Origin of the sequence: Streptomyces carminius (genome assembly GCF_002794255.1) — a bacterium.
In the GTDB taxonomy this organism is placed as follows: domain Bacteria; phylum Actinomycetota; class Actinomycetes; order Streptomycetales; family Streptomycetaceae; genus Streptomyces; species Streptomyces carminius.
This window is the reverse complement of the sequence record NZ_PGGW01000007.1, coordinates 1-57,671: the sequence shown is the minus strand read 5'-3', so window position 1 is coordinate 57,671 and position 57,671 is coordinate 1. Positions and strand designations below refer to the sequence as shown.

Sequence of the window (57,671 nt, the reverse complement as noted above, 5' to 3'; positions counted from 1 at the left end):
TTCACCCCGCCCCGTCGACACCGGCCGCCGGCCGCCCCCACCCCGCCACGTCCGGCGTCACCGCGGCCCCTGCCGCTCCCGCCCCCGCAGGGCCCGTCCCTGGCTCGGGGCCTGCCGGTACCGCTCCCGCTCAGGCCCCCGTGCCGGAGTCGGAGGCCACCGCGCCCGCACGGTCTCCGGCCTCCGCCGGGTCCCGCCGCGCTCCTGCCCGGCTGTCCCCGCACTCCGCTGCGCCGGAGCGGTACACCGAGAGCCCGGTGGCGAAGGCGGCCCGCGCCGGGCATGCCCGCCAGCAGGCTCGCCGTCGTACCTCTTCCGCGGAGCAGGTGCGCGCCGAGCTGCGGGAGACCATCGCCGCCACGGTGGAGGCGGAGCTTCAGCGCGCGGGCGGAGACGCGGACGCCGCCACACAGGCGCTGATCAAGCGGGCGATTCCGGACGTGATGGGCCTGTTCGCCCGGACCCGGGCCGGGGCCCGGTATGAGTACACCGCCTATCCGGCGCTCCCGCCGGTGTTGCGCAAGCCGAGCAAGAAGGACCCGGATCTGATCTGGGAGGCCCGCCCGTCCTGGCGCCACCCCGGCTACCGCCGCACCCCCGACGGCGAGCTGACGGTCACCGCGCTGGATGTGAACGCCGCGTACCTGTCGGCGATGAAGACGCATCTGCCGATCGGCAGGCTGGAGCACTCCACCGGCGCCGCGCACGACCGCAAGCGCGCCGGGGTGCACCTGATCACCCCGCCCACCTGGGACCACCGAGATCTGCCCAGTCCGCTGGGGGACCGGGAAGAGACCGGGCCGCTGTGGGTGACCGAGCCGACCCTGCGGCTGCTGCTGCGGATCTCCGGCCCGGCCCACCGGCTGTGCGAACCACCTCAGATTCACGAGTCCTGGACGTCGTCCGCGACGGAGAATTTCCTCGACGCCCTGCGCCAGCTCCTGGCCGCCGCCCGCGAAGACGCCCTCCAGGTGGGGGACGACATCACGCTTACCTATGTGAAGGCGATGTACGCCAAGTTCGTCTCCACCTTGGGGGAGTCCCCTCACAATCGGGAGATCGTCCGCCCGGACTGGGCGCACCTGATCCGCTCCCAGGCCTTCGCCAACCTGTGGGGCCGCGCCTACAAGGCCTACCAGGCCGGCCTGGTCGTCGTCTGCGCCATCGGCACCGACGAGCTGCATCTGGCCGGCGGCGACTGGCACCACCTCTGGAGCGAGGGCCGGGGGCTGGGGGAGATGAAGGTCAAGACCGACCGCGACGGCGCACCCGCCCTCTACACCGTCACCGCCACGGGGGGTCGCTGATGGCCGGCCGCTGGATGCGCCTGGGTCTGTACGGCGCCGACGGCATCCCCGGCGCCGACGCCCTCGGGGCGGGCATTGAGCGCATGGTCACCGGCATCACCTCCCCACCCGACACCCAACGCGGCGTCGCCGCCCGCCTGCGCTACCTGACCACCTCCCCGGCCGGATACGCCGCCATGGACCGCGCCGGCCTCGCCGTCACCGCCCGCACTCTGTACGCCTGGCTGGCCGAAGAACGCCTCCCCACCCCCGCCAACCGCCGCAAACTCGACGACGCGTACTGGGACCTGCGCCGCCGCAACGTCGCCGCCGATCTCAAACGCCGCCTGAAGGCCGGCGGCGGCACCCGCATCGAGATCGACCCCGCCGACCAGACCCGCGTCCCCGCCCCCCACCGCCGGGACGTCCAGGTACGCCGCCTGACCGTGCGCCCCCGCATCTGGGAGGCGGCCGTGGACGCCTGGCTCGCCGACGACCACGAAACCCTGGACACCATCTGGGACGACCTCATCCACGACCTCGGCTCCGACTACGACGCCTACTCCTACGTCTCCTCCGTCGGCTGGAACGCCTGAACCCACCAGCACCACCGACGGGACCACCCGGAACCAACCCCGCCACCCCAAAGCCCGCGAGACATCACATACGAGAACCACAGCAGCCCCACGAGCCCGACGAGCACCCGGGAATCGTCCAGGCTTGCCGGTGACCTCGGCCAGGAGCCGGCAGTGGCAGCTGCTCGCCGTGTGACGTGCACGAAAAACGTAGAGCCTCACAAGCTAGCGGCACGCGGCCACCGACTGGACAGGCACGCCGATTCGCTTGATAGATGGGTTTGAACCCGCAGGCCCTGTAGGACGGCCTGTTGCATGGAGCAGCGCACCTCTCGTGCGGCGCAGACGCTTGGAATCGCAAGAAGTTCTGTCTACAAGGAGCAACATGCCGACCATCACCGGCGCAGGCAGCACAGCACCCGGCCAGAACTGGCAGACTTACAACGACGGCCCAGGCATTTACCTGGACGTCAACACTGTCAGCGCTGGCTTCAGTACAGCCCTGGGCACCCCCGTGTACACCATCTCCCTCGGCGGCAACGAGAGGATGTGGTACCTGGCTGGCTCGTCATCCGTCTACGCACCGACCGTGACGGGATTCCGGGTCTACCTGCGGAAACTTTCGTTGGAGGAGCCAGCGCTCACCGTCAGCGACGCGCAGCAGTGGAATCTCCACGTCAACTGGATCGGGGCACAAACCCTTTAGACCAAGACCGGGACCAGTAGCTGCGACTCCACCGTCGAGCGGAGCGTCTGGCTGACCATCCCTGCCTTCCGTCGGGGCATGCTCGGTCGGCTGCGTGGTTGGCCGGGGCTGCCGCGCCTGTGCCGCCCGTCAACGCGTCGACGAGCGCGTTACGCGTAGTGCGCTCGGGGTTGGTCGTGCCGTCGGAAGGACGCCGGCCACGATCAGGCGGGGGATTTCCGTCGTGCTCCGGGCGTGCCGGATGATCCAAATGCTGTCATCAATGTCGCGGTATCCGGCGGAGTGGTCACTGGCGTCGCCGACGAGGAGCAGGGCGAAGGGCGGCCCGGTAGCGGTGTAGTTAGCGGCCTGGGCGAGGTAGTCCCGTTCGACAGTCTCATGGGTCTTCCACCGCGTGGTGCGCCATTTGATTTCAGCGACGAAGCGGCTCGCGGGATCGGGCGTATAGATGACATCTGCACGCCCGCCTGCGACGTCCCACTTCTCCCGTGTCACGGTGCCTGGCGGGAATAGGGGACTGATGTGCTGGTGGAAGTCGTCCTGGAGGTGTTTCTCGTTCCATGCTGCGACGGTGCCATCCGCGTTCTTGCGCGCCGGCCCGAGGTAGGCGGTGCGCTCGCCATAGAGGTTGGCCTGGGCATCGAACCGGTCGTAAAGGAATCGCAGAAAGTGCTCCAGCAGGGGGGTGAAGTAGTGGCTGTCGCGCGGCTTCCAGGCCGGGCTGGTCTTCAGGATGTCGAGCAGGGTCTCCAGGTGGGCGTCCACACGGGCGTTGCCCGTAGGGCTGTAGCCCTTGGCGAGTTGGTAGGCGAGCTGCTCGAGCCGGTCGAGCTGGTGAGGGTCGAGGTCGTCGCGTAGGCCGGTGGCGTCAGAACGGAAGAGCGCGGCAAGTGCGGGACGACCCTCCAGGGCTTTTCCCGGCACCGCCTCCTGCCGTGCCGTTTCACCAGCCGGTTGCTGGCGTCGCCGGTGTACGGCGTCGCACAGCGTCTGGGCGTCGGGGTGGTCGGTGAACTGGGGGTCGTGGGCGAGTGCTTGCTCGAGCTGGTGCAGCAGGCCTTGGCTGCGAATGAACGGCGCTTCCACGGCCGGACTGATCAGTGCTGTGAGTCCCGGGGAGTCACTGGCGGGGGCGTGGATGCTGCGACTGGCGAGGTAGATCTGCAGGAGGTCGTTCAGGGCGTCGGGGGGGTTGTACCAGCTGGGCTGGTCCAGGTAAGCCTGGGCTGCGTTGAGGGTGGTGACGAGCTTCGACCAGGCGCTTTGGGTCAGGCTCCGGGCGCTGAGCCAGTCGAGCTGGTGCATGCGGCTGGTCCAGGCGGCGAGGTGCGCGGCTGTGGTGTCCAACTGGTCGGCTGCGTCGGTGAGCCGTTGCCGGGCGCTGTTGTCACCCGTCGGATTCTGTTCCAGGTCGGCGAAAGCGAGGACGGCTTCGATGGCGGCGGCGTGGGCGCGGGCATCCAGGCGTGCCTCGTGTGTGCGGTCGAGCTCGGCGAACCGCATCAGGGCCCGCCGCAGTCGTTCGTCGGCGGTGGTGCGGTCGGCGGCCTCCAGAGCGGTTCGCTCGTCGGCCATGGCAAGTTCGAAGCTCGCGTCGGCTCGGGTCGCCGGGTTCAGGTCGGGTTGATTCTCCAAGGTGTTGAGGACGTTGAGGAGGTGGTCGGTATCGGAGAAGTGGTCGCGGGCGATGCCGATCAGAATCGGCAGACGGTCCAGGGCGTCGGCAGGCTCCGTGCCGGTGATCTCGGTGAGCAGCGCGAGCAGACGGTGCGGGGAGCCTCCCGCTACCGCCAGGCGCAGTAGGCCGGCGATCGCGGGCTGGGCGAGGGCGGGGTCGCAGTCGCCAGCGAGCGCGTCCTCTGCGAGCGTGGCCAGATCTCGTACGATCCGGTTGCCTAGCCGGGCGGCGAGCTCTGGCCGGGTACACACGACGTCGAGCGCGTCGGCGAGGACCCACGCCGAGTGGGGTTGGCGCAGGCCCCGAGCCGCAGCCGTAAGCAGGGGCGCAGCCTGGTCGGCCGGGATGGTGTCGAGGCCGTGAGCCAGCGCGGTGAGAAGATAGGGCAGCTGAGGCCCGGCGGCCAGCGTGTCCGCCTCGGCCACGACGGCGTCTGCTCCACCGAAGTCCTCCAGGCGGGGTCCGGCGTCTAGTTCTTCATCGCTCGCCCGGCTGGCCCACTCCTGGAGAGCCTGGTCCACGCTCGGAGCCACTGTCCTCTCCTTTCTGTTGGGCGGCGCCGAAAGCGAGCAGCTTAGAACAGGTGTTCACTGTCGTGGGTGATGATGTGGTCCTTGGGTAGCAGGCCTTCGACCAGGTCCGGCTGGGCGGTAGTAAAGACGACCTGAAGTTCGGGCAGTTCGCGCGTCAAGGTCTGCAGTTCGCCGATCAGCCTACGGGCGGCGTCGGCCGTCATCTCCTCGGCGGCGATGGAGTCGATGAACAAGATCCCGGGGTGGGAGTCGATGTGCCGGGCGGCGCCGGCCCGCAGCAGGGCGATGACGGTGGCGACGCGCATGCGCAGGCGGTCGCCGCGGCTGAGCTTCTTGAAGGGGTGCTTGATGCCTTCTTTGACGGGGTTGACGTTTCCATTGCGCTTGAGCGCGACGGAGTTCAGGTGCTGCACGCCGAACTGGTCGGAGAGGCTGATGATCTCGGTGTCCATGGTCGGGAAGAGGTAGTCCGCGGACGCCTTCACGGTCGCCTCCACGAGCTGGTGCACCGTGCTGAGGACGTCTGGGGCGACGGAGGCTGTCGGCGTGGCCGGGGGCGCGGTGCCGGTCGCGGCCAGCCGTCCCTTCAGCTCTGCAGCCATCAGCTCAAGTTCACGAAGCCGCACATGGGCGGGGGAAGCGGCGAGGGCGCTGCTCACGGCCTCGGTGGCCTGCTGGTGCGCGGTGACAGCGGCGTCCGCGGCGGCCTGTACGGCAATGTGGTGGGCTGCCGCGGCGGACTCGGCTTCCTTTGCGGCGGCGATGTCGGTGGTGAGCTGCTCGAGTACGGCTTCGGCGATGTCCTCGGCGACCTCGGGCAGGGGGCGTGTGCACACCGCGCAGGTGGCCCGGTCCCGTTCTGCTGCCCGGCGCTCGTCACTGACCGGCTCTTCGCAGCGCGGGCAGCAACTGGGATTGAGACGTCCAAGCACCCGGCGGGCCTGCCATGTCTCCTCAGCGTCGAGCTGGGCCTGTTCGGCGCTCACACGTGCAGCAGTAGCATCGGCCAGGCTCTGCGCGGCATCGTTCAGGCTCAAGCGGAGTCGATGCAGTTCTTGTGCTGCTTGGTCCGCCCGCTGCAGCAGCGGGGCGATGTCGGCCTCGGGAGCACCGCGCAGCTCCTGGATCTCCTGCTGCAGCAGCTCCAGCTGGACCTGCCACTCGGCACGCTCGGTCGACCGCGCGTGCAGATCTCCTTCTGCCCGGCGTTGCGCCTGTCGCGTGGCTTTTGCCCGGCCCTTCACCGCGACGGACAATTGGGCGTGGGCAGTGCTGTAGGGGATGTCGACGAACAGTTCCAGCAGCTTGGCCGGCAGGCCGGGCGCACTCACGTCGCCCAGGAGCAGTTCGTCACCGCCGGCGTTGAGGTAGCACGCTCCGAAGTAGGCGGGCCATCCGTGAACCTGGGGCGCTCCCTCTCCGTCAGCGCCTCCGGTGGCGCTCCACAGACTGGTCCGCTCCATCCGTAGGGCATCCAGGAAGAAGGAGCCGATCACGCGCTCGACATCGTCGGTCCCGGAGCCCTCGGCGACAAGGCGCAAGGGGTTGTCATCTGCGGCCGCCAACAGGGCCTGGACGGTATCGGCGGTCAAGATGTCGACGCTGATCGGGGGAAGCAGACCGGGGATCTGTTCAAGAGTGATCCGAGTGGGTTTGCCAGCCACCACGAGGTCCAGACGCAGCGTGCGCACCCAGGATTGGACGCCCGGTGGCAGATCGCGCGGTGCGCCGCGCAGCGGCCAGACCAAAAACTCCAGCAAGCTGGTCTTCCCAGCGCTGTTCGACGGGTGCACGATGGCCCAGACTCCCGGCTCGAAGGGCCAGTCGATGGTGAACGGCTCGCCGTTGTACTTGGTCCCGTCGACTCGCAGGCGCAAAATGCGCAGACGCCGGTCCGCGGGTGCTGGCGTCGACAGGGCGATGTTGGCCTCGGCAAGGGACCGCTCGACCTGGTGCTTGGCGACGTCCAGTCGGGCGGCGGCTTGGGTCAGGAGATCGTCGGCGGTGGGCACAACCGGTGGCGTAGCCACAGGGTCTGGCCTAGTCACGACGCCTCCTGTCCGTCGGCTGGTGTAATGGCCTGCGGGGGTGCGGCGATGGCCCGCAGCGCCCGCAGCCTGGCCCGCGCCTGATCAGTGATCGGGGTGATGTATGAACCGATGGGGGTGTCGGCGTAGTCCCGCAACAAGTACTGGCGTTTCTTCAGCTGTGACCCTCCCAGCCCGTCAACCAACGCCACCACCTGCTTGGTCCGCTCCACGTACCAGGCCAGCGCTGGGGCCTCTACGACGATGTTCACGGCAAGCGTGCGGCCCGCTTGCAACAGGTAGTAGCGGTGCTCGGCGACCTTCCGTTCCCGCAATACCTGCGTCTTTTTCAGCAAGCCCCGTTCGACCAGTACCGCGAGAGCGTCGTCGAGTTCCTCGAAGGCGCCGAAGCGGTGCCGCAGCATCGGGAACCGACGCAGGTCTGGCTCCTCGGAGGAGAGGATGTCCTCGGCCAGATCAAGCAGTGCCGGCTCATCCGGAGCCTTCTCGTACTCCATCATCAGCTCATAGGCCAGGTAGTCGGGATAGCGCACCCAGAAATCGAGCTTTTGCAGCCGCACCTGCGCGCGGACCACACCCACGCACCCGGTCGGCACCTCACCGTCCACACCGGGTCGCGGTTCATGAGCCGCCGCATTGATCAGCAAGAGCATGCGCACCGCGTCCTGCCACCGGCTCGCCCGCCGGATTCGCGATCCGCTTGTCATTCATCCCCCTCAGGCCCGTTGCCCCCTTGACCGCCCGGCGGCCCGCACATGCGAAGCACGCGCCCTCATGGCCCACTGGAGAGAGCTGGCAACGACCTTCTCTTAGCTTCGTAACCTTCTGCACACGCAGCGTAAAGCAGGCACGATCATTTCGTCGACAGTGCGGACAACGTGGATCATCTCAACGGAGGCAGCTCTCGCCATTGCGGCGAGACAGTACGAGACCCCGGGCATCCGCGGCCCGGGGTCTTTCTGTGCTCTGAGATGTCCGACCGGTTCGACGACCCGCCGACGGGAGCGTCATGCCCACTCCACGCCGAGCTCCCGCAACGCGTCCAGTTGTTCCTGGTCGAGCTTGTCGCGCCTGGACTTGGTGTTGGAGACCCATACGCCCAGTTTCACGGGCACCGGCTCCGTCTCGTCGTCGACGGCGATCTCCTCGGCGTGGCCGCGCGGCACCGGCCTCTCGCCTTTCCGCTCCACCCACTGCGTGAGGGCCGTCAGACCCTGCTGGAACGCGTGCTGCGCCTTGCTCGGAACCCCTTTTCGTCGCACGCCTGGTGCTGGGGCGGGAGACGGCGCCTCCAGCGGCTTGACGCCCGGCGTGGACAGCTGTTCCTGCTGTTCGGGCAGGAGCCGCGCCCACGTGGCCGGCTGCTTCTGCTGCCGGAGCCACTTGCCCATGTCATCGCCATCCATTAGCACGCCGGGCGGGATCTCGGGCAGGCCGCCGTCGGCTTCGACCAGGTTGGCGAGGGCGCGGTAGCGCCGCTGCCAGTCCAGCGGCCATTCGCAGTTCCAGTCCGGGTCGATCGCGGTGAGCTGCGCCGCGCGCTGCTCCGCCCGCTTCGAGTCCTTGCCCAGGCCGTCCTTCCAGCGGAGGTTGGCCATGTGCTGCCCGACAGACACCATTGCCTCGCCCTCGTCCCAGACGGTGTCCTGCGCGGGGCGAGGTGCCCGTGGGCGCGCCGGTAGGACCTGAGCGCGGCGAGTTTGGTTTCCCAGGTTTCTTCGCCGGGCTCCCAGACCATGCCGGTCTCGGGCGGGTCGAGGAGCTCTTTGTGGTGGGGGTCGGGTTCGTCGGTGTGCAGGGTTTTGCGTTGCTGGTGGATCCACCGCCCGAGTGGGGAGTCCTTGGTGACGCCGACCTTGGTCTCGGTGTCGTACGGGACGGCGTACAGGCCGGTGATCTCGTTCTTCCTGCGCCAGCGCAGCAGGGCCTGGTAGCCCTCCGGCCAGGCCAGGGATTCGGGCCGGTGGACCCGGTTGCGCAGGAACGCGGCGATGGTTGCGGCGTGGTGCGGGCTGGGGATGTGCAGCAGCGCGGACTCGGCAGCAGTGTCTGCGCCGTCGTCGTGCTCCTGGTCCTTGCCGTCGCTCTGGCCGCCGGCCGTGACGATCCGCCCGTCTTCGTCGCGTCTTACGTGGACTGTGCGCTTGCCGCTGGTGAGGGCGCGGGAGGCGAGCTGCTCGACCAGGCGCTCATCGTGGCTGCGCAGGCTCTTTATCTATTGCTGGTGAAGCGGTGGGTACGTTTGGCGTGGTTCAGGGGCGGCCGTCATGAAGGTGCGGGGGAGCGATTACCGGAAGACCTGTTCGATACCGAAGACGAGTTTGTGGGCTTGCGGCCATCCGGCGTCGATGAAGGCGTCGCAGATCTGTCGTAGGGCGGTGAGGTTGTCCGGGTCGCGGAGGAGGCTGCGGTGGTCGGCGAGGATGCGTTCCACGAAGGTGACGCAGGTTCCCACGCCGAGGGTGTCTGCGGTGTAGCCGCTTTGGGCCCCGACCTGGGTGACGATGTCGCGGACGGTCAGGAGCGTCTGCTGTGGGCGCTGATCGATCATGCGTTCAGACATCTCGGCGAGGTGGTGGGCGATGCCCGCGACTGGGGTCGCTGATAGGAGCTTGATCAGTGGCTCGGCTTCGTCGACGAGTCTGACCTCCGGTTTGGTCGGGGGCGTGCTGTTGGGGCCGCCGCCGCTGGCGAAGTAGATCTGTGACGCGACGTTGTCAAGGAGCCTGACAGTGTTCTTGAGTTGCTCCCGCTCAGCGTCGGTAAAGGCCTGTTGCTGAGCCAGAGCGTGGCGGGTTCTGTCGAGGGCTGGTTCGGTGAGTTGCTGCATGAGTGTGAGGGCACGTTGCCGGACAGTGTCGTTGTCGTGGGTGAGGGCTCCGGAGTCGCGCAGTTGGTGGAGACAGTCGGCCCAGGTGCCGTCGTCTAGCCAGCTGGTGATCATGCTGGTGAGGGCCGTGCCTGCTTCGGGCATCGCCTGGTGGACCCATAGGAGTCCGGCGGCGGTGGCGCACGCGGAGGCGGCGGTCTCGCGGCCGGGGTGCGGGGTTGCACGTTCCATGACGGTGGTCAGGACGGAAGCGCCGCGTTGACGGTCACTCATGCGGAAGCAGGCCGTGGTGACTGCGGCGGCGAGTACAGCGTCGTCGCCGTCCTGCGCGGCGAGGCGCTCGAGAATCTCCCACGCTGTATCCGTGTCGCTGACCGCTACGAGCGGGGTGAGGCGGGCCACTGTGTGCCTGATGGCTCCAACGGGGTCTTCTGCCAGTGCGAGCAGCGCTTGTGCGACTTCCGGGCCGTACTGCGCTGGGATGTGCGCGAGTTGGCCGAGGCCGCGAGCTGCATCGGCTCGGGGGCCCTGGGGGAGGAGCAGGTCGAAGTTGGCGTTCTCCGGGGTGGGCTTCGGCCGAGGGCTCTTTGCCGATGCAAGAAGGATGGAGCGTGCGTGGGTCCAGATCGCTGGCGGCGTTTCTGTACTGCGGGTCCAGATCTCCGCAGCCCGGGCAAGAGCGTCCTCCGCCTGCGCACGGATGAGGGAAGACTGCGTCTGCTGCAGGGCTGCTTCCAGCCTGGTAGCAGTACGTTCGGCGGATGCTGTGTCTTCCGGTGTGGCGATGCCGTTGAGGTAGGTGCTCGCGAAGCTGCTTAGGATCGCGATGAGCTTGCCCAGCTCGGCATCCGCAGGGTCCTCCTCCCCGGTTTCGGTTGGCTCCGCAGCAGGCCAGGGCAGGCGCTCAGCGGCGGCATCGGTGTCTCGTGCATTCTTGTCCGTCATCAGTGATGGATCGGTGACGTGTTCCACGGAGAGCGCGTCGACGAGCAGCTGGTACCGGCGGGTCTGCGCCTGGCTCCCCTCCTGGGAGGTGTCTGGCCTGAGCGGGATGATCGCTGCTTCCAGGCGGGCAGCTTCGGCAGGCGCAAGTGTGGGATGCAGCGCGCCGATCAGCTCGCAGACGGGCCCGAGCAGATCCGGGATGAGCAACTGCGTCACGACGTCGGCCGGCTCGCGGACCAGGGAGGCTGCCAGTGCCGGGTTGGCGGCCGCCGCACGCAGGGTGCGTCGCCATACGACACCCGTCTGGGGAGCCGAGGCGAGCGCCTCGCACACCGCCTGCGCCTCAGTGGCGGTGGCAGTGGCGGCGAAGTCCTGATACGCGTCGAGGAGGGCCGACGGGTCATTGCGCGTGTAGCTGGAGCCGAAGTCCCACGTGCGTGAGTCGTCCTTGATGACCACGAACGTGCGGCCCCCCAGGACAGCCGAATGCTCGGGTAGATCTTGGCCAGTGCTGGTGAGGTGGGTAAGGATCGCCAGAGCACGTGGGAGATCCGAGCGCAGGACGGTAGGGAAGCGGTCGGTCAGGGGGTACTTGGCCGCGTCGAAGTCCTGCCGGCGATTGGACACGAGAGTCAGCACGGAGCCGCTGCCCATCTGGGTGTCGGCCGAGGACGTCTCGGTGTGGCCCAGCACGGCCAGGTAGAGGTCTTCTATGAGGCCAGGCAGGAGATCCAGCACCTCGGAAACCTTGCTGGTCAGGGAGAGGAGGTCGTTGTAGCCGCGCTCTTCGAGCTGAGGCGACTCCACAGCGCGCCTGAGCAGCGTCTCGGTCGCGGTCAGGTCACTCGCTGCAGTCTGGATCACCGCTGTGATGGCCAGCCGGGAAGCAGAGGCTGGAGGCTGGGTCCACAGATATTCCAGCAGGCGCCGCGCTGCCAGTCCGCAGAGTCGCAGCTGCTGTTCGTTCAGCACCGCCCGATGGGATGCCAGGTCGGTCACCAGAACACCCAGCGCCGGGAGGGATCGGGCAGGTGTCCGGGAGAGGCGTTCAGCAACTTCGGCCCAGACACCTGGATGCTGGAGGCTGTCTTCCTTCAGCTTGAGGGAGACGGCGATAGCGATCGCTGCGAGTACTCGCTTCGCTCCTTCCTCGGCGCGTGGAGCCGGTGAGAGCAGCGGTTCCAGGTCTGCTGCCTGATCGCAGTCGTCCGTGACGACGTCTGCGAGTGCGGTGGCTGCCATCCCGGGTGCGGGCAGTGTCATCAGGGCCAGAGCGAGTGAGCAGAACATGCCGGGGTCTCGCGCCCAGGCCGTCCGGAGGTACATGTCGATGCTGGGTCGGGCGAAGAGCAAGAGGTCGGGATCGGCGTCCAGCCGCTCCTGCAGCCCGTCGAGGGGCTGGGTGAGGTAGGTGACGGCCACGGCGTAGTCGAACAGCACGTGGTGCGCGAATTGCAGGGGACCGTTGGCCGTCGGACCCATGATCGTCGGAGCTTGCGTGAGGACCGAGCTGGAAAGGAGGGCCCGCAGGACGTCTGACGCTGCGGTGTCGCCCTCCAAGATCTTCTGGGCGGGGACGGCCAGTCGTCTCTCCTGTACCGCGGCTGCACACAAGCGGCCGAGGAGGGCCGTTTTCGCGATGCCCTCGGTTCCCCGGGTGACGCGCGCCTCCCAGTAGCGCTCCAGCAGGTCCAATCTGCTGTCGACTGTGCGTAGCTGTGTTGCTGCTGCGCCATCCAGCAGGAGTTCGGCAGCCAGGCGCAGGTTGAACGGATTGCGCATCAGCCGTCGCTGTTGGTCGAAAGCCTGGCTGAGAAGGTCACGCAAGGCGGGGAAGAGGTCGGTGACCTGGGCGACCTCTTCGTCCGTCAGATCACCCACCTGTACCGACCCGTCTGGAAAGAGGGCGCGCAGCTGGGGGGAGTGTTGTAGGTCCCAGGTGCGGATGGAGGCGACCACCTGCCAGTTCGGCAGCCGGCGGTTGACATCCGCGATGATTGACCGCCACAGCTCGGTGGAGGCATCGACGCGTGCGGCATCCAGGGCGTCGATAGCCAGGAGACCGGTGCTGCCGGGCTGCCACTGCTCAAGAACGTCGACGAGCGGGTGCTGCAGGTCGAGTTCCGCTTGGAGCATGCCAGGACTCCGGGCATCCACGCCGGCTACGGACAAGAAAAGTACGGGCCGACCCGCTGCAATGGCCCCCCGGGCCAACTCGTGCATCACCACGGTCTTTCCCGCACCCGGCTCGCCAGCCACGAGGACCGAGTCCTCCTGGGACGTCGCTCCGATGCCTGTGACCGTGCGTGCAATGGCCACAGGCCCCTGTGGCGTGGGGACGGTGGTGAGGCCATGGCCCAGCTGATCGAGGGTGTCCTGCGTGGTCCTGACCAGGCAGTGAACATCCGAGGTGAAGTCTCGGATGGTGGCCAGCGCGATGCCAGCTGATGACAGCGCCTGCTGCAGCTGCCTCATATCGGCACCGGAATGATTGATGGCCAGCTGCGCACAGGCACTGAGCAGCACGTGCCACGCCGCGTCCGCTTGGCCGGGATCAGTGATCACGGACGCGCGCAGCGTCCGGAGGGCCTCCCGTTCCTCCAAACCGCCCTGCTCGACGTCCAGGACCCATACGTGGCAGCAGGCGAGGAACGTCCTCAGCTCTGCAGCTGAGGGCATGCCGCCGCGCTGCTTCGCCCACTCCCGCATCGCGTGAGCGATGAACTTGTTGTAGGCATCAGTCTGGTCACCGTTGAAGACAAGCGACGCCACGCCTTGCTCGGCAGGAGCGTCACGGAGACGATCAAGAACTTCCGCGAGGTCCTTCCTCACCGGCTTTGAGGCATCACGTGAGGTGACGAGTACCAGCCGGTCTTGCTCATGGCCCGGCATGAGGTGCTGCTGAACGAACTGCGTGACGGTCTTGCCGAGTTCACTGTCCCGCGCCTGAGACAGCGTGATTGATCGCTTAGCTTGGATGGCTAGTGTCCGGCCATCGGAGGTGTGCACTCGGCAGTCGTCGACGGGTTCGCCGGTTTCGCAGGCAATCCGTTCCACAGTTCCGGTCCACAGCCCCTGGACGCCGGGGGAGGCGGAGGCCGCTACAGCGGCGACAGCCAGCCAGGCGGCCACGCGGTGCTGGTAGTCGAAGCCACCTGCCCCGGCGCTGCCCCCGGCGTCTGCCCGTGCTGCCTCACTCACCGCGGCTCTCCTCGCTCACGCCTACCTGCAGGCTCAGACACATCCATTATCTCGGGGGAGTGTCACGGATGAGGGATGTTTGTTCTGGTTGTCGCCTGCGGGGATGGTGCTGATCGGAGTGCGGTACGCGCCGCTGGGCGTGGTGGTTGTGTTTGTTACGTGGATGCCGACTTTGTGGCGGAGCGTGCTGTTTCTCCCGTGACCGGTGTGGTGCGGTGGGTGGTGGTCGACGCCGGTTCGTTTGATCTGCAGACCGAGGCGGTGGCGTTCCTGGCGTCGTTGCGGGCGCGGGGGTGTTCGCCGAACACCGAGCGCGCGTATGCGGGGCGGGTCGCCCTGTACTTGAGTTACTGCCGGGTGCGGCGGCTGGACTGGCGGATCCCCGGCTTCCTGGATCTGGCCGGGCTGCAGCGGTGGCTGGTCGAGACCCCTGTCCAGCACCGGGTCGGCCAGGCGCGGCCGGGTCCGGCCCGTTACCGCTCCCGGGGAACGGCGAACGCGATCATGACGGTAGTGGGGGAGTTCCTGCGGTTCGGCGCTGCGCACGGCTGGGTGCCGGCCGACACGGCTGGGCTGCTGTCGCAGCCGAAGTTGCTGCGTTTCACCCCGCCCGGCTTCGATACCGGCGAGTCGGGCCGGCGGCGCCCGGTCGAGGTAGGCGTGTTCCGCTTCAAGGTCACCGAGCCGGGCTATGAGGACCTCAGCGGTGAGCAGATCCGCCGGATGATCGATGCGGCTCCGAGTGCCCGGGACCGTTTCCTGATCGCGCTGCTGGCGTGTACGGGGCTGCGGATCGGCGAGGCGCTCGGGCTGCACCGCGGCGACATGCACCTGCTGGCCTCCTCCCGCGCTGTGGGCTGCGGCATCGAGGGCCCGCACGTGCATGTCCGCCGCCGCACCGACAACCCCAACCATGCTCTGGCGAAGTCCCGGCATCACCGCTTCGTGCCGGTCACCGCCGACCTCGTGGCCCTCTACACCGACTACCAGTACGAACGCGACGATGTGTCCGAGGCTGCGGAGTCGGAGATGGTCTTCGTGAACCTGTTCCGCCAGCCGCTGGGCCGGGCGATGTCGTACCCGAATGCCAAGGAGATGTTCGACCGCCTGGCCCGCACCGTCGATCATGCGTGCCGTCCGCACATGCTGCGTCACTCGGCGGCGACCCGCTGGCTGCGCGACGGCGTCGACCGCGACGTGGTCCAGCGGCTCCTTGGTCATGCTTCCCCGTTGTCGATGGAGCGCTACCGGCACGTCGACGACGTCGAAGCACGGGCAGCGGTTGAACGCGTCGGCTCCCTGAGGGAGTACCGATGAGCATCGTGCCCGCTCTCTCGCGGCTGCCCGCACCGCGCACCGAAAACGCGGAGGAACTCGGCAACGGGGGGATGGGCTGCATGGCTGCGAGGCCATCTGGATCCCGTCTGGCGGACGAGTGAATGGCGACAGGACTGCTGGCTGTTCACCGGCAGCGTCCACGAGCCGCGCAGCTCGGTTGCGCTGTGCCGTACGGAGGCGTGCGACACCGTGGTCTCACCGGCCAACATCTTCTGCCCTTTCTGCAAGGAGGAGCAGAAACGGTCACCGTTGCCCGACGCGGAGTTCGCGCGGGCCTTCGTACCGGTGCGCAATCGGGTCCCTTTCGGCGGTGTTCCGGAGCAGTGCCGCTTCACGAAGGACGGGCAGCGTTGTGTCCGGCCCCGCCACTGCAAAGAACTGTGCGCCACGCACTACACGAAGTGGAAAACCCACACCACCCGCAACGCCGCTGGCCGGTGGGAGGACACCGCCGTCCCCTACACGGATGTTCCCGTCTGCCCGGCTCCCGCCTGCCCGCTGCCGGGCCTGTACGGCCGGGGCCTGTGCCGTCACCACGCGCAGCGCTTCCGCGAGCACCGCCGTACCCACCCAGACGCGGACGTGGCGCCGTGGGCGGCTCAGCAGCCCCCATACCTAGCCTCGCACCAGTTCAGCCTTCTACCGCTGCCCGAGCTGCTGCGCTGGGAGGTCCTCTACGGCCTGCAGCAGGTGGACCCGTGGCTGCGGATCTTCGAGCCTCCGCAGGTCCGCCGCATGGTCCGGGACCTGGCTAAGACCGGCACGCTCATCGGCGACATCACGGACCAGCAGATGTGCCCTCGCTCCACTGTCGCGGTCTTGCGGATGCTCGGCCGCGTGCGTACGGCGGTCCAGGCGGGGCACGCGCAGTACACCGGCACCGCGCCGGCGCAGGACGACGTCCTGGACCTGCGGGCGCTCGGTCAGCGCTCCCGCACCCCGGCCGGCATCCGCCACCCCAAGACCGTTGACCTGCGCACCATCCGGCAGCCGTGGCTGCGCGGCCTGCTGCGCACCTGGACCGTCCAGCAGCGCCCTGACGCGGACGCGTTCGGCCGGACCCTGCGCGGCGTCGAGCTTGCCTCCCGGGCTCTCGCTTCACGGCCCGGAACCGACGACCCTGCCGGCTTGCGCTACGACGACGTCACCGCTGTGGTCGAAGCGTTCCGCACCGCACTGAAGCTGGACGGCGAACCGGCCGGGTGGAACTACCGCATGTCCATCGCCAGCCACTTCTTCGCCTTGATCGACTACGGCCGACGCTCAGGCACCGCTGGCACCCTCTCGGCCGCCTTCGTCCGTGACCCCGCCCTTCACCGCATCCCCGAACAGGAAACCAACGAGGACGAGATCGGCAAGGCGATCCCCGAACCGGTGATCCGTCAGCTCGATGCCCACCTCGACCTCCTCGGCCTGGGGCGGGCCCGCGGCCAGCGCTCCCTCGCCGCCGACGACCTACAGTTGATGTACCGCACGCTGTACATCCTGCTCAAAGACACCGGACGCCGGCCCCTGGAAGTCTGCTCTCTGCCCCGCGACTGCCTGGAAACCCGCAACGACCAGATCTCTCTGGTCTGGAACAACCACAAGGCCCGCCGCCACCGCAGGCGTCTGCCCATCACCACGCCCACCGCCCACGCCATCCGCACCTGGCAAGAACGCCGAGAGCAGCTCCACCCCAGCCTTCCGCCTGCGGGCGCCGACTACCTCTTCCCAGCCCTCACCCACCTCTCAACCCGCCCCTACCTGCACACCAGCTACCTCAGCGAGACCCTGCGCCACTGGGTCGACTCCATCCCCCACCTGCACGCAGAAGGCACAGACGCACAGGGCAATACGCTGCCCTTCGACCGCACCCTCATCTACGCGTACGCCTTCCGCCACTCCTACGCCCAACGCCACGCCGACGCAGGGACCCCGCTCGACGTCCTGCGCGAATTGATGGATCACAAGTCGGTCAGCACCACCCAGCGCTACTACACCGTCTCCCTGAAACGAAAACGCGACGCCGTCACGAAGCTCGCCGCCCACGTCGTCGACAACCACGGCTGCCCCAGGCCCAGCTCCGAGGCCGCCTACGAACTGCGCTCCGTCGCCGTCCCCTACGGCGGATGCACCGAACCCAGCAACGTCAAAGCCGCAGGCGGCTCCTGCCCCATCCGCTTCCAGTGCGCCGGCTGCGGCTTCTACCGCCCCGATCCTTCCTACCTCCCGGCGATCGAACAGCACATCAACGAACTACGCGCCGACCGCGAAACAGCCCAGGCCATGGACGCCGCCGAGTTCGTCATCAGCGCCTTCACCGCCCAGATCACCGCTTTCGAGCAGGTCACCGACCGCATGCGCCGCCGCCTCGCCGCACTGCCCGCCACAGAACGCCAGGAGATCGAGGAGGCCAGCACCATCCTGCGCAAAGCCCGCGCTGGCAACACCCACGCCCTCCTGCCGCTCACCGTCGTCTCCAGGACCGACCCGGCATGAACCCCAACGGCAACCCGCACACCCTCGCCCAGGCCCGCCGCCGCGCCAGCCTCGACAAACGCCAGCGAGCCCTGACCGCACTCACCACCCTGGAACAGCAGGGCAAGAAAATCACCCACGCCGCGGTCGCCCGCACTGCCGGCGTCTCCACCTGGCTCACCTACACCGAAGGCATCCGCGAGCACATCGAAGCCGCACAACAACGCCAGCACACCACCACCCCCTACGCCCGTACCCGCAGCACCACCGCCACGTTGCGCACAGAACTCGAGCTCGCCAGACAAGAAATCCGGACTCTGAAAGAAGACAGAGACCGGATGCGGCAGGCCATTCAACACCAGCTCGGACAGCAACTCGACACCCTCGACACCAGGTACCTGACCGAACGCATCGACGAACTGACCCGGAACAACCAACGGCTCGAAGACAGCCTCCAACAGGCCACCGACGACAACCACCGGCTCCACGCCCGCGTGGGCACCCTAGAAACAGACCTGGCGGCAGCGCGTACCAGCCTTCGACGGATGATCCGAGAGGAGAACACGAACCGCTGAGGACGCCAGGCGCGCCCTCAGGACACGCCACGCTTCAGCAACCCGACAGACCTGCTGCTACGCCCACTCGACTCCGAGTTCGGCGAGGGCGGCGCGCTGGCCGTGGGTGAGTTTGTGGCGGCGGGTCTTGGTGTTGGAAACCCACACACCCTGTTTCACGACCACCGGCTCGGCCTCGCCGTCGACTGCGATTTCTTCGCTGTGGCCGCGTGGTACCGGCCGGTCGCCTTCCCGTTCGATCCACTGGGCGAGGGCGGTGACGCCGCGTTGGAAGGCTGATCCTTTCCCTCCGCCCTTGGCCGTCGGGGCCGAGGCGGGCCGCTCGGCAAGCGTTACGCCCAGCCTCGCCAGCCGCTGCTGCTGTTCTTCGGTGAGTTCCGCCCAGCTGCGGCGTTGTCGCTGGAGCCATTTGCCGAGGTCGTCTCCTTCGTAGAGGACGCCGGGGGCGATGTCGGGGAGTCGGCCGTGGGGTTCGTCGGCGGCGAGGTCGGTGAGGACGCGGTAGTGGCGTTGCCAGTCCAGTGGCCAGGGGCAGTTCCAGTCGGGGTCGATCTGGGCGAGCTGTGCGGCCCGCGTTGCGGCGCGTTCGGGGTTCTTGCCGAGGCCGTCCTTGCGGCGGAGGTTGGCCATGTGCTTCCCGACCGGGACCAGTTCACTGTGGGCGTCGCCCCATACGGCGTCGCGTCTGGGGGCGAGGTGCCCGTGGGCGCGCCGGTAGGAGCGCAGCACGGCGAGTTTGTTCTCCCAGGCTTCGTCGCCGGGTTCCCACACCATCCCGGCCTCGTCGAGCAGCATCTTGCGGTGGGGATCGAGTTCGCCCGCGCGGTACACGCGCCGCTGCTGGTGGACCCACCGCCCCAGCGGGAACGCCTTGGTGGCGCCGACTGCGGTCTCGGTGTCGTACGGGACTGCGTACAGCCCGGTGATCTCGTTCTGCTGGCGCCAGCGCAGCAGGGCCTGATAACCCTCCAGCCACACCAACGACTCGGGCCGGTACACCCGGGTGCGCAAGAACGCCGCGATCGTCGCCGCGTCCCTTGGGGTGGAGAAGTGCAGCAGCGCTGACTCCACCGCGCCCTCGGCCTCGTCCGGCCCGCCTTCTCCTCCGGCCGCGGTGCCGATGATCCGCCCGGCCTCATCCCGCTTCACGTGCACCTGCCGCCGCCCGCTGCTCAGCGCCCGGCTGGCGAGCTGCTCGACGAGGCGTTCCGAGTGTGAGCGCAGGCCTTGGAGGACGGCTACGAGGGGTGCGAACGAGGCGGAGGCGACCATGTCGGTCGGGTCCTCGCCGGGCTGGAGGAAGACGGGGACGATGATCCTGGCGGTCTTGGCCGTGCCGTCGGGGTTGGGCCGCAGGGCGCGGCCGATGTTCTGGACGATCTCGACTTGGGAGCCGCGGGTGTCGGCGAAGCACACCGCCTCAACGCCCCGCTCGCCGACGATGTCGACGCCCTCGCCGAGCACCCGGACGGAGGCGAGGAAGGCGCGGTGTACGCGGCGGTTGTCTGCGTCGACGCCGTTGGCGAACTGCCGTAGAGCTTCCCGTCGCTTAGCGACGAGGTGGTCGCCGCACAGCCATGCCGACCACACCCGATCCGGGGGTACGTGACGGCCGGCCTCCAGCTCGTAGAACTCAGCGTCGATCGACGACTTCGGCAGGGCCTCCGCGTCGGCCAGAGCCTCGTCAGAGACTTCGGCCGCGTACAGCTCGGCGGCCGTCTGCGGCATCTTCTCCGCGAACGCCATCGCCTCCTCCACCCGCTGGTGGAAGGTCATGACCGTGCGCAGGTTCCGCGCGGCGGCGTGCTCCAGGAGCGCAGTCTGCAGCAGCGCCAGCCGCCGGCCCCGCTGCGCCTCCTCTGATACTTCCTGGACGGGGGAGGGGTCGTGAATCTCCAGCACGTCGATCTCGAACCGGGCGAGGATGCCGCGTTCGATCGCCTCGGACAGTTCGAGCTCGTAGATCCACTCGCCATACAGGCCGCCCGGGTCGGACGCCATGGTGGCGATCTCCAGCTCCTGGCCGTCCCTGCCCCTTTGCGGCCGGGGCGAGGCGAGGATGCGGGGGGTGGCGGTGAGGTAGAGCCGGAAGTCAGCGGGGATGCGGGTGTTGTCGTGGATCGCCGCCCACGGCCGCCCAAGATCACCAGTGGTTGAGTGGGCTTCGTCGACGACGGCGAGTTCGAAGCCGGCCATTGTCTGGCCGTACAGCCGCTCTCCGCCTGCCAGAGCAGCCTCCAGCGGCCCGCGGACCTTCCGCTGACCCAACAGGTCCTCCGGGTCGTCGCGATCCACCAGGGAGGCGTACGTGGCGAACACGACCACCGGCCCCTTCCCCGCCCACAGCGCCAACTGGATCGCATTCGTGGTGGTCCGTACGCCCAGCTGCTCCAGGACGTCGTCCTTCTCCAGCGAACACACCGCGACCATCGGCCCCGTGTGGCCGACCCTCCGCCACGCCTGCGCGGTCTGCACGAGCAGGTCGAGGGTGGGGACCATGACGAGGATTCGCCCGCCTCTGAAGCGCTCCAGCGCCGCCCACGCGGCCGTGATCGTCTTCCCGGAGCCGGTCGCGGAGACCACCGTCGCACGGAGCCCTTGAGAGGGAGCAGACGCGCGTACAGGGAATCCCGCCCACGTGCGGAGCTGCGAGACGGCCTCCGCCTGGTGTTCCCGCAGACTGATCATCGCTCGTCTCCCGCCTGGCCGACGGGCTCTGGACCGTCCTGCATCGTCGGGCTGTCGGTTGGCGGCTGCTGGAGTGGCGGGGCGAGGAGCAGGTCGAATTGGACGTCGATGGGCTTGTCGTGGTCGCCCAGGAACTGCTTCCGGGCCTCAATCTTTTCATCGAGCACGGGCTGATCTGCTACGCCCCGCAGGGAGAATGCCTGCCGGTCGTGAGCTGCTTCCTCAAGGGCTGTTCACAGGTGGGGGTGAGCAGGGGCTTCAGAGGCGAACGAAGATCGCTTCTCGCCAGGCGGCTGCTCGTTTCCCGGATGGGATCAGTCCCACCAGAAGTCCCAGGAGTGGGCATCGGTGATCCGCTCGGCGTACGCGGCCAGGGTGTACGGCCAGCGGCCCTGCCAGACGTTGTCCGGGCAGAAGGCGAAGTGCTCCGCGGCGACCAAGAGAGCGTCCTCCTCGTTCACCGGTGGAGCCGCGACGCTGAGATGCAGGGTGGAGAACCCGACCGCGACGACACGAGCGCCGAACCGGTGCTCCCAGTCGCGGACGACCGCTGAGAACTTCGCGGTGTCGTTGTCGTAGTTGCAGGGTCCGTCCCAGCCTGCGACCGAGAGGGCCTCGGCGCCGGATGCGGCGGCGACCAGCCCCAGTCGTGACAGCGGGCGGTCGGAGAGGAACGCCTGCGCGAACTCGGCAGCCAGTTGGTCGGCGCTGGTTGCCGCCTCTCTGCCGGGCGCGAGACCAGGCCAGCTCTGCCCGAAGGGGGCCGTGACGGCGAGACGCCTCTCGGAGGAGAGCATGCCGTCGTCGACGGCGGTATGCATCGCCCACCACTGTGCGAGGACGCCCGCCGGGTCATGGCTCGCCGCGGAGGACATTCGCTTAGGGAAAATCTCACCCGAGCCCCACGGGCGGAAGTCGTCGTCGCCCGGGTCCAGGGCGTCCAGCAGCAGTGGCCACAGGCCGGAGCGTGGGTGTTCGGCGTGGATCCGTTCCCACAGCCCAGCCGTGACCGGCCCGTCACTGAGCCACAGGGGCTGCACACCTCCGGCACCTTCGTCGGACGCGACCATCCGGCCGGGAGGGAGAAGGGGCTTGAGGTTCAACCGGGATTCAGGGTCCACGGGTGGGATGCTAGCGGTGGAGGATTCCGAGCAGGCGAGACGCAGTTAGAGGCGGCCTCGATCTGGGAGGGATCACCTCTCAGGTCCCTCATCGCGGACACGCTGAGGATCCGGCGGCCGCAACCCCCAGCTGCTCTTTATGGCTGCCGCAAAGACCTGCACAGCAGCCACTGGAGAAGGCCGCAGGGCCGACTGCCCTCAGGACTCGTTCGTTGTGTGGTTCTGGCCACGGCCAGGGCTGGTGTCCCGTCCGCTTCCAGGCCATAGCGCAGTAGGTGCTCTTCCGGTACCTCGCCGTACAGCTTCGCCACCTTCCGCAACTGACCGGGTTCCGGGACCTCCCCGGCGTCGATGGCGATGCAGTAGAGCCGCTCGGCTTCCTCGCGCTCTCCGTCCTCCTCGCTGAGGTCTGCGACGTACGGCAAGACGCCGGGATCTGCGGTTTCAGCAGCCTGGCGAGGGGCCCGGCGGGGCTCGCTAGAGTACAGGCAGCGCTACCCCCGGTCGGAACGGCGTCAACTGGACCGGCAGGCACGCGGTGCGACCCGGCCAACGGTGCGCCCAACCACGCCGCGGCTCCCCGCTCCACCCGCCCTGACGCCCGGCACGCCACAACCTCCTCGGCCACCCCCGGGCGCCGATGACTGACGGCACCCTGCGCCCGCCCACGCGGCGGGTACTGACCAACCCCGGTGCGGGGCCCTGGCGGCGATACCGCGATAACCGATCCGAGCGCGCGGAGGAACAGGTGGCCCAGGACGAGATCCGTCACCTGGTGCCGACCGGCGAGCTCTGGCCCGTGATCGGCGTACGGGTGCGCCGCGAGGAGCGGTGTGACCGAGACCGCGCCCGGACTGTGTTCACCACCTTCTTCCGCGCACTCCTGAAATCACCACAGCTACCTTTACCGGGGCCGCACCGGGCGTGGTGAAGGTAACTGCTGGCCCCGCCGCACAGGCCCCCTGGCGCGCTCTTCCGGTTCGCCGTCCGGGTGGTGGGGCAGGTGACGGTGCCCTACTGCCAGGGGGGCGTGGGCGTGCTGTCCGGGTCCAGCCCGTACGGCCACCACTGCCTCAGTTCCGTGTCCCGTGAGCCCGGGGCGAGGCCGTAGTCGGCGGCTTGTCGGGCGAGGCGCTCGGTTTCTTCTGCTTCCCCGGCCTGCTCCCGCAACTGCGCCAGACGGGCCAGGGCCTCGGGGTGGCCGGCTTCGGCAGCTTGTCGGGCGAGGCGTTCGGCTTCTTCTGCTTCCCCGGCCTGCTCCCGCAACTGCGCCAGGGCGACCAAGGCGTAGGGATCGCCGTGGTCGGCGGCGATGCGGTACAGCCGCTCGGCGCCCACCTGATCCCCGGCCTGTTCCCGCATCATCGCCAGGAGGGCCAAGGCGAAGGAGTGGCCGGCTTCGGCGGCCTGGTGGGCGAGGTGTTCAGCGCCCTGTCGGTCCCCGACCTCCTCTCGTATCTGCGCCAGTTCGGCCAGGGCATAGGGGCCGTCGTGGTCGGCGACGTGGTGGGCGAGGTGTTCGGCGTCCTGCCGGTCTCCGGCCTCCTCCCGTATCTCCGCCAGGGTGGCCAGGGCGCTTGAGTTGCCCTGGCGGGCGGCTTGGTGGGCGAGCTGTTCGGCGTCCTTGTGGTCTCCGGCCTCCTCCCGCATCTCCGTCAGAGCGGTCAGGGAATCGGCGCTGCCGTAGTGGGCGGCTCGGTGGTAGAGGTAGTGGGCCCATTGGAGGCGGTGTCGGGCCTGGGCAGCCTGGGCGAGGTTGTGCAGGTCGTTGGGGTGGGTGAGGTGGGTGTGGGCGGCGTGCCAGAAGGAAGCGGGCGGGCACAGGTGTCGGCGGGTGGTGTGGCCGTGTTGTTCGAGGTAGTCGGCGAGGCGGAACACCGGCCCGGCCCCCGACGCAGGCACGGCGTCCGGCCTCGGACTGCCGGGTGGACGCCGCCGGGGGCGGACTGCGGCGCGGCGCAGGCAGGCTTGCCTGCCGTGGACCAGGTGAGCGAGGTCGGCGAAGGCATGCTCGACCCAGTCCTCGGTGAGCTGGTCGTAGTCGTGGTCGTCCAGGTAGTTGGCGGCCGCGTCGATCAGGAAGCTCTGGGGGAGATGGAGGCCTGCGCCGAGGCGGCGGGCGTCCATCGCTGCTTCCAGTACCGCCCGGGCTGCGGGGGTGCTGTGGTGGTAGCGGCGTAGTAGTTCGGGGGCGCCGGCCAGGTCCTGGGCCAGGCGTCCGTGGTCATGGGCGCGGGTGAGGGCGTCGGCCAGCAGGGCGTCACCACTGTGGGCGAGCGCGGCCGCCGCCCGCAGCGCCTCGGGCGTGAAGGTGTCGGGGACGGTGAGGGTGCGCCCGGCCAGGAGTTCCCGCGCCCGGCTGTGCGGGTCCGGCTGCCCGGGGGTGGGCAGGGCGGTGTACTGGTCGGCGTACTGCGGCCACAGAGTGCCCAGCACCAGGACCGGTGCGCGGCCGGGGCCGGTGAGCAGGGCGTGGACGGCGGCCGCGATCTCCTCACCGACGCGGGGGTCGCCGAGGTAGTGCTGGGCTTCGTTCAGCCACACCACCGTCCGCGGCTGCACGCGCTGCAGGTCTTCCAGCGCGGCGTGGGCCCGGGTGGGGTCGAAGGGGTGCCACAGCCGCCACCCGGCACCGGCCAGTGGCTGGACGGCTTCCCAGCAGGCCCGTGTCTTGCCGGTGGAGGAGGTACCGACCAGGACCAGCATCCGGCTGCAGCCCTCCGCGGCGTCCCGCACTGCCTGGTCCAGTGCCTGGTCGTGGTCCCGCCGCACGTAGCCGGGCAGCACCCGCTCCGCCGCCGGACCGGGCGTCGGAGCGGTGCCGGCGGGGTGGACCTCCAGATCGTGCGGATCCCACTCGGTGATCGGCCGGCCCGGCCCCTGCTCCGTCCCGGCAGCGGTCTCGGGGCCGTCCTGCCCGGCCGCGGCCCGCCGCAGCGCCAGCAGCTCCTCGACCGGCAGGCGCAGCACGCGGGCCAAGGCCGCGACCGTGGCGGCCGACGGCACGGGCGCGGCCTTCTGGAACACCTGCTGCACGGTCGTGCGACCCAAATCTGCCTGGGTGGCGAGCCGGGTCTTGGTCAGCCGGGCACGGGCCAGCCCATCGGCCAGCCGCGCGCGAAGTTCAGCGAGCGCCGCCTCACGCCCGGTCTGCTCCTCGTGCACGCGCCCGCCCCTCGCGCCCTGGTGTGTGTGTTCGCCGGTGTTCATCTTCGCCCGGCCGGACCATGGCGCGCAGCGGTTCCGGCACCTTCGGCCACAGCATCGTTCCCGCCGACATGTCAGGAGCCTGTTGTGCCTGGTCTTGCCGTTGTTCTGCTCACCACCGCGCTCGTGGTCGTCGTCGCGCTGCTGGCCGCAGCCGGCGCGGGCACGCTCGCTCGTTTGGACGGCGCCGACTACCCCGCCGCTCTGGCCCGGGCCGCCACCGCTTTCGCCGCGACCCTCGCCCTGGCCGCCGCAGTGACCGCGGCCCTGACCGAGACCCTAACCTGACCCGCCCCGGGGGCCCGGGCGACCCTTGAGCGGCGTGCGGCCCGCGCCACTGGCTCATGGTGCTGTCCGCGGGACCGCTCCGGGCGGTTCAGGCCGCGCAGCGGCCGCGGGGGCGGTTCCGTGGGGGCGGGGCCGTCACAGTCTGGCTGCGGGCAGAGGCGCGGCTGCACTGGCGGTCCTGGGAGGCTCTGCCCGGCGCCAGGTTCAGCGGCCGGCCGGTGGCGGTCTCATGTCCCCTTTCCCTGCCTCGCTCCCGCGGCGCCGCTCACCGCTGGAGCGAGACCAGGACCGCGACCGGGACCGTTCAGGGACGCGGGCGCATACGCCGGTGGAGCAGGTGCATGCCGAGAGTGAACAGCAGCTGCCGTGCCGCCTGATCGAACTGTTCCTGCAGGGGCGGTTCGCAAAAGAGACCGGCCAGTTGCCCGGCTCCGGCGGCAAGGTCACCGCGCTGGGCGAGGTAATCGGCCGTGGAAGCGCGGTAGACGGCGCGGGCCCGTTCCAGCAGCGCGTCGTCCACTTTCCCGTCCAGGGTGCGGCCCAGCGCGGCACACAGGGCCTCGACACGGGTCACGACCGCATCCACGGTCACCGGTGCCTGCGCGGGGCCGAGCGCGCGGACGAGGCCGCTGGCGGCGAACACCGACTCGGGTTCCATCACATCCCGCACGGCGTCCAGCAGCTCGGCCCGCCCGCGCACCGTCAGTGTCTTGCCGGTGCCCAGCTCGGTGATGACCCGCACGAACCGGGCCCGCGCCGTCTCGGTGGCCAGCTGGTGCCCGACCTGCTCCAGCAGACCAAGGGCGCCCTCACGCGCCACCTCCTGGCTGCGCCGGCCACGCCCCACCCAGGTCACCCACGCCCGCTGCGCCTGCCGCGTGGACACATAGCCGTCCCACCACAGCCACAGGGCCAGCGGCACCTGCGCGAGTGTGTTCAAGTGCGCCACCTGCTGCCGCTTGTCCAGCAGGAGCAGCAGCAGCCGACGCTGGTCGGCACTGTGCTCGGCCTTGTCCGAGCCGCGCCGCCGGGTCCGCAGACGCGGTGGACCCAGCAGCCCTTTGGCGATCCAGTCGTGGATCCGGCGGGCGGTCATGTCCGGGTAGCCGGCCGCGTGGGCGTCCGCGACGAGATCGTCGATGCTGCCGGGACCGGTGATGCTCTCCCAGGTGTGCACGGGGTGGAAATTACATCGTTCCTCCCCCAGCCGGAGCCCAGCCAGGGATGCAGTGCCCACCGCCCGGCTGCCACGATCAAACGCAGCAGCACAACACCCCGGCCGTCTCCCGCCCACCGCCCCGCTGCACCACTCCACACCCCGCACGGCGCACCGCTGCGCCCTGCCCGAAACGAAAGACACCCGCCATGCCGAAGAACCGCACCCCCTCCACCGCCCCGCAGCAGGACGAGAAGACGCCCGCCCCCGCTTCGTGGCGACGCCTGGTCTCCGTAGCGCTCCTGACCGGAGCCGTCCGCCACATCGGAGCACTGCTGACCGGCCTCGCAATGGCCTGGTGGCAGCACGACTGACACCCGCCGGCTGTGCCGTCTCAGCCGGGATGCGGACTCCGACGCGGGCTCCGGCTTCTGACCTGATCCGCAAACCCGCACCCGGTTCCACCGTTTGGAGGTGGCCGTGCCGCCCCCACCGGCCGCGAGCGCCGCCATGGCCATAGCGCGCGTCGGCGGCCCCAGGACCCTTTCCTGCCAGGCAAAGAGACGGCCGCCCGGGGCGGGGATTATCCGGCCAGCGGGATGCGGTCTGCGGTCGCCGCGTGGGTTGGCCAGCGCGGGCCGGTGGCCGCGTCGTGGCACCACGCCCACTGCTCGCTCTCGGTGCGGGTGAGGCTGTAGTCGTACAGCTCCGGCTCACCTGCGGCCAGCCACTGGCCGTACACCTGTTCCACCCCGTCGGCCTAGCGGCGAGGCCTGCCCTCTGTGTCACTGCGTGATCTGTGCGCGAGGCCCGCCGTACCGCATGATCGGGCGCGGTCTCCGGCACCGGGCCGCCGACCCGGCATCAGGGCGAGAGCTGCTCCCGGGTACCGCAGACGCCAAGTGCCGGTGACGTCGAACCTTCCCGGGGCCCGGCGCCTGCGGTGCCGGCTCAGGTTCCAGCCCAGGCCGTGGCCGGGCGGGTCAGGCGCTGGTGGTCCAGGCGCGCAGCTGGCGGGCGATCCCGGCCACCCCGAGCGCGCCGGAGGCCGCATCCCGCACCAGGGCGACGGCCTCCTTGGGCGGGTAGTCCAGCCGGTGACCGTTCAGGGCGAGGTAGGCCTCGGCCGAGTGCCAGGCAAAGGCCTGGTTGGAATGCTCCAGGCAGGGCAGCCTGGCCAGGGTCTGCAGCAGCGAGCCGGCCTTGAGATACAGCGAGCCGTAGACGTCGCGCTCCAGGGCCCGGGCACCTGTGCGGGCGACCGCGGCATACAGCGGCCCCAAGTCGTCGACCTGGGGATCACCGTCGAGCAGCTCGGCGGCGTGCAGCAGGAAGGGGACGTCCAGCCGGTGGACCGGGTCGGGCTGGCTCACGCGGCGTGGCCCCGCCCCGGCTGCCCGGGCTGCTCCAGCTCGCGCCGGGCAGCCAGTTCGGCAGCCCGCTGCTCGGCGGAGGGGTCGACGGCGTCGGGCTCGGCGGCGAACGCCGCGCCGCTGCGGGCCATCGACGCCTTGAAGCCATCCAGGAAGCTCTGCTCGACAGCGGTGGCGCGATCGTAGGCGGCCGACAGGATGTACTCCTGCATGCTGACCCCCGCCTCCCGGGCGGCCGCTGCGATCGCGGCCCGCTGCTCCGGATCAGGGAACCTCAGATTCATTGCCTTGGCATCCGACATGGTACCTACGGTATCAGCGGTACCAAGCAGGGGTCAGAGCTGCCGCCGCGGGCAAGCTCGTTCGCCCGGACGGCGCCGGCTACCCCGCCGCTCTGGCCCGGCCCGCCACCGCTTTCGCCGCGACCCTCCCTCTGGCCGCCGCGGGTGACCGCAGCCCCGGCCGAGGTTCCCTCCTGAAGCGGTCGGCCGGGGGACATCACGCCCACTCCATACCCAGTTCCCGCAGCACGTCCCGCTGCTCCTGGGTGAGCTTGTCCAGCCTCGCACAGGTGTTCGATGTCCGTACGCCGAGCTTGACGATCACCGGCTCCGTCTCGCCGTCGACCGCCATCTCCTCAGCGTGCCCGCGCGGAACAGGCCGGTGAGCACCTTCCCGCTCCACCCACTGCGCGAGGGCCGCCAGGCCCCGCTGGAACGCCTGCTGCGCCTTGCTTGGACCCTTCGCACGCGTAGCCGCAGGGGTCGGAGACAGCGGCTGGACGGGCTTCACGCCCAGCGAGGACACCTTGCCGGGGACCGTGAGGCCGGGCACGGCCGGGACACCTCCGCTCGTGCGGAGACGACTCTCTTTCCGGTGGAACGCCGCCTGCCGGTTTCGGCTTACCTCCGCTCGCGCGGAGAGCACAGAACCCCACCAGCCCCCGGCCTCACCGGGGGCGGCTCACCTCCGCTCGCGCGGAGAGGATGCGACCCACAACTGATCGCCGAGGCCGCTCTGCGGCTCACCTCCGCTCGCGCGGAGAGGACAGCAGCGTGACCGTGTCGGCCCCGTACCCCTGCGGCTCACCTCCGCTTGCGCGGAGAGGGCTCCAGTGTCTACCCGGAGACGTACTGCCGGGACGGCTTACCTCCGCTCGCGCAGAGAGGACGAGCACTCCGCTGTGCGCTTCGCCGCCATCTACGGGACACCTCCGCTCGCGCGGAGAGCACCACACGGTCGTCACGCACTACCGCAGCGACTACGGCTCACCTCCGCTCGCGCGGAGAGCACCGCCACCCGATATCGGAACCGTCCTGCCACGCCAGCGCACCTCCGCTCGTGCGGAGAGGACCGGACGTCGACCACGTTCTCCACCACGCCGGCCGGGACACCTCCGCTCGTGCGGAGAGCACCGGGAGCTGGCCACCGCCGTCGGCGCCGAGTGCGGCTCACCTCCGCTCGCGCGGAGAGCACCCGTGATCCGCGTCAACCGGGACGGGACATGGCGGCTCACCTCCGCTCGCGCGGAGAGGACTCCTTTTCCTCGACCTCTACGGCTACCTCTGCCGGCTCACCTCCGCTCGCGCGTGTCGGTAACGGCTGAATCGTGGTTCTGGCTCACTTTCCGTGCCGGCACCACGGACGGTCACCGAAACCACGATCATGAACGGCCGGCCGCCGCTTCGAGGAGGACTCGTTTGCGGAGGAGGTCGAAGCTGGCACGGCCATACATCTGCCGTTTGAGCATCTTGATCTTGTTGTTGTGACCTTCGACGACTCCTGAGCTGTAGGGCAGTGTGAGCCCGGCGACGACGGCGTTGAGGTCATGGCCGAGGCCGCCTGCGAAGGTGTGGAGGGCGGGTAGGTCGTCGGTTCGGACGTCGGCGATCCATCTGTGGAGCCGGTGGCCTTGCCGGTTGTTCATCAGTTCGGCGAAGGCGCGGACGTGCTCGGCGGTGCGGGCGAGAGCGGGACAGCGGGCCTGTAGTTCCTTCAGCTGGTTCGACTCGTCCTCGCTCAGGCTGTCGGGGTGGCGGGTGAGCCAGCCGGTGACGTCCCGGACCGAGGGACCACGTCTTGGTGCGGGCGCCGCGGATGGCGAAGGTCGGAACACCCCCGCTCGCGCGGGGACCACGGCAAGCAGGCGGACAGGGCCGACGGTCATTCCGGAACACCCCCGCTCGCGCGGGGACCACGCACCGTCGACTACGGCCCGATCCCGGGCCGCCGGAACACCCCCGCTCGCGCGGGGACCACCCCCCGGCCCCTTACCCCACCGACCCGGCCGGCGGAACACCCCCGCTCGCGCGGGGACCACAGCGCCGTGCCGGTCACGGCGGTCACCTGAACCGGAACACCCCCGCTCGCGCGGGGACCACAGCGCCGTGCCGGTCACGGCGGTCACCTGAACCGGAACACCCCCGCTCGCGCGGGGACCACACTCGGAGCAGCATGAGCATCTACGCCACCATCGGAACACCCCCGCTCGCGCGGGGACCACGTAGGCGTAGCCGGGGCGGCGGTTCTCCCAGGCGGAACACCCCCGCTCGCGCGGAGAGCACACGCCCTTGCTGACCTTCCGCAGCCTCTCCAGCGGCTCACCTCCGCTCGCGCGGAGAGCACACGCCCTTGCTGACCTTCCGCAGCCTCTCCAGCGGCTCACCTCCGCTCGCGCGGAGAGCACTTCGGCGCGGTAGTCGCCGCGCTGCTCGATCTCGGCTCACCTCTGCTCGCGCGGAGAGCACGCCGGGGGAGAGCGCCCCATGCTCGCCCTGCGCGGCTCACCTCCGCTCGCGCGGAGAGCACCCCAGCCATCGCACCGTGCCCGTACGAGGGGCCGGTTCACCTCCGCTCGTGCGGAGAGGACCGGCTCTGCCGCAACGCGGCCGACGACCACACCGGGACACCTCCGCTCGCGCGGAGAGCACTTCATCCACGTGTTCGTCTACGCCCCCGGCGACGGCTCACCTCCGCTCGCGCGGAGAGCACGCGAAGAAGTACGCCTCCGCTCGCGAGGACAGCGGCTCACCTCCGCTCGCGCGGAGAAGACTCCGAGTACAGCACTCCCTCGGCGACCATGTGCGGCTCACCTCCGCTCGCGCGGAGAGGACGCGGAACAGTCCCTCGTAACGGCCCTGGGCGCCGGCTCACCTCCGCTCGCGCGGAGAGCACCTCGGAGACTGCTCCGGCGTCGCCTTCGTGTACGGGACACCTCCGCTCGCGCGGAGAGCACGCGGGCCTCGGACTCCTCGATGGCGGTCAGGGCGGCTCACCTCCGCTCGCGCGGAGAGCACCGGCTGGGCACGCCGGGATGCGGTGGTGGTGGCGGCTCACCTCCGCTCGCGCGGAGAGGACCCGCCCGAGACCGCCGCCCACGTCCTCCCCCACGGCTTACCTCCGCTCGCGCGGAGAGCACGCTGGCTTGTCCATCGCGCTGACCATCGTCTGCGGCTCACCTCCGCTCGCGCGGAGAGCACGCCTCCGGGTCCCGTGCTCCTTCTCGTGCCAGCGGGACACCTCCGCTCGCGCGGAGAGCGCACCACCACCACCGGCGCCTCAGCAGCCACGGGCGGCTCACCTCCGCTCGCGCGGAGAGCACGCAGCAGCTCCCGGGTGGCCGCGAAGCCGGGGGGCTCACCTCCGCTCGCGCGGAGAGCACTCCCTGCGGCAAGCCGCACGTGAAGGGACTGCCGGTTCACCTCCGCTCGCGCGGAGAGGACGGACCCTAGACATGGCCGAAGTGCATGACGTACGGCTCACCTCCGCTTGCGCGGAGAGGACCTCGGGCCGCCACGGCGGTGGCTGGTGCGCACCTCCCGGACGCACGGCTCACCTCCGCTCGCGCGGAGAGGGCGTGAGGGACGGCGGCATCGAGTTCACCGCCTACGGGATACCTCCGCTCGCGCGGAGAAGACTGACCCATCCGGACCGTGGCGAGGATGATCTGCGGGACACCTCCGCTCGCGCGGAGAGGACCCGCCCGAGACCGCCGCCCACGTCCTCCCCCACGGCTTACCTCCGCTTGCGCGGAGAGCACCCATTCGCGCACAGGTAGCAGTAGCCGGGGCGCGGCTCACCTCCGCTCGCGCGGAGAGCACCCCTCCAGGACGGGTGCCGCTCGGCCCGGGTGCGGCTCACCTCCGCTCGCGCGGAGAGCACGCTCATGCGGCCAGACCCCAGCCGTGCCGCGCCGGCTTACCTCCGCTCGCGCGGAGAGGACCATCGCGGTGGGGGCTTCGCCTGTGCCCGGGGCGGGACACCTCCGCTCGCGCGGAGAGGACGCAGCCACTCATCCATCACGGCCACCCCTCTCCGGGACACCTCCGCTCGCGCGGAGAGCACGAGCTGATCGGCCCGTGCACCACCGGCTACCCCGGCTCACCTCCGCTCGCGCGGAGAGCACTACCAGCCGTCGCCGTCGAAGTCGTCCGCGTGCGGCTCACCTCCGCTCGCGCGGAGAGGACAGCGACCCGACAAGAAGGGCCTTCGCACGGGCTAGCTCACCTCCGCTCGTGCGGAGAGGACGTGGGCGGGCGCTCGTGCCAGTCCTCGCCGAACGGCTCACCTCCGCTCGCGCGGAGAGCACGAGTCGATATGGACCCGGGGTGGTAGCCGGGTCGGCTCACCTCCGCTCGCGCGGAGAGCACATGTCCGAGAAGCTCCGCCCCGGCCTGGCCGCCGGCTCACCTCCGCTCGCGCGGAGAGCACGACCACGTACGGCACCGCGCCGACCGCATCCGCGGCTCACCTCCGCTCGCGCGGAGAGCACGCGGTCGCCATCATCGGCCGGAACGACCACGACGGCTCACCTCCGCTCGCGCGGAGAGCACGACCACGTACGGCACCGCGCCGACCGCATCCGCGGCTCACCTCCGCTCGCGCGGAGAGCACAGGATGCGGCCCTCCCACGGCTTCCACCCGTGCGGCTCACCTCCGCTCGCGCGGAGAGCACAACACGGATCAACGGCGGGGCCTCACGCCGTACGGCTCACCTCCGCTCGCGCGGAGAGCACACGGGGTCGCGGCGGAGGACGGCCGGCCGGAACGGCTCACCTCCGCTCGCGCGGAGAGGACTCGGCTTCGGCGGCGGCCTGCTCGTGGGCCTTCGGCTCACCTCCGCTCGCGCGGAGAGGACCTTTCTGACCTGGGTTTCTAGAACCCCTTTGCCGTCTCTTTGCTGGCGTCCTGGAGTGCTGGGAGGCGGGGAGGGGTTGTTGCGTGTCGCTGTGGCATGGCAGGGGAGTGTAGGCGCTGGCTTGTCAGTGTTGCTGGTCTGTGCGGGTGTTGGGGTCTGTTGTCAGTGGCGGTTGCTATGTGTGTCTGTGTGACGACGCATAGGGATCTTCCTCGGATGGGCCTCCCGCTGGATTCTTGTATGTGGGGGAAGGAGAAGGGTCTGCCGAGGCCCTATCCGGTTGTGTGCCATCTGCTCGACACAGCCGCGGTGTTCGAGGTCTTGTGGGATGTTCTGCTCGGTGGGCGGATGCGGGAGCGGGTCGCCCAAGCCCTGGGGCTGAGCTTGGACGAGGCGCGGGCCGTGGGGGCGTTCTGGGCAGGTCTGCACGACCTGGGGAAGATCACACCGCCGTTTCAGGCTCAGGTGCCGGAGGCGTTCGCGGCCGTGCGGGATGATCCGGTGTACTGGTTCGCGCCGGGAGCCGAGAGTGCGCGTGGGTTCCGGCATGAGAGGGCGACGCACTGGGCGCTGGCTCAGCTGTTCGAGGAGATCGGTTACCCCGGCAATCGCCGGTTGTTGAGGACGGCCGTCAGCCACCAGATCGCCCAACTGCTGGGGGGACACCACGGACGCTTCGGCGAGGTTCTGCCGTCGAAGCAGCTGGCTTCGGCGAGCGCTTACCAGTCTGGTCTGGGAGAGGAGGGCTGGGCCGGGCAGCGGCGGGTGCACTTCGCCGAGGTGCGGCGGGTTGTTGGTGCCGGTGCGGTGCCCGGGCGGGGGCTGCCTGCGGAGCTGGCGGTGGTGGTCGCTGGGCTGGTGGTGGTCGCGGACTGGCTGGCCAGCCAGACAGGCGCGATCAAGCCGCTGTTGCCTCCTGCGGGCTGGCGGGGCACCCCCGAGGAGCTGGACGCACACTGGGCGCGGACGCGGACGGCCGCCGCAGGGCTGGTGAGCGCGGCGCGACTGGGGCGGGCGAGGTTCGCGGCCGAAGAGTTCGGGGCGATGTTCCCTTTCCCGCCGAACACGCTCCAGGAGGACTTGGTCGAGGCTCTGCCCGAGCTGGTTGAGGAGCGGGGGCCGGGGCTGTTGCTGGTGACCGCGCCGACCGGTGACGGCAAGACGGAGGCCGCCTTGTTCGCGGCGTCGGTGCTGGGCCGGGCCGCCGATGCCCGGGGTCTGTACTTTGCGCTGCCGACCATGGCGACCGCGGATGCGATGTTTCCACGGGTGGAGAAGTTCGCCGACGCGGCGCTGGCCGGGGAGCGGGCGCTGACGCTGCTGCACTCCATGGCATGGCTCAGCCCGCTCTACACCCGGCGCGAGCACGCCTTCATGCCCCAGGGTGGTGAGGTGAGTGCGGAGGAGGCCACGGCCACCGAGGCCGGTATCTGGCTGCGGGGGGCCAAGCGCGGGCTGCTGGCGCCGCTGGGTGCGGGCACGATCGACCAGGCGCTCAGCGCTGTCCTGCCTCTCACGCATAATGCGCTGCGGTTGTTCGCCTTGTCGGAGAAGGTCTTCGTCGTCGACGAGGCCCACGCGTACGGGCCGTGGATGCACAAGCTTTTGACGCGGCTGTTGGAGTGGCTCGGCGCGTTCGGTGTCCCGGTGGTGCTGCTGTCGGCCACGCTGACGGGCCGTACCGCGGGATCGCTGGTTGATGCTTACCGGCGGGGGGCCGGGTTCGTGGAGCCGTCGGCTGTCGAGCCGTGCTATCCGGGGTGGCTGTTCACCGATGCCGCCACGGGGCAGGTCGCGGCGCCTCGCGCGGTCGGCAGCGGGCGTGCCCGCACGCTGGAGGCCGAGGTCCGCCCGGTGGTGTGGGATGTCGGCGAGGAGCCTGGGGCGGCCGTGCGGGCCGGTGGGCGCCGGGCGGCGCTGCGTGAGGTGCTGCGGCCGGTGGTGGAGGAGGGGGGTACGGCGCTGGTGTGCTGTACCACGGTGGCCGAGTCCCAGCGGACCTTCCGTGACCTGCGTGAGGCGTTCCCCGAGCTTGCCGGGAGTGAGGGCGGGCTGCGGCTGCTGCACTCGCGCTACCCGGCCGGCGTGCGGCAGCGGATCACCGGCGAGTGCGAGAAGGCATACGGCAAGCCCCGCACACCAGGTGAGGTGACGCGACCGCGGCCTGCGTCGGTTCTGGTCGCCACCCAGGTCGTTGAGCAGTCCCTCGATCTGGACTTCGATCTGGTGGTCAGCGACCTCGCTCCGCTGGCGCAGCTTCTGCAGCGGGCCGGCCGCGGCCGCCGCCACGCCCGGGGAGAGAAGGGGCGCCCGGGGTGGGCGTTGCCGGAGGACCGGCCGCGTCTGGTGGTGCTGGAACCGGTCGGAGACCGGAAGGAGACCGAGGCGCCGCGTAGCTGGGGCACGGTTTACGACCCTGGGCTGCTGCGCCGCACCGCTCGCCTTCTCCACGGTCAGGCGGAGACCGGCATCGAGGTGCCGGGCGACGTTCAGCGCCTTGTCGACGCGGTGTACGCGCAGGACTTCGTCGATGGTCTGGAGGATGCCGCCGGCCGGGAGCTGCGGCGCATGGATGCCCAGCGCCGTGCGGAGGAGGCGGCCGAGGAGCACTTGGCCGACATGGTGGGCATCTGCGCGCCCGCGGACGTCGCGGGAGACCTGCACCAGCTGTCCCGCCGGGAGGCGGGGGTCACCGAGGAACTGCTGACCACCCGCCTGGGCGCGGACAGCGGGCGGGTGTTGTGCCTGTACGAGCAGAACGGCGGTGCCCTCACGCTGGATGTGGAAGGGACGCTGCCGCTTCCCGCCGGCGGTCGGCAGGGCCTTGTGCGGGAGGAGCTCGCACAGATCATGGCCCACGTCGCGTCCGTTCCCGGGTCATGGCTGCGCCACGGAACCGAGGGGGTTCCCGCCCCGAAGAGCTGGAGCAAGCAGCCGGTGCTGCGGGATCTGGTGCTGCTGCGCATGCGGCCGGGCGGTCTGGGGGCCTGGAAGTGCCGCCATGGGGACCGGACGATCCGGATGTCGCAGGTCGGACTGGAATCAGTCTGAGGCAATTTCCCGAAAACGCCGTCGCCCTAGGCGACAGGCTTGCTACGTTGAGTCGCCGCCACAGTCGCGGCCCTTCCCGGGGCGCTGGGCAGGACACGGCCGTGGTCTTCCACGCCCGCCTGCGCGGGCACGGGGGCGGGTCCCGGCTCTCGCCATAGGCGACAGGCGGATCACCCCTGCTCTGGTGCGGGGATCCCACCTCATTGTGGCCCACCCATAGGAGCTTGATGCCAACCCACCACAACCTGTTCGACGAACCGTGGATCCCCATCCGCTGGACTCCCCAGGCGCTGCGCTCCGCTCCGGGGGAGCTGCCCGGCCGGCTCGGGCTGCAGGGCGTGCTGGAACACAGCACCGACATCGCCACCCTGGCCATCCCTGTACCGCCCGCGCACTCCGCGCTGCTGCGGATCCTGTACGCGCTCACCGCCCGGGTCACCGGGCTGGACGAGGCCGGCCCCGGGGACTGGGGACAGCGGCGGCTGGAGGTCCTGGAAGACGGCAGGCTGCCCCAAGAGCGGATCGAGGAGTACGCCACCCGGTACCGCGCGCGGTTCTTCCTCTACGACTCCGACGGCGGCCGTCCCTGGATGCAGGATCCGCGGCTGGCCAAACAGTGCGACGCCGGCAACACCGCCGGGGTGAACAAACTGATCGTGACCCGGCCCGCAGGCAACAACCACGCCTGGTTCCGGCACGGCAGCGACACGAACCCCGACCTCCCCACCGCTGCGGAGGCGGTCCTCAGCCTGCTGGTGTGGCACTACTACGGCCCTTCCGGGCGCTGCTCCGCCCGCGAGGTCAACGGCACCAAGACCGCGAGCGCGACGGCGGGCTCGCTGCGGACCGCGCTGTCCTACCACCCCGAGGGCGACACGCTGTTCGAGACCCTGCTGGCGGGCCTGATCCGCCCGGAGGCCACCGTGCGGCGGGGGGAGGACCAGTGCCCGTGGGAGTGGGACGACCTGCCCGACCCCGACGCCGCCCCGCCCACCCCTTCGGGGCCGTGCTCCCGGCTGACCGCCTGCTCCCAGCACGCTGTGCTGCTGGTACCGGACGACCACGACCCGGAGCTGGTCCGGGACGCCTTCATCACCTGGGCCTACCGCGCCGGCCGTATCCCCAGGGACGACCCGTTCCTGATCTGGCAGATCAGCCAGCAGAACAACCGCTACCCGCGCCCGGCCGACGCACGCCGCGCCCTGTGGCGCGACCTGGACGCCCTGCTGCTGAAGGAACCGCCCGGCACCTCCGAGCCCAAACGCCCCAAGGTGTTCGACACCGCACCGGAGGTGTCGGAGGACCTGCGGGTACGGGCGCTGGGCTTCGAACAGGAAGGACAGGCCAAGGACACCCAGTTCGTCGACGCCTCCACCCCGCCGGTCCTCGGATACATCGAGGACCGAGCTCCCCGGACCGCACCCGCCGTGGCACGGATGCGGCAGCTCGGCGAGATGCACGGTCACCGCCTGAACCGGGCGGTCAAGCTTGCCTGGAAGCTGTACACGGACGATGCGAAAGCGGACGCCGACACCTGGGCCGCCGAGGCGGCCGCCCGGTACTGGCCGCGCGCCGAGGCCGAGTTCTGGGCCCGTTTCCGGCAACTGGACCGCACCGGTCGCGCCTTGGACGTCGGGCTCGACCCCGCCGCCACCCGCGCGGCCTTCCTGAGCCTGGCGCGGGAGGCGTTCGACGCCGTCACCGCTTCCATCACCCGCACGCTGCGCGGCGCGAAAGCGGTGTCCACCGCACGCCTGGAGCTGTACGGCGGCCGGCGCAAGAAGAAGTAACGCCCCCGGCGAACACCCGGGCCCGGCCACAACTGTCACCATCCCCATTCCCTGGAAGGACACGCCCTCATGGCCACTGAGGCACCACCCGACGACCTGACCGTCACCCGGCGAAAGCAGCGCCTGGCCTACACCTCGTGGATCGAACAGGTCTGCGCGGAAGATCCCGGAGCCCGTGTCGCGCTGCGCAGCGGAGTAGGCCGCGGTATCGACAACGTGCCGCGCATGCACCGCCTGGTCGCCCGCTGGCTGCCCGCGGGCTGTTCCGAGGCCGAGCAGCGGGCGTATTACGCGGTGGCCGCGATGATCGCCGACCAGCCCCGCAACAGCTACGCCAGCGCCGCCAAGCCCGACACCGACACCGGTACCGACAGCGAGCCAGACGGCGAGGAGAAGACCACGCCGCCGGAAGCCGCAGCGTCCCGCAAGGACCGGTACGGCGACAGTCTCGGGGCGGCGTTCGCGCTGGCGGTCACCCAGGGGCCCGGCCGGGAGAGGGAGATGCGGGAGTCCGCGGCGGAAAGCCGTCTCAACCTTCTCACCCGGCAGAGCATCGACGGCCTCCACCGGCACCTGCCGTCCGCCGTCCGCTACCTGCGTGGCGTCGATGTGCCCGTCGACTGGGCCCAGCTACTGGACGACCTGATCGCCTGGCCCGTGCACTCCGGGCGAATCGCCCGTCGCTGGCTGCAGGACTACTACCGGGCACGCGCCAGGGACGAGCAGGAAAAGGCCAACCAGGCCGACCAGGAAGACCTGGAGTAAGCCGCCCCGCCGCAGCCCCGAGCCCGCAACAGCCGCACACCGCCGCTTCCCCCCGAACACCCATTGACCTTCGAAGGAGACACCCACCCATGGCTACCCCTGCCCGCTTCATCGACATCCACGCCGTGCAGTCCGTTCCGTTCGCCAACTTGAACCGGGACGACACCAACTCCGTCAAGACCGTCCAGTACGGCAACACCCTGCGCACCCGCGTCAGCAGCCAGTCCTGGAAGCGCGCCATGCGCACCGAGTTCCAGGAAAAGATCGGCCAGGCGGCGCTGCGGACCCGCCGCATCGGTGAGCGCGTCACCCGCGAACTGGAAAGCCGCGCCTGGCCCAGCGAGCTCGCGCAGCGAGCCGGCGGCCACATCGCAGCCGGCAGCAGCATCAAGTTCGAACTGGCCAAGCAGCCCGGCGACTCCAAGCAGATCATCCCCAACAAGGTCCTCACCAACGCCATGGTGTACGTGCCCGAGATCGCGGTCACCGAGCTGGCCGACCTCGCCGAACAGCACCGCGACACGCTGGAGAGCGCCAAGGACATCAAAAAGCCCGCCGACAAGAGTGTCCTGCCCACCGACCGGATCGAGGCCGTGCTCCGCTCCCGCAACGGCGTCATCAACCTCTTCGGCCGGATGCTCGCCGAGATCGACGACGCCGGCGTCGACGGCGCCGTACAGGTCGCCCACGCCCTGACCACCCACGCCACCGACGTCGAACTCGACTACTTCTCCGCCGTCGACGACGTCACCGACAACTGGAACGACGCGACCGGCAGCGGCCACATGGGCCACGCCGAGTACAGCGCCGGCACCTTCTACCGATACGCCACCGTCGACCTGCGCGACCTGGCGGCGAACATCGGGAACGAGCCGCAGGCGGCCCGCGAACTGGTCGCCGCGTTCCTCGCCGCGTTCACCGAGTCCCTGCCCCAGGCCAAGAAGAACTCCACCGCCGCCCACACCATCCCCAGCCTCGTGCACATCGCGGTGCGCTCCGACCGCCCCCTGTCCTACGCGGCCGCTTTCGAAGAGCCCGTCCGCGCCGCCGCCACGGGCGGCTTCGCCGCCCGCTCCATCGAACAGCTCCACGCCTACGCGCAGGCCGCGAACACACTCCTGGGCACCGGCCGCATCCTCGCCTCCGGCTGGGCCGGCCTGGACGCCAAGGACCTGACCGGCCTCGGCCGACGGTACGGCTCCTTCGAGGCGCTGATCACCTCCGCTGTGGATGTCGCCCTGGCCCGCAACGACGCCGAGGCCACCGCATGACCAGCCCCACAGCACCCGCTCCCGAGCCCGGCCTGCTGCTGCGTCTGACCGGCCCTCTGCAGTCCTGGGGCGAACACAGCCACTTCAACGAACGCGACACCGCGGCTTTCCCCACCCGCTCGGGTGTCGTCGGCCTGCTGGCCGCCGCCCTGGGCCGACACCGAAACCAGCCCATCGACGACCTGGCCCGCCTGTCGCTGACCGTACGCACCGACCGGCCTGGCATCCTCCTGCGCGACCTGCACACCGTGGGCGGCGGCTTGCCGGCGAAAGCCACCATCACCACGGCCGAAGGCAAGAAACGCGGCGGAGACACCGCCACGCTGCTCAGCCACCGCACCTACCTCGCCGACGCGGCCTTCACCGTCGCCCTCACCACGACCAGAACCGAGGACGGGGACACGCTGGCCCGGTGCGCCCGCGCCCTGCGCACCCCGCAGTGGCCCCTGTTCCTGGGCCGCCGCTCCTGCCCACCCGAAGGACCTCTTCTGCTGGGCGAGGCCGACGACGCCCTGTACCACCTGATCCACCTGCCCCTGGCCGCCCACCCACCCACCAGCGGAGGGCACGGCACCGACTTCCTCTCCGACCGGCCCCTGGACCGGCTCCCGGTACCAGACCACCCCACCACCGCCGACGGCGAGGACGGCACCCACCCCGCCGGCGAGGTCAACGACGAGCCGGTCTCTTTCGACCCACGCCACCGCACCCACCGGGCCCGCCCCCTGTACCGGCGCACCCTCCACCTGCCCCACACCCAGTACACCGGCCTGGGCACACGCCACCTCACCCGCCTCGGCGCCTACCTGGCCGACCACCTGCCCCACCCCGAAGGGAGCCACCGGTGACCGCCTGGCTCACCCGCATCATCCCCAACCCGCGCTCGGCCGACGCCCGCCGCGACATCACCGGCACCGACGCAGCCATCCACCTGCACCGCCGCCTGATGGCCCTCTTCCCCGACCACGCCGGCCCCGACCCGCGCGCCCGCTTCGGCGTCCTCTTCCGCACCGACGACACCCCCACCGGGCCCCACATCCTGCTGCAGAGCACCCACGAACCCGACCTGGACCGCCTCCCCGACAGCTACAGCACCACCGCCCTCACCCGCCCCCTGGACCCTCTCCTGGACGCCCTGCGCCCCGGGCTGACCATCCGCTACCGGTGCGTGGCCAACGCCATCCGCAAACCCGGCGCCACCACCCGAGCCCTGTACGACCTGCCCGCCGTCGTTCCCCTCACCGGGGCCGCCGCCGACGACTGGTGGACCCGGCAGGCCGACGCGGCCGGCATCAAACCCCTCACCCTGCACTCCCAGCCGCTGGACACCGTCCACGGCCGGCGAAGCACCCACGGCCCAGCCGCCCACCAGCGCATCCGCCACGCCCGCACCCGCTTCGACGGCACCGCCGCCATCATCGACGCCGACCTGCTCCGCACGAAGATCACCGAAGGCATCGGCCGCGGCAAGCCCTACGGCTGCGGCCTGCTCAGCATCGCCCCCGCCAGGAACGCCGGATGACTCCCACCGCACCAAGCACACAGCGCACACCCACCGAAGCCCGCCGCAGGCTCGCCGCCCCCACCGTCGCCATGCTGCCCCGCATCGCCGACTCCCTGTCCTTCCTCTACCTGGACATCGTCCGCATCCACCAGGACGACACCGGAGTCTGCGCCGAGATCACCACCGAACACCGCGGCACCGAAACCGTCTACCTCCCCACCGCCGCCCTCAGCTGCGTCCTCCTCGGCCCCGGCACCTCCATCACCGCCCGCGCCCTGGCCACCCTCGCCCGCCACGGCACCACCGTCGTCATCACCGGCTCCGGCGGCGTACGCTGCTACGCCGCCACCCTCCCTGATTCCCTCACCACCACCTGGCTCGAACACCAGACCCGCGCCTGGGCCGACGACACCCGACGCCTGGCCGTAGCGACCGCGATGTACGAGAAAAGGTTCGGCCCCGGCACCGCCCCGCCCGGCACCACCCTCGCCCAACTCCGCGGCATGGAAGGCCAGCGCGTCAAAGCCCACTACCGGATCCTGGCCAAGCAGTACAAGATCGGCCGCTTCCGGCGCGCCTACGACCCCGCAGCCTGGGACACCCAGGACCCCGTCAACCTCGCCCTGTCATCCGCCAACACCTGCCTGTACGGCATCGTGCACGCCGCGATCCTCGCCCTGGGCTGCTCACCGGCCCTCGGCTTCGTCCACAGCGGCAACCAACAGGCCTTCGTCTACGACATCGCCGACCTCTACAAAGCCAAACTGACCATCCCGCTGGCCTTCTCCCTCCACACCTCCACCAACCCCGAAGCCGAAGCCCGCCGCTCCTTCCGCGACGGCCTGCGCCTGTTCAAGCTCCTGCCGCGCATCGTCGCCGACATCCAGCACCTCCTCGACCCGAACACCGAGTACGACGCCCCGGACCCCGAAGAACAGCTCGTGGACCTCTGGGACCCGGTGGCCGGAGCCATCCCCGGCGGCACCAACCACGGAACAGACACATGACCCACACTCCCCGAGGACACCACCCATGTCTTCGATGATCGTCATCTCCGCCACCGCGATCCCCGACCACCTCAGAGGAGCCCTGACCCGCTGGCTGCTGGAAGTCACACCGGAGCTGTACGTCGGCACCGTCTCCGCCCGCGTCCGCGATGAACTGTGGACCTCGGTCGCCACCTGCGCCGGGGACGGCATGGCAGTCCTGGCCCACCCGGCCGACAACGAGCAAGGCTTCGTCCTGCGCACCGTCGGCACCCGCCGCCGAGAACCGACCGACTTCGACGGCCTCACCCTGATCGCTTTCCGAAGAGAGAGTCAAGAAACGGCAAAGCCCTCGTAGAAGCGCAGGTCATAAAGTGTTCTCTCCGCGCGAGCGGAGGTGAGCCTACCCTCCGGGCCGTGATCCCGGGTCAGAGTGCGTTCTCTCCGCGCGAGCGGAGGTGAGCCAGTCCCGGACGGCGTCGGCGTCGTTGCCGTACCGTTCTCTCCGCGCGAGCGGAGGTGAGCCGCCAGCAGCGGGCCGGAAACGGAGCACCCCGCGGTTCTCTCCGCGCGAGCGGAGGTGAGCCGAAGAAGACGGCCCCGAAGACGGCCCCGAAGCGGTTCTCTCCGCGCGAGCGGAGGTGAGCCGATCAGCTTCCCGGCCTTCGTGTGCACCCGAAAGTTCTCTCCGCGCGAGCGGAGGTGAGCCGAGTTCCACGGCCTGGCGAAGCCCTTCATCACTGTTCTCTCCGCGCGAGCGGAGGTGAGCCGGACGGGAAGGGTCGGCAGCTCGCGGACCGCGGGTTCTCTCCGCGCGAGCGGAGGTGAGCCGGCCAAGTTGGGACTGACGGACGTCTCCGTCAGGTTCTCTCCGCGCGAGCGGAGGTGAGCCGCGCGGGAATGGGCCCTCGCGGGCACCGTCGCTGTTCTCTCCGCGCGAGCGGAGGTGAGCCCGGCGTACGACGGAGCACCCCGGCCGCGTTCTCTCCGCGCGAGCGGAGGTGAGCCGTGCCGCGCCCTGCCCCGCCCCACCCCCTGACCGTTCTCTCCGCGCGAGCGGAGGTGAGCCGCCATGTAGTGACCCGGGTGGGCCAGCTGACGCGTTCTCTCCGCGCGAGCGGAGGTGAGCCGGGGAACTGGCCGTCACCGTCCGGCCCACCGCCGTTCTCTCCGCGCGAGCGGAGGTGAGCCGGCGGCTGCGGTGAGGGCGATGATGACGAGCGCGTTCTCTCCGCGCGAGCGGAGGTGAGCCGTCGTGACCGATTCCCCTGTTCCGGTCGTGGCCGTTCTCTCCGCGCGAGCGGAGGTGAGCCGGCCGGAGAGCCCCCCCGCCGAGGAGGCCCCGGCGTTCTCTCCGCGCGAGCGGAGGTGAGCCGGGGCTCCATGGGGTCTTAGGCTTCCTACCGCAGGGGAGCCGTAAGGCAGCATGGGGGGGACGTGGCAGAGACCGTGCGGCTGTCGTCGTTGAATGAACGGCTGGTTGCCATCGGGTTTGAGCGGCTTGCTCAGGGCGTGCCGGCCGTGCTGAGCAGCTCCGTGTTCGCTGGCGAGCTGGCGTTCGGGGCGCCGGAGGGCTGGCAGAGCGTGTGCGAGTCGTCGTGGGAGCAACTGGCCGCACGAGCCGGGAAGCTTCTCGCCGATGGGCCGTTGTTCTTGGTGCCGACGTGGGAGCGAAGGGCGAACCCGGCCAGGCGCCGTGCCGCCGATCCCGACTCCTACTACGTCGAGGCCATGACCTCGTGCCGCCCACCTTCACCCGACGCCGTGATGGCGGTGCTGCTTCCGGCGCAGGCGTGGGCCTCGGACCGATCCTGGGCGGCCGAGATGCGCATGAAGGTGGCCGAGCACTGGGACACCCTGCTCGTCGTCTACGGGTTCGGCACCCTCACGCATCTGCACGCGAGAGCGGAATCGATCGTCGTGTTCCTGCGGGCACGAGCGCAGACCAGGTCGGTACTGAAGGTCTTCCGGGTGCCGTACCGCCCGGATGAGGAGGTCGTCGCCAAGGACTTCGAGCGGCTACTGGCTCGTGAGGGTGGCAGGGGAGAACACGGCTACGTGCTGCGGGAGACACCCAGCCCAGAGCAGGGCCTGTACTTCGAACGCTTCGACCCGCACATCCTTAGGCGCCGCGAGGACCTGACCGGATTCGGCGCCGTCAACGCGCTCGGTGATCTCTTCACCTTCCACCGAACCACTTTCAGCGAGGCAGCCCTGAGGAAGGGCAAGCAGTTGACGTCACCGAAGGATCCCGGTGCGGTGCGCATCGTCCGGCCGCGGGACATCGGCCGGGACGGCACGATTGCCCCGCCGTCGGAGGAAACCCTATGGGCGACCATCGCCGCGGATCTGCAACTCGCCCCGGGGGACCTGGCGATCCGCCGCCTGCATGACCCGGTCACGGTGCCCCCACACGGCTTCTTCACCGCCGAGGTCACCGAAGGCAACCTCCCCGCCGCCGCATCTGACAATGTGGTGGTCCTGCGGCCCATCAAGCCGCTCTCCCGGCCGCAGGCCCGCTTGATCACCATGTTCCTGCGCACCCCGCTCGCCCTGAACCTGGCCGGGCCACGGCCGGTCACCACTGTGGAAGCGCTGTCCGCGTTGCCTGTCCCACAGCCTGATGAGGCGTTGACCAAGGCCCTTGACGAACTGACGGCCTCCAAGCAGCAGTTCAAACGGTGGGAACAGGAAGCGGACTCGGTGATCGAGTCCGTCTTCCTGGAGAAGACCGCGGCCCGGGCACGCGCCCGCGTCATTGACTCCGGCCGCGCACTGAGACTGCGCGTCGAAGCAGCCTCACTGCTCGACGACCTCGGCCACAGCGTCCGCACCCGCTTCCCCTACCCCATCGCCTACCGCTGGCGTGAGACCGAGGCCCGGATCAGCTCAGGCGACGCCCAGGCCGCCTACGCCGCGATCCTGGACACCGCCGAGGAACTGCTGTGCTACATCGCCCAACTCGTCCTCGCCCTCACCCACGCAAGACGGATCACCTTGGGGGCGGTGACGGCGATCCGGGACAAGCTCGCCGGTGGGCGCAGTGGCCCGGGCTTTGGCGACTGGGCGAACGTACTCAACGAAGCCGCGACCAGCCGACAGCTCAACAACCTCCCCGAAGCCCACCCCCTGAACGACATCCGGACACTGCTGGCACATTCGGATGCCGAGAAGGCCCGCCAAGCCCTGAGCGAGCGTCGCAACGATCAAGCCCACCTGCGGCGTGTCGACCCGATCGACCTGCCCCACGCCATCGACGTCGCCTTCGCCGACCTGACCCGCCTGGTCGAACGGGCCCGCTTCCTGGCCGACCTGCCCCTGCTGGAGGTCACCGACGTCCGCTGGGACACCTTCGCCCGCAGCGCCCGCGTGGAATACCGGGAACTGGCCGGAGACCACCCCGTCGTCCCGACCCGCACCATGACCCCATCCAACAACGACCTGGAAACCGGCAGCCTCTACCTCCGCGACACCGACGGCGCACTGCACCTGCTGCGCCCGTTCCTGATCGGCCGGGACTGCCCGACGTGCCGCACCTGGTCCACCTTCCACGCTGATCGCGTCCCCCAGGGCGCCGTCGTCTTCAAGAGCCTCGAACACGGCCACACTTGGGAAGACAAGTCCCCTGGCACCCGCCGCCTGCTGAGCCACGTCGGCCTTGTGTGAAACCACAACCCCGGCAGACTGCGGCGGCGATGGCCAAGCCCACACGCACCACCCCGATCAGCCAACGGAGACGGGCTGCAGCCGAAAGGGGGGGAGCGCGCCACGGATGTCGGTGGGGTGTTGGACACTGGTCGTGCGTGACTGCGGCAGTGAGACCAGGGGGAACGACGTGAGCGATGACGCCGTCCAGCTTGAGCGGCGTATCCGCTTCGCCCTGAGCATTCTCGGTGAGAGCAACAGCCACCACGAGTTCGAGGCTCTGTGCCTGGGCCTGGCGCGCCGGAGGATCACCAGCAACCTGTTGCCGGCGACCGGGCCCGTCAGCAGCGGCGGGGACCAGGGCCGGGACGCCGAAAGCCATTGGACCAACATTCCCCAGGAGCTGCCCGGCACGTCTCTGTTCGCGGCGCTGGCCTCCACCAAGCGGGTGGTGATGGCCTGCACCATCCAGGGCACCAAGGTGCCGGGCAAGATCCGAAAGGACCTGGCATCGATCTGTGGGCGGGGCACACCCGTGGATCGCGTCATCTACTTCACGGTGACCGCTGTGCCCACCAGGAAGCGGCACGACCTGATCGACGAAGCCGCTCGGACGCACCAGGTCGAGTTGGAGATCTGGGACGCGGCCGCCCTCGCCGTCCACCTCGCCGACTACGACCTGTTCTACCTCGCCGTCCAGTACCTCCACCTGTCCTCCGACCTCGCTCCGCCGCGCCCGGACGGGGCCGGCGAACTGCCCGACTGGTACGTCGAGGCCCGCCAGCGGTGGCAGGCGAGCGACGAGCCCGGCCGCACGCTGGGCGACCTGGTGGACCTGCGGGGCCCGCTGCGCCACGCCACCTTCCACGACGAGGCGCGGGCCGACCTGCCGGAATGGATCGGCCACGTACGTGCCCTGCTGGTTGCCGCAGCGGGGGAGCACACCGCTCTGCGGGCCCGCTACGAGATTGTCGTGGCAACCCTGCGCGGCCTCGGCGACATGCGCCCGGCGGACCAACTGGCCCGTGACTTCTTCGACACGGTCATCTCCGACGACACCCTCACCGATCCGGGAATCCTCGAGGATGCCGTCGTGCTCCTCGGATACGCATTCGGGGCGCTGCTGCGCGGCCTTACCGCGCTATCCACAGACGAGCTGTGCGGCTGGCAGCACCTGCTGGCCGACAAGATCGACCGCCTGCTGGAGGCGGAACCGCCCGCCAACGCCATGGCTCATCTGCTGGCCATGCGGGCCCGCTTGGCCCTGCACACCGACATGACCGCCGACCTCGAATCCGTGCCCGAGGACCTGCCGACCGTCGCGGAAGTCACCGCATCCGTTGTCGAAGCGGTAGAAGCCGGTGAGCCGATACCTGCCCTGCAGACAGGGCCACCGCTCACCGACCTCGACACTGCCATGAGCACCCTGCACCGGCTGGGCCACCACCTGGACAACGCGCCGTTGTTCCCCATCGAGCACACCGCCGACCTCTTCGACTACCTCACACCCGTACTGGTGGACCACCCGCTGTACCGGGAGGTCCGCGACCTGCTCGATCAGGCCACCGACCGGGTCACCGGCCAGACCGCACGCGGCGAACGCGCCCAGTCCCGCGGCCACGCCCTGATCAAGAGCGGCCGCCTTCCGCAAGCACTCCAGGAGATCCACGAAGCCAAAGCCAACTGGCTGCGCGGCGACACCCTCGAGGGCGGCCTGATTATGCTGCTGCTGTGCGCGCGCCTCTACAGCGAACTCGGCCTGCCCATCGCCGCCAAGCAACACGCGCTCGCAGCCGCCACCGCCGCGAAGTCCGCACCTAACCCCGAACTTCGCCGCTTCATCCCTCGCGGCGTCATCCTCGCCGCCCGCTACGACCGACAGGCTGGAAACTGGATCTCTGCCACCCGCCTGTTCTGCATCGGCCTCATGGCGCAGAACGCCTACTGCGACGAGCCGTACAACCACGAACGCTATCCCTACGTCTGGGAGATGATGGCCGACCAGGCGCTCACCCTGCGCGTGGCTAGCGCGGTGCGGCCCGGCTTCACTCCCCTGCTCCGCGCGATCACCGCCTCCGTGGGCATCGACACCGTCATCGACGAGATGCTCGCCCCGACCACCGGTGCCCCCACAGCAACCGAAGAAACCTACGCCAAGGAGGCCGATGCCCAAGGCGTGGGACGGCCCTTCAGCGACGCCGGTCCTACACGCCGCTACGCCTGGAACGCGCTCGGCGTCGACTGGGAGACCACCTGCCCGAACGAACGGCCGTCGGTACTTGCTGCCGAACGCTACACCGCAGCACTTCAGGTGTTCCTCGGTGAACTCGCCACACAGGACCCGCTGTTCCTTCCCGGACGCCTGAGCGTCGAGATCCGCGCAGACACCACCCTGTCTCATGACCAGCCCGCTGTCTGTGAGCAGAGCGCCGACCGGGATACCAACCGGTGGAGGCTGCGCCTGCCCGCGGCTGACCCCGTACACCTGGAAACAGAGCTCTCCCGCCTGCTCACTGCCCTGATCAGGGTGGTGATCTCCCAGTCACTGCTCTCCGACGAGGCCTTCATGCACCTCGTCGAGCAGGCGCTCGCCGGCGGCCTCTGGCACAAGCTCCTCGCCGGCCGCCCCTACGACGAACTGGCCGACTTCCTGCGGCCCGCCGACTACCAGACGATGGCTGCGCTCGCCGGCCCAGCCGTCGGAGCAGGTACGCCGCACGGCCAGGCGAAATCGACTGCCCTGCCGACCCGAACCGGGCCTGGACCCGGCTACGAGCATGAGACAGCCCTCGAGACCACCCGCAACCGTTATGCCGTCATGCTCCCTATCGTGCGCTACACCCTTCCTCGCCTGGCCACAGACTCCGGCTTCCGGCGTACGGTCACACAACTGAGGCAGGAAGGGTGGCGCGACTGGCACCTGCTGACCGCCATCGCCAACGCGGTCGGAAACCATCGCATCCAGCAGCAGGGCCTGCACCCGTCCCCGGACGACTCAGAGGAACACCGAGCTCGCATCCTCGCCGTCATGCAAGCCCCCGAACATCCCGACGACCCTCCTGTTCCTGCTGAGGCGTTCACGGAACACGCCCTTCGCTCACACCTGTCTATGGCTGCCGTGAGCACCGCGCGCGGCTTTGGCCTTGTCATCCGCCATGGCTCTCTTGACCCTCAGGCACTGCTGTCGGTGCTTGGCGACCGGTACGGCTACTGGACGGACGTTGAACACCCCGATGTGTTCGAATGGCGATCTGCTGCTGACCATCCTGCCGACGTGCCCACCTCGTAACACGGGGAGCCGCGCATCGCCGCGGTTGTTCCGGCCCCTGGAGGCACAAGTCATGCCGGAGCCAGAGGCCGGGAGCCTCCTTGCGGGCCGTGAAGGTAACGGGGCCTGTAGAAGGAGCCGCCCGGCGGGGCTGGACCGCCGTCGAGCCGACCGGCCACGGGAACCGCCTCACCTACTCTGGCCGGACGATCAGGCGGGGCTCGTCAGTTTTTCCCGTATGCCGTCGTCGCGGGCGGGGAGGCCGTGAAGAAGGCGTTGAGGATCTCGGCCACGCGATGGCGTTCCCGGTTCGACAGCAAGGATCGGTCCAGGTCGCTCAGCACCTGCTCACCCATGGTGTCGGTGGCGACGAGCCACCGCAGGAACACGCCGAACGCCGTGCGCCGGATGTCGGCCAGCCGCTCGGTATCGGTCGTGCCGTCCTTGGAGTGGATGACTCCTTCCTTCTCCCCGTGGGCATACTTGGAACGGAGCTCATACGCCTTTTTGATCACCCCGGCTACGGCCAGGCGGGCCTCGTCCTGATCCCACAGAGCCGCTGCCCGCTGATGAGTCCGGCGTCGGCTGTCCCCCTGCCCGTCAGCAGCTGCCACGGCTTCCATGGCGATGACGTAGTCCAGCAGCACGTCGTCAGCCTCTGCCTCATCGACGTAGGTGCCGCCCCAGGTGCGTTGGGTGGCCCGCATCAGGCGACTGGCCGCACTGGTCAGCGCACGAGCGGTCGGCGTCGGGTCTCCCCTCCTGTTTCCCTTCATGACGACGCGGGAACGCACTGCGCCGACCAGGGTATGGACGGTGGTGCAGAACGCGGTGAAGGTCGGCAGCTCGGAGTCCGTCACGACATAGCCGTACGCGCGATGGCTTTCTCCCACTTCCTCGCCATAGTGATCGTGGCGCGGTTCGATGACGGGTGCTCCGGAGCGGAGGTCACTACGGCGTCCGGGTTCCACCCGGAAGTACGCCTCGGGGTGGAGGGGGTGATCGGGGTCCCACAGCTGCAAGGTCAGCAGGACATCCAGGTGTCGGCGTTCGGGCCGCATGTCGAGGTCGGGCAGAAGGAAGTGGCCCCGATAAGGGGAGTCGTCAGGCCGGAGGAGTTGGAGGAAGGCCGCGCCGTGCAGAGTGTCCGGGTCCAGGCTCGGCGGCCGCAGGAAGCGCCGCATGGAAGGCAGAGGCATGAGCCGGACGAGATCATCGGCACTGGCGGCGCACAGCCGGTAGTCGCCTAGCGTCAGCTCCGTACCTTCCGGAAGCTCGATGTCCAGCAGAACCCAAGTCTGCACCTGAGGGGTGTCACGGAGACAGAACGCGGCAATGTCAGCGGCCAACTTCTCGACCGGTACCTCCAGGCCGCTGGCGAAGGCCTCAGCGACCCGGCCGAGCCCGGTCATGTCGATCATTACGGTGCCGCTGAGCGCGGTTCCGTCCTTCGTATACAAATCCGGGCGGCGGGAGGCCGGAGCCAGGTCCGTCACCGCCGTGTCGACCGCTTTCCAGGAGGCGCGGCCGCTCAGCTCCGCGGCGGACCATGCTTGGGGTGGGTGCGTCCGCAGGTCCTCCAACCACTTCTGCAGCGCGTCCTTCACCGCCACGTGTTCACTCATAGGCACAACGCTAGAGCGTGCTTGTGCCAGCCCGCGACGGAAATAACCCATGAACCCCGGGGACTGTCCGTCTGGAGGATTTACAAGGGACGCCCTGTTGATCGGCGCTGCCAAATGGGCTCCAGCACCGTTGAGGCGTCTCTGCTCCGGCCGCCTGGGAATCGGGAGCCAGTGACCCATGGTCGCCGTCGGGTGCCTTACCACCCGGGTGTTGGATGCTCAACGCCTCATCGACGGATTGTCGTGCTGGCCTCGTAGGCCAGTGGCGGGAGAATGAGCGCTAGGCGCTCCCGCGGTGGAGGAGAACTTCCCATCCGCACCAAGGCGGCGGCGAGGCGGTCCTTGTGGTCTCCGGCAAGGAAGGGGATCTCGTCTTTGAGGTAGCGCTGCAGGGTCCTGGTGGGAACACCTGTGTGCCGGGCGAGGATGGGCAGGAAGCCGGCTCCGTAGAACCTGTTGAGTGTCTGCAGTTCGGCCTTCAGCAGGAAGGGGTCCACATGGACGGCTCGCTGCCGAGGCCAGGCGGACCGGCCCCGCCTCGGCCGGGCCGCAGCGGGCTGCCAAGCGTCGGTGAGTGCTTCGCCGGAACGAGAGACGTGGGTCTGTCCGCCACCGGATATCAGCGCTCCCATGCGCGCTTGTTCACGTGCTGCGTCCATGCTGCGGCGGGCACTGGCTGAGGTACGTTCCAGCAGCGCCAGCCACTCGATCTTCTCGGCGAACGTGGCGACACCACAGCCTTCGAGGAAAGCCAGCAACCCGCGCACTGTTATGGGATGGAAGCCGTTGGCCATCGCGGCAAGCGTGGTGTGCGAGTAATCGCTCCTGCGCGCCATGGTTCGGAACGAGACCGAACGGTAGGCGCGTAGTCCTCGTAGCCAGAACACCAGCGCCTTCGTGCTCGAGGCACCGGAGGGAGGTGTCAGTTTGCCGCTCTTCTCCCAGCGTGACCATGTCTGGCGCCACGCCGTTCGCTCCCCGCAGTCATCGGCTGTCATGGCTTGGGAGGAAACAGATGCCTGCTGAGGGCGCTTCCCACGCAAGGCGGCTTCTCGTTGCGCCACCCACGGTTCCGTGTCCCTCTCGCCACAGGCCTCGACGAACGCCTTCACGGTTTTCTCGCTTGGCACACTCATGCCGTTTTGCGCGGTCGACAGAGTCCCTGTGGACAGCCCCGACAAGGCCGAAAGCTGAGCCAGGGTGAGCCCGGCACGCTCTCTGAGAGCGCGGAGCTCGGTGGCGAACGCGACGCACGGAAGGTCGTGTTCCTCGGGAAGCCTGTTGCTGGGGCGGGCCATGGCAGGGCGTCTCCTTCTCCGTGGAAGAGCGGGGCACCGGGATGGGGCCGGTGCCCCGCGGGAGGCGTCAGGACAGAAGCAGGCGCAGCTCGGCGGCGGTCAACCCGCCCGCGAGCACTGTTGCCATGGCCACCTGCGGCGTGCAACCGAGCATGACCAGCACGGCCGTCACCGCCAGCACGATGGCCAAGACAGCAACAGGGGCCGGGGGACGGACCGCGTACAACTCCGGGGAAGACCCGGACTGACAGGAGATGAGCCAGGGGAAGGCCCGGCTCCACAGGTGCGAGCAGGGGTAAATGATGCGCATGTGTTCTCGATTCTTCGTGCAGGGACAGGCGTCACTCGCGGGACGGCCCGGTCCCATAGACCCGGACAAGGACTTGTCGGTAGTGACCGGTTGACGCCAGCCGCCGCCGATGCAGTCATCATCTACGACCTCACCAGCAGGTGTGCACCGTCTCTGACGAAAGTTGAAATATGTGATGCTCGATTCTTCAGAAAATGGTGCCTGAAGGATGTTTTGAAGAAAGGCTTCGTTCGGAAAACCCGCAGGTCGGGTCCGCTTTTGCTTCATCTCTGTCAGGATTTGCGACGGGAAGTTAGGCGGCGGCTGGTAGGAATATTTGTAGCGTCGGTGGAGTGTGAACAAAGCACGGCGCAGCAGAGGTATCTTCTGTCTATGACCCGGACAAGGCCCTCTCCGCGATGGGCTGTTGACGCGGCGCCATCGCATGCCGGGTGGAGGAGCGGTGCTCCTCCACCCGGCATCACTGCCGAGGACTCCGGGGAGAGGGCTCGGGTCCTACTCACCCGTCTGAGGGATGGGTACACAACGATCCCTTTGAGCGAGTGGCGGCCCCTGGCGAAAGGGCAGTGAGCTTCAGAGGTGGAGGCTGCGGCCGAGGGTGAGGGTGTCCAGGAGGTCGTGGGTGATGCGTTCCTGGCCGGTGAGGATGGCTTTCTGGGCGGCTTGGCCGATGAGGTGGGACAGGGCCCGCAGGTAGCCCTTGCTGCGCTGGTGGAGGTAGGGGTGGAGGTGTGAACCGCACCGGGTTCGGTAGAGATCTCAGATATTGGTTGTGACCTGGGCTTTCGTGGTGTCCAGGTAGTGGTTGGCTTCGTATTCGGCGGGCGGGATGTGCCCTATCTCACCGTGAAGCCGGGTGTGGTTGTACCAGTCGGTCCATTCGGCGGTGGCCAGCTCGACCTGGGCGAGGGATCTCCAGGGCCGCTGCGGCTTGATCACCTCGGTCTTGAAGAGGCCGATCGTGGACTCCATCAGCGCGTTGTCGTACGCGTCGCCGACCGATCCGATCGAGGCTGCGATTCCGGCCTTCTCCAAGTGCTCGGCCAGCGTGAAGGACGTATATTGCGATCCCGCGTCCGAGTGATGCACCAACTCACCTGGAAAGGGTGGATGTTGGTCGCGATCACGTTGCCACAGCCCCATGCCCAGGGCGTCCAGGACGAGCCGGGTCTGCTTCGTGGTCGAGGCGGACCAGCCGACGATCCGGCGGGAGAAGGTGTCCACGACGAAGGCGACGTAGACGATGCCGGAGAACGTGGCGACATGGGTGAAGTCAGCGACCCAGCAGCGGTTCGGCGCGCTGGCGACGAAGTCGCGGTCCAGCAGGTCCGGCGCCCTTGGCGCGGAGGGGTCCGGGATCGTGGTGACCACTCTCTTGCCGCGGACGGCGCCGGTGATGCCGAGCTCGCGCATGAGGCGTTCGACGGTGCAGCGGGCCACGGTCCGGCCCTGGCGATTCAGGTGCCGCCAGATCTTCCTCGCGCCGTAGACACGGTAGTTGGTGTCGTATGCCTCCTGGATCAAGATCTTCAGTTCGGCGTCCCGAACGGTGCGGGCCGAGGGCGCCGTCAGGCGTTTGTGGTGGGCGTAGTAGGTGGACGGGGCGATCTTGCAGTCGTGCTCGGTCAGAACACGGCAGATCGGCTCGACTCCGCCGAAGCGGTCCCGGTGCTCGTCGATGAACGCTACGAGCGTGTGTGTGGCCGGTCGAGCTCGGCCGCGAAGAAACTCGCCGCCGCCTTCAGGATCTCGTTGGCCCGCTTCAGCTCGGCGATCTCCTTCTTCATCGCCTTGATCTGTGCGGACTCCTCCGTCGTCGTCCCCGGCCTGGTGCCAGCATCGATCTCGTCCTGGCGGACCCACTTGCGCAGCGTCTCGGTCGTGCCGATGCCGAGCTTTGCGGCGACCGCTTTCATCGCGGCCCACTCGGTGTCGTAGTCGGGCCGCACCTCGGCGACCATGCGCACCGCACGACGGCGCAGCTCAAGCGGGCACGGGGAGGGACATGCCATGACTCGATCCTCTCAAATGATCGAGTCCCTACCGAACCCGGTGCGGTTCAGTCGTGGTGTGCGGAAGGCGTTCATAGGGGTGTTGGTGCTGGGCGAGCTGTCACCCGAAAGGGTGAGGTTCTGGCTGCGGGGCTCTGTCTTGGTCCGGCAGCGAACTACGGTCGCTCTTCAGTTGTTGCGTCAGGGGGATCATGGCCAATCCGTACACCCAGCCCCAGCCCGCGCCGCCGCGCTCGGCGCCCAGATGGGCCCGCAAGAGGTTCGTCCTCCCGGCCCTGGCCCTGGCGTTCTTCCTCGGTATCGGTGTCGGCGCGAGCGAGAGCGACACCACGGCGAAGGCTTCCGCCGCATCACCGTCCCCGGAGCCGGCGGTGACGGTCACCCAGACCCGGGAGGTCACCGCCAGTCCGGCCGTCGAGCCGGAGCCGGCCGCGACGGTCACCGTCCGGGCCACCGAGACGGTCGAGGTCACCGTGAGCGCCCCGGCTCCACAGGCGGAGGGCTTCGGTACCTCATCGGGCGGGAACGATGGCGGCAGCGGTGGGGGATCGGCCTACTACTCCAACTGTTCAGAAGCCCGCGCTGCGGGGGCCGCGCCTGTCCGCCGGGGTGATCCGGGCTATGGCCGCCACCTGGACCGGGATGGTGACGGCGTCGGCTGCGAGTAGTGACTCCAGTTCTCCGCTGCGGCACTCCGGTGTCCGGGAGCCGGCTTGTTGCGCACGTCCGCGGCCGGAGCTTTGCGGCACGAGGAGCTGCGCACTCTCCCTGCCTGGCCGTCTGAAGGACTTCCCGCGCCTGCCCGAGCGGAGACGAAACAGCCCCCTGCCTCCCCTGGGGGTTATGCCGCAAGGGGCCTGGGCTTGGGTGCGCCAGGTCAGGAAAGACGCCGCCGGACAGCACAGACGCGCCGGGCATCTCACCAGCACTACGTTCCCCGCCGCCTTCTGACGGCACCAGGTGCGGCCACAAGCCGACGGGGAGCGGTCACCGCAAGGACATCACCGCGCATGAACACCACCGCATTGGCCAAGGGTGCGAACGCCGCGCTCGCCACCACCACGGTCACCGCCACCATCACCGGCCGGGGTCTGCCTCTGGACGTTTCCGCCTTGCTGCTGGGCCCCGGCGGCACCGTCCGCAGCGATAGTGACCTGGTCTTCTACAACCACCCCCGGCAGGACGGCGTGACCGTATCCGGCCGGCAGGTCGTCCTCGGCCTGCCGAACATCCCCGCCGACGTCGAAACCGTCGTCCTGGTCGCCAGCGCCGACCCCCTGCACCCGGGAGGTGTGTTCACCACCGCGCCGGCCCTGAGTATCACCCAGATGGGCGGCACCTCGCTGGGCTTCACCCCACCGGATTTCACCGCCGGCGAGACCGTCATTGTCCTGGCCGAGCTCTACCGCCGCAGCGGCGGCTGGAAGATCCGCGCCGTGGGCCAGGGCTACGCCTCCGGACTGGCCACCGACTACGGCGTCGACATCGAAGCCGACACCCCGGCCCCGGTCACCCCGCCGCGCCCCGGCACCGGGTCCCCCGGCGGGCGCGTGGACCTGGCCAAGGTCGAGAACCGGGCACCCGCCCTGGTGGCCCCGGCCCGGCAGGCCGGCCAGGCCCTCGCCCGAGCCGGCGCCACGGAACGGCGCGCGGCCGTGTACCTGATCCTCGACCACGGCTGGGACATGGAGGAGCTGTACGAGTCCTTAGCCATCCAGGCCTTCGCCGAGCGGGTCCTGGCGCTGTCGGTGAACCTGGACGACGACGGCACCGTCCCGGTCATCTTCTCCAGCGGAAGAGAGCCGTTCCTGGAAGAGATCCGCCTGGACAACTACCGCGGCAGGATCGGTCAGTTGCACACCCAGGTCGACTGGGGAGCGGGAGACGTGGCCGCAGCCATGCGCGCAGCCGTCCAGCACTACCAGCACCCCGGTGCCACCGATTCGGCCTTCATCATCACCCAGGTCGGCGACGAACCCTGGGACAAGGCCGAGGTCCGCTCCCTGCTGCAGAACACGGCCCCCCTGGGCGTCTTCTGGCTCTTCGTCGGCTTCGGACGGGGGAAGCTGGCCTTCTACAAGAACCTCAACGCCTCCGCCTCGGCCACCTTCACCAACGCGGCCTTCTACGACGCGGGCAAGAACCCAGGCGCCGTGCCGGGGGAGGCCTTCTACGCCGGCCTGGTCGACGCCTACACCGCCTGGACGCGCTGACCTCTGCCGATCGTGCGCGCCCGAACCCGTCGGCGCGGCGGCCCCTGGAGCTTCTTCTGGCTGAGCGGCGGTATCAGCCACGCCTGGCCGCTGTGTGGCGGCATCGGGTGGGCCGGTGGCCGTAGCGGTGGGTGAGGCGTGGTGCCTCACCCACCTTTGCGGTGTCTGCCTCTGCGGTAGGCCTGTGGTGGGAGGCGTGTGGGGACGCCGCAGAGAGGGAAGGCACCGCTCGGGCTGCCTCGCAGGGCGGGGTGGGATACCGGCCCGGTCCGATGAAATTGCAGAGGCGAGGACAGCGTGAACCCCGGATTCACCCTTTTGGGTGACGGGTGAGAGTTTCTGATCATCGGCCCGGTGAAAATCTGTGCCGGTTGCCGCACCCTTCCTGCTCGGTCTCAGGCCGAATTTATGTCACGTGTGTCCGTTATTTCCTTCCGGGTTTGCGGGCCGGGAGGTGCGGGAGTGTTTCCCGCCGGCGCTGCTGTGCCTGGTTTTCATGGTTTTCAGGCGGTGGCGTGCACGTTTTCGGGTGGCTAAGTTGCGGTCGGGACAGCAAGAAGGGCTTCGAGGGGTTGGTCGCCTGACTCGAAGCCCTTGCGCGTCCGCACTGTCCGCCTTGAGAGAAGGAGACCGAGTTGATCGAACGCGTGTACCGGAAGTGGGCTGGCCTGCTTCCGGTGTTTTCCGACACTAGCATTCCGCTCTCTGCCCTGATGCAAACAGCGGTGGTGGGCTTTTTCGCTGTCACGGTGCGGTGGAGTTCCGTGCTGGTCGCCGTGGTGATCTCC

Annotated in this window: 37 protein-coding genes, 2 pseudogenes and 1 CRISPR repeat array (1 of these 40 running past the window's edge); of the genes and pseudogenes, 20 read left to right on the top strand and 19 right to left on the bottom strand. The window is 69.4% G+C overall.

Going from position 1 to position 57,671, the window contains the following annotated elements:
* From CUT44_RS00775 to CUT44_RS00765, 3 genes are all read left to right on the top strand, one after another.
* Positions 1-1,307, top strand: the 3' portion of a protein-coding gene (locus CUT44_RS00775; RefSeq protein WP_100200130.1) for a helix-turn-helix domain-containing protein. The gene continues 235 nt to the left of window position 1, outside the view; the window shows 1,307 of its 1,542 coding nt (coding positions 236-1,542); its start codon lies beyond the left edge, outside the window; its stop codon occupies positions 1,305-1,307.
* Positions 1,307-1,882 carry a transcriptional regulator gene (locus tag CUT44_RS00770; RefSeq protein WP_100200129.1) on the top strand — a complete coding sequence of 192 codons (576 nt, stop codon included), beginning with the start codon at positions 1,307-1,309 and terminating at the stop codon, positions 1,880-1,882. The genes CUT44_RS00775 and CUT44_RS00770 overlap by 1 nt, the downstream gene beginning before the upstream one ends.
* Positions 1,883-2,246: 364 nt before the next feature.
* Complete coding sequence (locus CUT44_RS00765) at positions 2,247-2,567, top strand: hypothetical protein (protein ID WP_100200128.1); 321 nt, start codon at positions 2,247-2,249, stop codon at positions 2,565-2,567.
* 129 nt (positions 2,568-2,696) lie between these two features.
* Here the strand turns inward: CUT44_RS00765 and CUT44_RS00760 are convergent, their stop codons facing one another.
* From CUT44_RS00760 to CUT44_RS00740, 5 genes and pseudogenes are all read right to left on the bottom strand, one after another.
* Positions 2,697-4,670 carry a hypothetical protein gene (locus CUT44_RS00760; RefSeq protein WP_146252150.1) on the bottom strand — a complete coding sequence of 658 codons (1,974 nt, stop codon included), beginning with the start codon at positions 4,668-4,670 and terminating at the stop codon, positions 2,697-2,699.
* Positions 4,671-4,819: 149 nt separating this feature from the next.
* Positions 4,820-6,790: a hypothetical protein gene (locus CUT44_RS00755; protein WP_146252149.1), complete on the bottom strand. Its 1,971-nt coding sequence runs from the start codon at positions 6,788-6,790 to the stop codon at positions 4,820-4,822.
* A gap of 32 nt (positions 6,791-6,822) precedes the next feature.
* On the bottom strand, positions 6,823-7,479 hold the full coding sequence (locus tag CUT44_RS00750; RefSeq protein WP_199185532.1) for a hypothetical protein: 657 nt from the start codon (positions 7,477-7,479) through the stop codon (positions 6,823-6,825).
* A gap of 354 nt (positions 7,480-7,833) precedes the next feature.
* Positions 7,834-9,041: pseudogene (locus CUT44_RS00745) on the bottom strand (helicase associated domain-containing protein); the annotation flags it as partial.
* Between the two features lie 72 nt (positions 9,042-9,113).
* Positions 9,114-13,802 (bottom strand): P-loop NTPase family protein, encoded by a 4,689-nt coding sequence (locus tag CUT44_RS00740; RefSeq protein ID WP_100200125.1) that lies wholly within the window; start codon positions 13,800-13,802, stop codon positions 9,114-9,116.
* 198 nt (positions 13,803-14,000) lie between these two features.
* Between CUT44_RS00740 and CUT44_RS00735 the strand changes: the two genes are divergently transcribed.
* From CUT44_RS00735 to CUT44_RS00725, 3 genes are all read left to right on the top strand, one after another.
* Positions 14,001-15,119 (top strand): tyrosine-type recombinase/integrase, encoded by a 1,119-nt coding sequence (locus CUT44_RS00735; protein ID WP_233221060.1) that lies wholly within the window; start codon positions 14,001-14,003, stop codon positions 15,117-15,119.
* A 210-nt stretch (positions 15,120-15,329) separates the two neighbouring features.
* Positions 15,330-17,621 carry a tyrosine-type recombinase/integrase gene (locus CUT44_RS00730; protein ID WP_100200124.1) on the top strand — a complete coding sequence of 764 codons (2,292 nt, stop codon included), beginning with the start codon at positions 15,330-15,332 and terminating at the stop codon, positions 17,619-17,621.
* Entirely contained in the window at positions 17,618-18,175 is a 558-nt protein-coding gene (locus CUT44_RS00725; protein ID WP_199185530.1) for a DUF6262 family protein, read from the top strand. Before CUT44_RS00730 ends, CUT44_RS00725 begins: the two co-directional genes overlap by 4 nt.
* A 57-nt stretch (positions 18,176-18,232) precedes the next feature.
* On the opposite strand, the gene CUT44_RS00720 is transcribed toward CUT44_RS00725, so the two are convergent.
* From CUT44_RS00720 to CUT44_RS00705, 4 genes are all read right to left on the bottom strand, one after another.
* A complete protein-coding gene (locus CUT44_RS00720) occupies positions 18,233-20,863 on the bottom strand; it encodes a DEAD/DEAH box helicase (RefSeq protein ID WP_100200123.1) in 2,631 nt (876 codons plus the stop codon).
* A complete protein-coding gene (locus tag CUT44_RS32935) occupies positions 20,860-21,030 on the bottom strand; it encodes a hypothetical protein (RefSeq protein WP_158239547.1) in 171 nt (56 codons plus the stop codon). The genes CUT44_RS00720 and CUT44_RS32935 overlap by 4 nt, the downstream gene beginning before the upstream one ends.
* 147 nt (positions 21,031-21,177) lie before the next feature.
* On the bottom strand, positions 21,178-21,984 hold the full coding sequence (locus CUT44_RS00715; RefSeq protein ID WP_233221052.1) for a DUF4253 domain-containing protein: 807 nt from the start codon (positions 21,982-21,984) through the stop codon (positions 21,178-21,180).
* 1,014 nt (positions 21,985-22,998) lie between these two features.
* A complete protein-coding gene (locus CUT44_RS00705) occupies positions 22,999-25,149 on the bottom strand; it encodes a helix-turn-helix domain-containing protein (protein WP_146252148.1) in 2,151 nt (716 codons plus the stop codon).
* Between the two features lie 129 nt (positions 25,150-25,278).
* Here CUT44_RS00705 and CUT44_RS00700 point away from each other — a divergent pair, with 129 nt between their 5' ends.
* Complete coding sequence (locus CUT44_RS00700; RefSeq protein ID WP_100200120.1) at positions 25,279-25,479, top strand: hypothetical protein; 201 nt, start codon at positions 25,279-25,281, stop codon at positions 25,477-25,479.
* A 304-nt stretch (positions 25,480-25,783) separates the two neighbouring features.
* On the opposite strand, the gene CUT44_RS00695 is transcribed toward CUT44_RS00700, so the two are convergent.
* Positions 25,784-26,656, bottom strand: a complete 873-nt coding sequence (locus CUT44_RS00695; RefSeq protein ID WP_100200119.1) for a hypothetical protein — start codon at positions 26,654-26,656, stop codon at positions 25,784-25,786.
* Between the two features lie 188 nt (positions 26,657-26,844).
* Here CUT44_RS00695 and CUT44_RS32930 point away from each other — a divergent pair, with 188 nt between their 5' ends.
* Positions 26,845-27,009: a hypothetical protein gene (locus CUT44_RS32930; protein ID WP_158239546.1), complete on the top strand. Its 165-nt coding sequence runs from the start codon at positions 26,845-26,847 to the stop codon at positions 27,007-27,009.
* 209 nt (positions 27,010-27,218) lie between these two features.
* On the opposite strand, the gene CUT44_RS32925 is transcribed toward CUT44_RS32930, so the two are convergent.
* The 5 genes and pseudogenes from CUT44_RS32925 to CUT44_RS00670 all read right to left on the bottom strand — a co-directional run bounded on the left by CUT44_RS32925 (position 27,219) and on the right by CUT44_RS00670 (position 30,175).
* A complete protein-coding gene (locus CUT44_RS32925; RefSeq protein ID WP_158239545.1) occupies positions 27,219-27,386 on the bottom strand; it encodes a hypothetical protein in 168 nt (55 codons plus the stop codon).
* A 232-nt stretch (positions 27,387-27,618) separates the two neighbouring features.
* Positions 27,619-28,008 (bottom strand): fic family toxin-antitoxin system, toxin component, encoded by a 390-nt coding sequence (locus tag CUT44_RS00690; RefSeq protein WP_100200118.1) that lies wholly within the window; start codon positions 28,006-28,008, stop codon positions 27,619-27,621.
* Positions 28,005-28,292 carry a type II toxin -antitoxin system TacA 1-like antitoxin gene (locus CUT44_RS00685; protein ID WP_100200117.1) on the bottom strand — a complete coding sequence of 96 codons (288 nt, stop codon included), beginning with the start codon at positions 28,290-28,292 and terminating at the stop codon, positions 28,005-28,007. The genes CUT44_RS00690 and CUT44_RS00685 overlap by 4 nt, the downstream gene beginning before the upstream one ends.
* Before the next feature lie 214 nt (positions 28,293-28,506).
* Positions 28,507-28,818: pseudogene (locus CUT44_RS00675) on the bottom strand (helicase associated domain-containing protein); the annotation flags it as partial.
* Positions 28,819-29,671: 853 nt separating this feature from the next.
* Positions 29,672-30,175, bottom strand: coding sequence for a transposase (locus CUT44_RS00670; protein WP_408646691.1), 504 nt, complete (start codon positions 30,173-30,175; stop codon positions 29,672-29,674).
* Between the two features lie 3,210 nt (positions 30,176-33,385).
* Here CUT44_RS00670 and CUT44_RS00665 point away from each other — a divergent pair.
* The 10 genes from CUT44_RS00665 (at position 33,386) to CUT44_RS00620 (ending at position 49,446) form a co-directional block, all read left to right on the top strand.
* The gene (locus CUT44_RS00665; RefSeq protein WP_100200136.1) at positions 33,386-36,196 is read left to right on the top strand and encodes a CRISPR-associated endonuclease Cas3''; all 2,811 of its coding nucleotides are present in this window, start codon (positions 33,386-33,388) and stop codon (positions 36,194-36,196) included.
* A gap of 227 nt (positions 36,197-36,423) precedes the next feature.
* On the top strand, positions 36,424-37,986 hold the full coding sequence (gene casA, locus CUT44_RS00660) for a type I-E CRISPR-associated protein Cse1/CasA (protein WP_100200115.1): 1,563 nt from the start codon (positions 36,424-36,426) through the stop codon (positions 37,984-37,986).
* Between the two features lie 69 nt (positions 37,987-38,055).
* A complete protein-coding gene (gene casB, locus CUT44_RS00655; RefSeq protein ID WP_100200114.1) occupies positions 38,056-38,751 on the top strand; it encodes a type I-E CRISPR-associated protein Cse2/CasB in 696 nt (231 codons plus the stop codon).
* 89 nt (positions 38,752-38,840) lie between these two features.
* Positions 38,841-40,022, top strand: a complete 1,182-nt coding sequence (gene cas7e, locus CUT44_RS00650; protein WP_100200113.1) for a type I-E CRISPR-associated protein Cas7/Cse4/CasC — start codon at positions 38,841-38,843, stop codon at positions 40,020-40,022.
* A complete protein-coding gene (cas5e, locus tag CUT44_RS00645) occupies positions 40,019-40,870 on the top strand; it encodes a type I-E CRISPR-associated protein Cas5/CasD (protein WP_100200112.1) in 852 nt (283 codons plus the stop codon). The genes cas7e and cas5e overlap by 4 nt, the downstream gene beginning before the upstream one ends.
* Positions 40,867-41,544 (top strand): type I-E CRISPR-associated protein Cas6/Cse3/CasE, encoded by a 678-nt coding sequence (cas6e, locus tag CUT44_RS00640; protein ID WP_100200111.1) that lies wholly within the window; start codon positions 40,867-40,869, stop codon positions 41,542-41,544. Before cas5e ends, cas6e begins: the two co-directional genes overlap by 4 nt.
* Positions 41,541-42,533 carry a type I-E CRISPR-associated endonuclease Cas1e gene (gene cas1e / locus CUT44_RS00635; RefSeq protein WP_100200110.1) on the top strand — a complete coding sequence of 331 codons (993 nt, stop codon included), beginning with the start codon at positions 41,541-41,543 and terminating at the stop codon, positions 42,531-42,533. The genes cas6e and cas1e overlap by 4 nt, the downstream gene beginning before the upstream one ends.
* Before the next feature lie 25 nt (positions 42,534-42,558).
* The gene (cas2e, locus tag CUT44_RS00630) at positions 42,559-42,870 is read left to right on the top strand and encodes a type I-E CRISPR-associated endoribonuclease Cas2e (RefSeq protein WP_100200109.1); all 312 of its coding nucleotides are present in this window, start codon (positions 42,559-42,561) and stop codon (positions 42,868-42,870) included.
* Between the two features lie 17 nt (positions 42,871-42,887).
* Positions 42,888-43,888: direct repeats of the CRISPR family, unit length 30 nt; unit sequence CGTTCTCTCCGCGCGAGCGGAGGTGAGCCG.
* 61 nt (positions 43,889-43,949) lie between these two features.
* Positions 43,950-46,178, top strand: coding sequence for a hypothetical protein (locus CUT44_RS00625; RefSeq protein ID WP_100200108.1), 2,229 nt, complete (start codon positions 43,950-43,952; stop codon positions 46,176-46,178).
* A 169-nt stretch (positions 46,179-46,347) separates the two neighbouring features.
* Positions 46,348-49,446 carry a hypothetical protein gene (locus tag CUT44_RS00620; RefSeq protein WP_146252147.1) on the top strand — a complete coding sequence of 1,033 codons (3,099 nt, stop codon included), beginning with the start codon at positions 46,348-46,350 and terminating at the stop codon, positions 49,444-49,446.
* A gap of 203 nt (positions 49,447-49,649) precedes the next feature.
* On the opposite strand, the gene CUT44_RS00615 is transcribed toward CUT44_RS00620, so the two are convergent.
* The 4 genes from CUT44_RS00615 to CUT44_RS00600 form a co-directional block, all read right to left on the bottom strand.
* Positions 49,650-51,050 (bottom strand): HEPN domain-containing protein, encoded by a 1,401-nt coding sequence (locus tag CUT44_RS00615; RefSeq protein WP_146252146.1) that lies wholly within the window; start codon positions 51,048-51,050, stop codon positions 49,650-49,652.
* A gap of 227 nt (positions 51,051-51,277) precedes the next feature.
* Complete coding sequence (locus tag CUT44_RS00610; RefSeq protein WP_100200105.1) at positions 51,278-52,348, bottom strand: helix-turn-helix domain-containing protein; 1,071 nt, start codon at positions 52,346-52,348, stop codon at positions 51,278-51,280.
* Positions 52,349-52,415: 67 nt separating this feature from the next.
* A complete protein-coding gene (locus CUT44_RS34430) occupies positions 52,416-52,538 on the bottom strand; it encodes a hypothetical protein (RefSeq protein ID WP_269846147.1) in 123 nt (40 codons plus the stop codon).
* Between the two features lie 879 nt (positions 52,539-53,417).
* A protein-coding gene (locus CUT44_RS00600; RefSeq protein WP_100200103.1) for an IS3 family transposase occupies positions 53,418-54,670 on the bottom strand; the annotation gives its coding sequence in 2 pieces (ribosomal slippage) (positions 53,418-54,388 and positions 54,388-54,670; 1,254 coding nt in all).
* 191 nt (positions 54,671-54,861) lie between these two features.
* Between CUT44_RS00600 and CUT44_RS00595 the strand changes: the two genes are divergently transcribed.
* Positions 54,862-55,338, top strand: a complete 477-nt coding sequence (locus CUT44_RS00595; RefSeq protein ID WP_100200102.1) for an excalibur calcium-binding domain-containing protein — start codon at positions 54,862-54,864, stop codon at positions 55,336-55,338.
* Positions 55,339-55,680: 342 nt separating this feature from the next.
* A complete protein-coding gene (locus CUT44_RS00590; protein WP_100200101.1) occupies positions 55,681-56,883 on the top strand; it encodes a VWA domain-containing protein in 1,203 nt (400 codons plus the stop codon).
* The last annotated feature ends 788 nt before the right edge of the window (positions 56,884-57,671 follow it).

Coding starts and splice junctions, on each gene's coding strand:
- CUT44_RS00685 (WP_100200117.1), bottom strand. CDS start 28,292: ATGAATCTGAGGTTCCCTGATCCGGAGCAGCGGGCCGCGATCGCAGCG.
- cas7e (WP_100200113.1), top strand. CDS start 38,841: ATGGCTACCCCTGCCCGCTTCATCGACATCCACGCCGTGCAGTCCGTT.
- CUT44_RS00590 (WP_100200101.1), top strand. CDS start 55,681: ATGAACACCACCGCATTGGCCAAGGGTGCGAACGCCGCGCTCGCCACC.
- CUT44_RS00670 (WP_408646691.1), bottom strand. CDS start 30,175: ATGACCGTCGGCCCTGTCCGCCTGCTTGCCGTGGTCCCCGCGCGAGCG.
- CUT44_RS00615 (WP_146252146.1), bottom strand. CDS start 51,050: ATGAGTGAACACGTGGCGGTGAAGGACGCGCTGCAGAAGTGGTTGGAG.
- cas1e (WP_100200110.1), top strand. CDS start 41,541: ATGACTCCCACCGCACCAAGCACACAGCGCACACCCACCGAAGCCCGC.
- casA (WP_100200115.1), top strand. CDS start 36,424: ATGCCAACCCACCACAACCTGTTCGACGAACCGTGGATCCCCATCCGC.
- CUT44_RS00610 (WP_100200105.1), bottom strand. CDS start 52,348: ATGGCCCGCCCCAGCAACAGGCTTCCCGAGGAACACGACCTTCCGTGC.
- CUT44_RS00725 (WP_199185530.1), top strand. CDS start 17,618: ATGAACCCCAACGGCAACCCGCACACCCTCGCCCAGGCCCGCCGCCGC.
- casB (WP_100200114.1), top strand. CDS start 38,056: ATGGCCACTGAGGCACCACCCGACGACCTGACCGTCACCCGGCGAAAG.
- CUT44_RS00765 (WP_100200128.1), top strand. CDS start 2,247: ATGCCGACCATCACCGGCGCAGGCAGCACAGCACCCGGCCAGAACTGG.
- CUT44_RS00770 (WP_100200129.1), top strand. CDS start 1,307: ATGGCCGGCCGCTGGATGCGCCTGGGTCTGTACGGCGCCGACGGCATC.
- CUT44_RS00665 (WP_100200136.1), top strand. CDS start 33,386: ATGTGGGGGAAGGAGAAGGGTCTGCCGAGGCCCTATCCGGTTGTGTGC.
- CUT44_RS32930 (WP_158239546.1), top strand. CDS start 26,845: ATGCCGAAGAACCGCACCCCCTCCACCGCCCCGCAGCAGGACGAGAAG.
- CUT44_RS00595 (WP_100200102.1), top strand. CDS start 54,862: ATGGCCAATCCGTACACCCAGCCCCAGCCCGCGCCGCCGCGCTCGGCG.
- CUT44_RS00720 (WP_100200123.1), bottom strand. CDS start 20,863: ATGATCAGTCTGCGGGAACACCAGGCGGAGGCCGTCTCGCAGCTCCGC.
- cas2e (WP_100200109.1), top strand. CDS start 42,559: ATGTCTTCGATGATCGTCATCTCCGCCACCGCGATCCCCGACCACCTC.
- CUT44_RS00750 (WP_199185532.1), bottom strand. CDS start 7,479: ATGCTCTTGCTGATCAATGCGGCGGCTCATGAACCGCGACCCGGTGTG.
- cas5e (WP_100200112.1), top strand. CDS start 40,019: ATGACCAGCCCCACAGCACCCGCTCCCGAGCCCGGCCTGCTGCTGCGT.